At 42.2% G+C, this 57,671-nt stretch carries 47 protein-coding genes and 1 pseudogene; 19 read left to right on the top strand and 29 right to left on the bottom strand.

The annotated features are described in order from the left end of the window. Positions 1 to 325 precede the first annotated feature (325 nt). From AC1DYB_RS29385 to AC1DYB_RS29375, 3 genes are all read left to right on the top strand, one after another. A complete protein-coding gene (locus AC1DYB_RS29385; protein ID WP_477440361.1) occupies positions 326 to 1,210 on the top strand; it encodes a universal stress protein in 885 nt (294 codons plus the stop codon). A gap of 54 nt (positions 1,211 to 1,264) precedes the next feature. Then, positions 1,265 to 2,272, top strand: a complete 1,008-nt coding sequence (locus AC1DYB_RS29380; protein WP_477440359.1) for a zinc-dependent alcohol dehydrogenase family protein — start codon at positions 1,265 to 1,267, stop codon at positions 2,270 to 2,272. Between the two features lie 98 nt (positions 2,273 to 2,370). After that, on the top strand, positions 2,371 to 2,751 hold the full coding sequence (locus tag AC1DYB_RS29375; RefSeq protein ID WP_295715454.1) for a hypothetical protein: 381 nt from the start codon (positions 2,371 to 2,373) through the stop codon (positions 2,749 to 2,751). Positions 2,752 to 2,946: 195 nt separating this feature from the next. On the opposite strand, the gene AC1DYB_RS29370 is transcribed toward AC1DYB_RS29375, so the two are convergent. The 23 genes from AC1DYB_RS29370 to AC1DYB_RS29260 form a co-directional block, all read right to left on the bottom strand. Continuing rightward, on the bottom strand, positions 2,947 to 3,810 hold the full coding sequence (locus AC1DYB_RS29370; protein ID WP_477440356.1) for a universal stress protein: 864 nt from the start codon (positions 3,808 to 3,810) through the stop codon (positions 2,947 to 2,949). 566 nt (positions 3,811 to 4,376) lie between these two features. Further along, the gene (locus AC1DYB_RS29365) at positions 4,377 to 7,835 is read right to left on the bottom strand and encodes a GH92 family glycosyl hydrolase (RefSeq protein WP_477440354.1); all 3,459 of its coding nucleotides are present in this window, start codon (positions 7,833 to 7,835) and stop codon (positions 4,377 to 4,379) included. A gap of 181 nt (positions 7,836 to 8,016) precedes the next feature. Further along, the gene (locus tag AC1DYB_RS29360; protein ID WP_477440352.1) at positions 8,017 to 9,144 is read right to left on the bottom strand and encodes an acyltransferase family protein; all 1,128 of its coding nucleotides are present in this window, start codon (positions 9,142 to 9,144) and stop codon (positions 8,017 to 8,019) included. Between the two features lie 10 nt (positions 9,145 to 9,154). Then, entirely contained in the window at positions 9,155 to 12,109 is a 2,955-nt protein-coding gene (locus tag AC1DYB_RS29355) for a beta-galactosidase (RefSeq protein WP_477440350.1), read from the bottom strand. 165 nt (positions 12,110 to 12,274) lie between these two features. After that, positions 12,275 to 14,476: an alpha-N-acetylglucosaminidase gene (locus tag AC1DYB_RS29350; protein ID WP_477440348.1), complete on the bottom strand. Its 2,202-nt coding sequence runs from the start codon at positions 14,474 to 14,476 to the stop codon at positions 12,275 to 12,277. 109 nt (positions 14,477 to 14,585) lie between these two features. Continuing rightward, complete coding sequence (locus AC1DYB_RS29345) at positions 14,586 to 16,061, bottom strand: RagB/SusD family nutrient uptake outer membrane protein (protein ID WP_477440346.1); 1,476 nt, start codon at positions 16,059 to 16,061, stop codon at positions 14,586 to 14,588. Positions 16,062 to 16,065: 4 nt separating this feature from the next. Then, positions 16,066 to 19,434 carry a TonB-dependent receptor gene (locus AC1DYB_RS29340; RefSeq protein WP_477440344.1) on the bottom strand — a complete coding sequence of 1,123 codons (3,369 nt, stop codon included), beginning with the start codon at positions 19,432 to 19,434 and terminating at the stop codon, positions 16,066 to 16,068. Positions 19,435 to 19,622: 188 nt separating this feature from the next. Then, positions 19,623 to 20,714: a FecR family protein gene (locus AC1DYB_RS29335; RefSeq protein WP_477440342.1), complete on the bottom strand. Its 1,092-nt coding sequence runs from the start codon at positions 20,712 to 20,714 to the stop codon at positions 19,623 to 19,625. 114 nt (positions 20,715 to 20,828) lie between these two features. After that, a complete protein-coding gene (locus AC1DYB_RS29330; RefSeq protein WP_477440340.1) occupies positions 20,829 to 21,362 on the bottom strand; it encodes an RNA polymerase sigma-70 factor in 534 nt (177 codons plus the stop codon). Between the two features lie 313 nt (positions 21,363 to 21,675). Then, positions 21,676 to 22,449 carry an HAD-IIA family hydrolase gene (locus AC1DYB_RS29325; protein ID WP_295715430.1) on the bottom strand — a complete coding sequence of 258 codons (774 nt, stop codon included), beginning with the start codon at positions 22,447 to 22,449 and terminating at the stop codon, positions 21,676 to 21,678. A gap of 461 nt (positions 22,450 to 22,910) precedes the next feature. Then, positions 22,911 to 23,714, bottom strand: coding sequence for a (Fe-S)-binding protein (locus AC1DYB_RS29320; RefSeq protein ID WP_477440338.1), 804 nt, complete (start codon positions 23,712 to 23,714; stop codon positions 22,911 to 22,913). A 72-nt stretch (positions 23,715 to 23,786) separates the two neighbouring features. Further along, positions 23,787 to 25,082 carry a 4Fe-4S dicluster domain-containing protein gene (locus tag AC1DYB_RS29315; protein WP_477440336.1) on the bottom strand — a complete coding sequence of 432 codons (1,296 nt, stop codon included), beginning with the start codon at positions 25,080 to 25,082 and terminating at the stop codon, positions 23,787 to 23,789. A gap of 21 nt (positions 25,083 to 25,103) precedes the next feature. After that, positions 25,104 to 25,964, bottom strand: coding sequence for an SDR family oxidoreductase (locus AC1DYB_RS29310; RefSeq protein WP_477440375.1), 861 nt, complete (start codon positions 25,962 to 25,964; stop codon positions 25,104 to 25,106). Positions 25,965 to 26,022: 58 nt separating this feature from the next. After that, the gene (locus AC1DYB_RS29305) at positions 26,023 to 26,796 is read right to left on the bottom strand and encodes an enoyl-CoA hydratase/isomerase family protein (protein ID WP_477440334.1); all 774 of its coding nucleotides are present in this window, start codon (positions 26,794 to 26,796) and stop codon (positions 26,023 to 26,025) included. A gap of 35 nt (positions 26,797 to 26,831) precedes the next feature. Then, positions 26,832 to 28,643: an AMP-dependent synthetase/ligase gene (locus AC1DYB_RS29300; protein ID WP_477440332.1), complete on the bottom strand. Its 1,812-nt coding sequence runs from the start codon at positions 28,641 to 28,643 to the stop codon at positions 26,832 to 26,834. A gap of 32 nt (positions 28,644 to 28,675) precedes the next feature. Next, entirely contained in the window at positions 28,676 to 30,469 is a 1,794-nt protein-coding gene (locus tag AC1DYB_RS29295) for an acyl-CoA dehydrogenase family protein (protein WP_295715418.1), read from the bottom strand. Between the two features lie 27 nt (positions 30,470 to 30,496). Further along, entirely contained in the window at positions 30,497 to 31,675 is a 1,179-nt protein-coding gene (locus tag AC1DYB_RS29290; RefSeq protein WP_477440329.1) for an acetyl-CoA C-acyltransferase, read from the bottom strand. Between the two features lie 15 nt (positions 31,676 to 31,690). Beyond that, a complete protein-coding gene (locus tag AC1DYB_RS29285; protein ID WP_477440327.1) occupies positions 31,691 to 34,063 on the bottom strand; it encodes a 3-hydroxyacyl-CoA dehydrogenase NAD-binding domain-containing protein in 2,373 nt (790 codons plus the stop codon). Positions 34,064 to 34,106: 43 nt separating this feature from the next. Beyond that, on the bottom strand, positions 34,107 to 34,565 hold the full coding sequence (locus AC1DYB_RS29280) for a DUF2147 domain-containing protein (protein ID WP_477440325.1): 459 nt from the start codon (positions 34,563 to 34,565) through the stop codon (positions 34,107 to 34,109). A gap of 224 nt (positions 34,566 to 34,789) precedes the next feature. Then, positions 34,790 to 35,056 carry an acyl-CoA-binding protein gene (locus tag AC1DYB_RS29275; protein WP_477440323.1) on the bottom strand — a complete coding sequence of 89 codons (267 nt, stop codon included), beginning with the start codon at positions 35,054 to 35,056 and terminating at the stop codon, positions 34,790 to 34,792. Positions 35,057 to 35,090: 34 nt separating this feature from the next. Then, entirely contained in the window at positions 35,091 to 35,540 is a 450-nt protein-coding gene (locus AC1DYB_RS29270) for an acyl-CoA thioesterase (RefSeq protein ID WP_295715408.1), read from the bottom strand. Positions 35,541 to 35,547: 7 nt separating this feature from the next. Next, positions 35,548 to 36,525 (bottom strand): electron transfer flavoprotein subunit alpha/FixB family protein, encoded by a 978-nt coding sequence (locus tag AC1DYB_RS29265; protein WP_477440321.1) that lies wholly within the window; start codon positions 36,523 to 36,525, stop codon positions 35,548 to 35,550. Positions 36,526 to 36,571: 46 nt separating this feature from the next. Next, a complete protein-coding gene (locus AC1DYB_RS29260; RefSeq protein WP_477440319.1) occupies positions 36,572 to 37,315 on the bottom strand; it encodes an electron transfer flavoprotein subunit beta/FixA family protein in 744 nt (247 codons plus the stop codon). 10 nt (positions 37,316 to 37,325) lie between these two features. Here AC1DYB_RS29260 and AC1DYB_RS29255 point away from each other — a divergent pair, with 10 nt between their 5' ends. Further along, the gene (locus AC1DYB_RS29255) at positions 37,326 to 37,508 is read left to right on the top strand and encodes a hypothetical protein (RefSeq protein ID WP_295715403.1); all 183 of its coding nucleotides are present in this window, start codon (positions 37,326 to 37,328) and stop codon (positions 37,506 to 37,508) included. On the opposite strand, the gene AC1DYB_RS29250 is transcribed toward AC1DYB_RS29255, so the two are convergent. Beyond that, positions 37,509 to 38,393, bottom strand: a complete 885-nt coding sequence (locus AC1DYB_RS29250) for a helix-turn-helix domain-containing protein (protein WP_477440316.1) — start codon at positions 38,391 to 38,393, stop codon at positions 37,509 to 37,511. 157 nt (positions 38,394 to 38,550) lie between these two features. Between AC1DYB_RS29250 and AC1DYB_RS29245 the strand changes: the two genes are divergently transcribed. After that, positions 38,551 to 39,774, top strand: a complete 1,224-nt coding sequence (locus tag AC1DYB_RS29245) for an OmpP1/FadL family transporter (protein ID WP_477440314.1) — start codon at positions 38,551 to 38,553, stop codon at positions 39,772 to 39,774. A gap of 18 nt (positions 39,775 to 39,792) precedes the next feature. Next, the gene (locus AC1DYB_RS29240; RefSeq protein ID WP_477440312.1) at positions 39,793 to 41,121 is read left to right on the top strand and encodes a G-D-S-L family lipolytic protein; all 1,329 of its coding nucleotides are present in this window, start codon (positions 39,793 to 39,795) and stop codon (positions 41,119 to 41,121) included. A gap of 160 nt (positions 41,122 to 41,281) precedes the next feature. Here the strand turns inward: AC1DYB_RS29240 and AC1DYB_RS29235 are convergent, their stop codons facing one another. Next, positions 41,282 to 41,554 (bottom strand): CHC2 zinc finger domain-containing protein, encoded by a 273-nt coding sequence (locus AC1DYB_RS29235; RefSeq protein WP_477440310.1) that lies wholly within the window; start codon positions 41,552 to 41,554, stop codon positions 41,282 to 41,284. A 687-nt stretch (positions 41,555 to 42,241) separates the two neighbouring features. Between AC1DYB_RS29235 and AC1DYB_RS29230 the strand changes: the two genes are divergently transcribed. From AC1DYB_RS29230 to AC1DYB_RS29215, 4 genes and pseudogenes are all read left to right on the top strand, one after another. Beyond that, positions 42,242 to 42,526 carry an apiosidase-like domain-containing protein gene (locus AC1DYB_RS29230; RefSeq protein ID WP_477440308.1) on the top strand — a complete coding sequence of 95 codons (285 nt, stop codon included), beginning with the start codon at positions 42,242 to 42,244 and terminating at the stop codon, positions 42,524 to 42,526. Further along, a complete protein-coding gene (locus tag AC1DYB_RS29225; RefSeq protein WP_477440306.1) occupies positions 42,480 to 42,749 on the top strand; it encodes an apiosidase-like domain-containing protein in 270 nt (89 codons plus the stop codon). The genes AC1DYB_RS29230 and AC1DYB_RS29225 overlap by 47 nt, the downstream gene beginning before the upstream one ends. 21 nt (positions 42,750 to 42,770) lie before the next feature. After that, positions 42,771 to 42,905 (top strand): annotated as a pseudogene (locus tag AC1DYB_RS29220) (hypothetical protein); the annotation flags it as partial. A gap of 168 nt (positions 42,906 to 43,073) precedes the next feature. Then, positions 43,074 to 43,439, top strand: coding sequence for an RNA recognition motif domain-containing protein (locus tag AC1DYB_RS29215; protein WP_477440304.1), 366 nt, complete (start codon positions 43,074 to 43,076; stop codon positions 43,437 to 43,439). 53 nt (positions 43,440 to 43,492) lie between these two features. Here AC1DYB_RS29215 and pckA read toward each other — a convergent pair whose 3' ends face one another. Genes pckA through AC1DYB_RS29200 form a run of 3 tightly spaced genes read right to left on the bottom strand, consistent with a single transcriptional unit; the run spans position 43,493 to position 46,907 of the window. Then, the gene (gene pckA, locus AC1DYB_RS29210; RefSeq protein WP_477440302.1) at positions 43,493 to 45,067 is read right to left on the bottom strand and encodes a phosphoenolpyruvate carboxykinase (ATP); all 1,575 of its coding nucleotides are present in this window, start codon (positions 45,065 to 45,067) and stop codon (positions 43,493 to 43,495) included. After that, positions 45,064 to 45,900 carry a sigma-70 family RNA polymerase sigma factor gene (locus AC1DYB_RS29205; RefSeq protein WP_477440301.1) on the bottom strand — a complete coding sequence of 279 codons (837 nt, stop codon included), beginning with the start codon at positions 45,898 to 45,900 and terminating at the stop codon, positions 45,064 to 45,066. The genes pckA and AC1DYB_RS29205 overlap by 4 nt, the downstream gene beginning before the upstream one ends. Then, a complete protein-coding gene (locus AC1DYB_RS29200; protein ID WP_477440299.1) occupies positions 45,897 to 46,907 on the bottom strand; it encodes an NAD-dependent epimerase/dehydratase family protein in 1,011 nt (336 codons plus the stop codon). The genes AC1DYB_RS29205 and AC1DYB_RS29200 overlap by 4 nt, the downstream gene beginning before the upstream one ends. A 381-nt stretch (positions 46,908 to 47,288) precedes the next feature. Between AC1DYB_RS29200 and fbp the strand changes: the two genes are divergently transcribed. From fbp to AC1DYB_RS29155, 9 genes are all read left to right on the top strand, one after another. Further along, on the top strand, positions 47,289 to 48,335 hold the full coding sequence (fbp, locus tag AC1DYB_RS29195) for a class 1 fructose-bisphosphatase (RefSeq protein WP_295715382.1): 1,047 nt from the start codon (positions 47,289 to 47,291) through the stop codon (positions 48,333 to 48,335). 11 nt (positions 48,336 to 48,346) lie between these two features. Beyond that, on the top strand, positions 48,347 to 48,820 hold the full coding sequence (locus tag AC1DYB_RS29190) for an Lrp/AsnC family transcriptional regulator (RefSeq protein ID WP_295715380.1): 474 nt from the start codon (positions 48,347 to 48,349) through the stop codon (positions 48,818 to 48,820). Positions 48,821 to 49,136: 316 nt separating this feature from the next. After that, positions 49,137 to 50,882, top strand: coding sequence for a sensor histidine kinase (locus AC1DYB_RS29185; protein WP_477440296.1), 1,746 nt, complete (start codon positions 49,137 to 49,139; stop codon positions 50,880 to 50,882). Between the two features lie 116 nt (positions 50,883 to 50,998). Continuing rightward, entirely contained in the window at positions 50,999 to 51,277 is a 279-nt protein-coding gene (gene rpsO, locus AC1DYB_RS29180) for a 30S ribosomal protein S15 (protein ID WP_076379122.1), read from the top strand. 194 nt (positions 51,278 to 51,471) lie between these two features. Then, positions 51,472 to 53,607: a polyribonucleotide nucleotidyltransferase gene (pnp, locus tag AC1DYB_RS29175; RefSeq protein WP_295715373.1), complete on the top strand. Its 2,136-nt coding sequence runs from the start codon at positions 51,472 to 51,474 to the stop codon at positions 53,605 to 53,607. Positions 53,608 to 53,776: 169 nt separating this feature from the next. Beyond that, the gene (locus AC1DYB_RS29170) at positions 53,777 to 54,049 is read left to right on the top strand and encodes a hypothetical protein (protein WP_295715371.1); all 273 of its coding nucleotides are present in this window, start codon (positions 53,777 to 53,779) and stop codon (positions 54,047 to 54,049) included. Between the two features lie 232 nt (positions 54,050 to 54,281). Beyond that, positions 54,282 to 54,950: a ribulose-phosphate 3-epimerase gene (rpe, locus tag AC1DYB_RS29165; protein ID WP_295715369.1), complete on the top strand. Its 669-nt coding sequence runs from the start codon at positions 54,282 to 54,284 to the stop codon at positions 54,948 to 54,950. A gap of 184 nt (positions 54,951 to 55,134) precedes the next feature. Next, positions 55,135 to 56,202, top strand: a complete 1,068-nt coding sequence (serC, locus tag AC1DYB_RS29160) for a 3-phosphoserine/phosphohydroxythreonine transaminase (protein WP_295715367.1) — start codon at positions 55,135 to 55,137, stop codon at positions 56,200 to 56,202. Between the two features lie 185 nt (positions 56,203 to 56,387). Then, positions 56,388 to 57,338, top strand: a complete 951-nt coding sequence (locus AC1DYB_RS29155) for a D-2-hydroxyacid dehydrogenase (RefSeq protein WP_477394714.1) — start codon at positions 56,388 to 56,390, stop codon at positions 57,336 to 57,338. A 164-nt stretch (positions 57,339 to 57,502) separates the two neighbouring features. On the opposite strand, the gene AC1DYB_RS29150 is transcribed toward AC1DYB_RS29155, so the two are convergent. After that, positions 57,503 to 57,671 (bottom strand): integrase core domain-containing protein (locus tag AC1DYB_RS29150; RefSeq protein WP_477440373.1); only part of this gene is annotated, 169 nt, incomplete at its 5' end.

The following is a 57,671-nucleotide window of genomic DNA, read 5'->3' as shown; positions in this document are numbered from 1 at the left end:
CACAAGGCCTCTGCCCTGCAAAACGGGCAAAACCTGGGCTGGAATTATTTTGCCCTTGCCCGCCTGTCTCCTACATGCAAAAACTTCCTATGCCCTGCAGCCGCACAACCCTACATTGTTTTACCCGTTTTCGCCCGAAGCTGTTCTGCTGACGAAAAAACCGCCAAAGCTCTGTTGCTGATATTTTTGAAATTTTGAGAACAATAGGAGTACGCGTTGGTATAATTTTTGCCCTATAACATAGTTCTTTATGATAAGCGTCATTTATTTTGCGGCTTATAATTGCAAACTTTGTTTACCCTAACCTTCAAAGAATATTGCAGTCATGAAAACCATTATAGTACCCACCGATTTTACTGCACAGGCCGATAATGCCGCCCGTTATGCCATCGGTATAGCCAGGGAAATGAAAAGAGATGTTAAGTTGTGTCATGCTTTATTTGTGCCGATAGAATTACCCATGGCCGATCCCGGTTTATGGCCTTTGGAGGATTATGCTTTTTTGAAAGACGCCGCCGCAAAACAACTGGAAAGCTTAGCCGTGGAATTGGAAGATACTATTGATGATGTGGCGAAAGGTCCTGCATCAACCCATAAACCGGCCATTAGCTTTGATAATGAGATAGGGCCGGTAACCGATGTTGTAGTGAATTTTATGGACGATCCAAACTCATCATTGGTGGTTATGGGAATCTCCGGGACGGGCGGGTTCGGTCGTTTAATTATGGGAAGCAAAAGCAAGGATCTGGTTGATAAGGCAGATTTTCCTGTGTTGCTGATTCCGGGTTGCGCGGTTTTTAAAGGTATTAAAACAATTATTTTTGCAACAGATTTGAGCGATGGCGATATAGCTATAATTAAGTCGATTGCCGGCATGGCCAAAGTTTTTAAGGCGGAGATTCGTGTTTATCATATCACCGGCGAAAAGTATGAAAGGAATGTGAAACGCAACCAGGCAGATACCTTTATGGAAAAATTGACCGGGGAAGAGCATTATTCAAATATATCCTATCACCACTTCAGGGGCATGAATATTAATGATGGCCTCGAGTGGCTTTGCGAACATGGGCAAATTGATTTATTGGCCATGGTGCACCGGCCGCATAGTTTGTTGTACAGGGTTTTAACCGGCTGCCACACCCATCACATGGCCCGGCACATCAAGATCCCATTATTGGTTTTTCCGCCCGATTATAATATGTCATTATAAAAACAGCTTTAAGCGGTTAATTGTATTTTAATTAAGCGTATAAATTTATTCAATTTGGAAATACCTACCTTAATGGAGGCCATGGTTTTTGAGAAGGCCGGGCAGCCACTTGTACTCAGGCAGCTACCGGTTCCGCAGTCGGCTAATGACCAGGTATTGCTTAAAGTTATTGCCTGTGGCATATGCCGCACCGATCTTCATATTCTGGATGGAGAGCTTAGTCAGCCCAAATTTCCCTTGATTCCTGGCCATGAGATTATCGGTCGGATTGTTAAAATGGGAGATGGGGTAACAGAGCTGAAAGTAAACGAGGTGGTGGGTGTTCCATGGCTGGGCTACACCTGTGGCCATTGCAAGTTTTGTAAACAGGGAAAAGAAAACCTGTGCGATAATGCATTATTCACCGGCTATACCATTGATGGCGGGTATGCCGAATACACTGTAGCGGACGCCCGTTTTTGTTTTCGATTGGATGAGGCGTATGCTAAATACTCATCAGCGCCTTTACTTTGCGCTGGGCTTATTGGTTTCAGATCGTACCAAATGATAGATCCCGCCGTAATTAACCTGGGTATTTACGGCTTCGGCGCGGCGGCGCATATCCTTATTCAAATTGCGATTGCACAGGGGAAAAAAGTATTCGCCTTTACCCGCGATGGTGATGAACAAGCCCAGCGCTTTGCTAATAGCCTGGGGGCCGGGTGGGCGGGTAACAGCTCAGAAGTGCCGCCAGAGCGATTGGATGCCGCTATCATTTTTGCACCTGTGGGCGAACTGGTGCCAATTGCATTAAAAAATATTGATAAAGCAGGGCAGGTAATTTGCGGCGGCATACATATGAGCGATATTCCCGCCTTTTCATATGATCTTTTATGGGGCGAAAGAATGATTAAATCTGTTGCCAACCTTACCCGGCAGGATGGATTGGATTTCTTTAACATCCTTAAATCGGTATCGGTACATACACAAACGGAGATATTCCAATTATCAGAGGCAAATGAGGCAATTAACAGGTTAAGAACCGGTAAGATTAATGGAGCAGCGGTATTGGTGATGAAGTAGGGTGGCAGATTGTATTTTCGTTCAAAAAAAAATAAGATTGCAGCTGCTGTTAATCAGTAAGTTATTTTTTATATAACCAAATTCAGGTATCTTGTATTATGAAACAGATCAGTACAAAACATTTAAAATTTGCGCATAATGCGTGGATGAGAGGGCTCGGTTTTTACGAGCTGGAACTAAATTTTTTGCGTGAACGACTGGAAGAAGTCGCCGGCGGCAATACCGGCCGGGAGGTTGGCGAAAATGTTGAACATTTTCAGAACCAGCTGATTATCCACCGTGATTACCTGGATGGGCTAAAACACAGGATCCGTGGAAATCAGGGGGTATTGGAAAATGAAATCAGTGCCTCACCGGAATTTATTGACGACAGGGAACTCACCGTTTATAATCAGCTTTCTGATGATTATGTAACGGAGGAAAAAATGATCAACGAATTGCGGCATGAGTTTAACCATTTTGCCGCCAAGTGGTTATAATTCGCGGGCGGTAATGCCTTCCGTAAATACCTGCCAAAATAGGACTGCAGCCAATTAAAGTACAGCCCTGTTTTATGCTATATAATAATTTAAGGGGCATTAATAGGCCGCCCCAACAGTTATCTGCATTATAACACTTCTATTAATTAAGCCTGCGGGTTGATAACTGACGCCCGGGGTGTTTAAGGACATTTATTAATCTCTCATCATGGAGGGAATAATCATAACCGGTACCTGTTGTCGCTTTAACAGTTCATTGGCATTTGTGCTTTTAAATATTCGGTTCAAAAGGCTAAACCTGTCGTGTATCAGCACAAGCAGGTCGGTTTTGTTTTCTTTGCAAAGGCGGTTAAGGCGGTTAATCAATTCTTCGCCAACGATGGTTCTATAAGTGATACCCGGATACCCAAATCGGGCGACCTGGCTAATAAAGGTTGTTTTCTTCTCCATGTTCTGCTCGTTATTGTGTTCCCAGAGGGATACGTACACAATTTCGATTTGAAAATGAAAGATGCGGCCCAATTGAACAAGGTAATGCACTGCATCCAGATCGGTGTCGTTAAAATCGCAGGCAAAGGTTACTTTTTTAAATTGTCCCAGGTTGGTGCCTCCGGGGATGATGATAACGGGGCGGCTGGCACGATTGAGCACAACACTGGTATCATTGCCAATCAGCAAATGTTCCATCGTACTGCCCGCCCGGGCGCCCATGATAATAAATTCGATATCCTTTTTGTTCTTAAAAAACTCTAACTGATACCTTAGGCTCCCTTCCTCGTACCGGCAATCAATACTGGGGTGATGATGATCTGCAGGGAGTGTTTTAATAAGCTCTTCTAAATCTTCTTTCAGGAAATTTAGTTTTTTATGGCTTTCATTTTCCCATAACATCTCATCAACGGCACATGGTATGCTTCCAAATCCGGCCAGAACAGGCCGGCTGATGAATGTGTTTAACAGTATGATGTTTGAATATAGCTGAGCACAAAACGAAACGGCAACTGTTGCTGCATGATTGGCATTTTCGGTAAAATTGGTTAGCACAAGTATCTTTCTCAAGGTGATTTTTTTAAAGAAATATCATTAACTAATAGTTATATTTCTGGCTGTGAAGTAAATATGTCCAATTAATACCCGTGCGAAGGCTATAATCATCATACTAAATAATGGATCTGAACGTATTTTTGAGCAGACGGCGGGGGACGCGAAAGAAGTATATTTTTAGAAAAGGATTTTAAAAGAGAATTACAAGGCAGGTTTTGGCATTTTTCCCCAAATATTCTAATATTATATGCTACCGAAATTTGTTTATAGTATTTTTATAAATAGAATGTATTTAATTAAAGGTTAAAGTGGGCAATTTGTTTTGTTATAATTGCAATTATTATTTATTATTTAATTGGGATAGCCATATTCCATGATTTTTGTAATTCGTAAAGGCTGCTGGCTGGGCCGGTTGCTGCTAATAACGGGGGGATCTTGCCGTTTTTAAACAACAAAAAGGGTCTTCAAGATTATCCCTGGTTTGCTATCATCACGTTTTACATTTCCCGAATAATGCAGGTTGTATTATTCGGGAAATGTTCCTGGTGGCTAAAGGCATAGTATATATGATTTGTTCCTGGCTATTTAAAACTACCACGCTCGCTGTTGACAATCGTGCTAATTTCTTCGGGAGTTAATGCTTCTTTAAATACTTTTACCTTATCCATGTACCCATGAAATATTCTTTCGGCGGGGAATTCTTCATTCCTGCCCAGTGTCCACTTGTTACCGTTGGATAGGTCGGCATCATTTTCCACTATCGTTTTACCTGCCAATGCACCGTCAATGTATAAGTAAAGTGTTTTGCCGGTGCATACACCTGCTATATGGTGCCAGTTGTTTTTCCAGTTTGCGGGCAGGTTAACTGTGCAATCTCCGCGTCCCCAGCCGCCGGCAAAAAAGGTGAGGGTTTTATGGTCAGTTACCTGCAAAACGTGGCTATCACCCTTGGTTATCATATCAACCAGTCCGTCTTCATTTCCGGTTGGGTAAATCCATCCCATCATCGCGATGGTTTCGCCCATATTATCCAGACTTGCCGAATTGGGAACTTCAACAAAAATATTTTCCTCAAAGCCTAATTTTGCAGCTTTCTTATCTTCAAGAAAATTATTTGTAAGCATAATATGTCCATTATTATGGTATCCCGAATTATCTGTTACCAGCTTATCTGAATTATAGCCAATAGCGGAAAGGTCAAGCAGAAGCGATTCTTTATGATCATCGTATACTTTATAGTCTACCCCTGCATCATCAACCCTGATGTGCTTGAATCCTTTTACAGTGCAGGGCAAAGTGTGTGCAATACTTTTTCTTTCGCCTGCTGCAAGCATTATGGTATCGGTAAAAAGCAAGGAGTCATTCATCATCACCGGGATATTAAAAGTTCGGTTTAAACCATCAATATTTTGAATGATATAGGTAACCTGTTGCACCTGGTTAAGCTTAACCATTGGCTTTGCAGCCAAATCTGTAATTTTAAACGGATGGGCAGATGGCGTTGCCGGTAGTTTTACATTAACCGTTACCGGTGCCATGCCTTGCAATTGAAGTTCGGTTTTACCTTCGGGATAAAGCCGGCATATGAGAGAATCATTTTTAACGCCTCCGGAAACCACAATGCAGTTTTTGTAGCCATAAGGCTTTCCGTTTACAAACAGTTTAACAATTTTTACACCGGTGCTGCCACTGTTGGCGATAGAAAAATGTATGGTAACCGGCTCGTTTGGCTCAACACTATTTTTTGAAACTGTATAATTCAGGATCTTAAAATCCGGGTTTTGTTTCGTTTCTGATAACACGGCCTGATCCTTATTCGTCGGCCACTTGCTTTCCCGGCTACCCATAGCAAACGTCATGGAACCGCCCTTTGTTAATATTGAATGTGGTAGTGTTAACTGCTGCCAGGCGTTTCCGTTTACACTTAACGATTGGACGTAATTATTATTTAAGGCTGTATTGGTACTGTTAATGGTGAAATTTTTGCTGTTTGAAAGGTGCAGCGTTACCGATTGAAATAAAGGTGCGCCTATGGCGTAAAAGGGCCTGCCGGGGCAGGTGGGGTAAATACCCATTGCGCTAAAAATATACCAGCTGGATGTTGAACCAAGATCATCATTGCCGGGTAAACCACCTGGGTTGACACTGTAACGGTTAAGCATGATCTGCCGTACCCATCTTTGTGTTAATGCAGGTTTACCAGCCTCGTTAAACAGGTAAGGCAAATGAAATACGGTTTCGTTATCAAAGGGGATTACATTGTTAGTCAGCGCCGAATCAAGCCTGCTGGCAAATTGTTCATTGCCACCGGTAAGGTTGATCAAGTCTTTCGCGTTATGTGGAACAAAGTAGGAGTATACCCATTTGTCTCCCTCTTTATAGCCCGACATCCCCGGCTGCAACTTAAACTCATGGTTGTTACGGGGCAATAGCAACAATTCATCATTGTTCAGGAGGTTCCTGTAATTGTAACTCCGGTTTAATAAAAGCTGGTAGTCTTTATCGTTGTGGATGATGGTTTTGGCAAACTGCGATAAGGCCCAATCATCATAAGCGTATTCAACCGTGCGGGTTACCGATTCTGACCGGGTAAATGGAATGTACCCATTTTGCTGATAGATCTCCATATCCGGCTGTATAAATGGCGGCTCAACAATACTCTTTTTCATGGCTGTATAAGCCATCTGTTTATCAAAACCAGTAATGCCTTTCAGGTAAGTATCTACAATAATAGGGATAGCATGGTTACCGGTCATCGATTCAGTGGGCAGGTGGCCGGTTTGCTTATAAATATCCAGCATAGATAAAACAACATCTTTTTGTTTATCCGGGTAAAGCAGGGTAAGCAGGGGGTGCAGGGAACGAAAGGTATCCCAGGGAGAGAAAGCACCATATTGATCGGCCCCTGTTTTTTGGTGGATTTTACCATCGTAACCTTTATAACGGCCATCCACATCATCAATAACCCATGGTATTAAAAGTGAATGATAAAGTGCGGTATAAAAAACAGTCTTATTTTGCTCATTACTATCCGCTACATCAACAACAGCCAGTTTTTTGAGCCATTTATCCCTCGTTTGTTGGCGTACCTGGTTAAATGTTAAAGCTCCTATTTCTTTATCGATGTTGTTTTGAGCGCCTGCATAGCTGACCGAGGATGTGCTTAATCTAACCTCAATAACTTTATTATGCTTTGCTGTTGATGCAAAAGTGAATAGACAGCCGCCTTCAACCTGCTTTTTTGACGTATAGTTTTCGGAAAAGTTGATGACGGTATTACTGTTTGTAGCATGCAATATTTTTGAGGAGATTATGCTGATCTCGCCGGCATCGGCTATGAATATCTGCGGGATATTATCTGCCGTAAAGGTGAATTTAAAAATACCTGTCCTCGCCGTGGTTGTGGCTTCGGCTATGGTGCCGTCGTTATCAAACACTACTTTATAATAGCCCGGGGTTGCTGTTTCATTGGCATGCGAAAACGTCCTGCTGTATTTACCGGCCTCAAATGGGGTACCGTTGCCAACCGGCATAACATAAAACCGGCCCGCAGAGCCTTCGGGAAAACCACTCATGTGCCTAAAACAGCTGAAGTAGTAAATGCTGCTATCGTTATAGTTATATCCCTTTGCAACCCTTGTTTCTGGGCTTAACTGTACGTCCCCCGATGGCGCAACCGCTCCCGGATACGTGCCGCCTTCACTTCCCCATTTGGTAAAAACATCGCTTTTTGCAGTACCAATAAATGGGTTTACATAAGGCAGGTGATCTGCCTGTTGGGCAGAAACATCATAGTTTAACAGTATCGTTAAAGTAGCGGTTAAAACAAAAACAGGTTTGAAGAGCCGTTTGGAAATGAATGAACAGATCGTTATTGATAGTGGAGAAGTCTGGTAGACCCCAAAAGGGAAATGACCTTTTGAAAGGTTTGTCATCCTGAACGTAGTGAAGGATCTATTGTCCGCCTTGCTTCTTCGCCCTGTAAAGTCTGCAAATAGATCCTTCACTACGTTCAGGATGACAGGGCTTTTTTTATACAAGTACATTAATAACATACCCGTCATTGCGAGGAACGAAGCAATCCCCTCCCTACAGAGTAACTTTGCAAATCCGGTCTGTACCGTTTGGGATTGCTTCGTGCCTCGCAATGACGGCGGAATAGGTATTTTACCAGCTTGTAACATTCTCAAAAAATAAGATTTCAACTCTTTCAGCCCTCCACTATATTTTAATATAAATTTTTCTTTTATCGAGGATATAAGCCACAAGCCAGCAAAGCATCATATAACAAATGGCAAATACCAGTGTACCCAAAGCCCCGGGGAATAAACGCTGGTAAAATACTTGGTTTATCCAATCGTAAAAGCTTAATTGGGGGCGTACCCATATAGTTTGCAATACGGTGAGCAATAACTCCGATAGCAGGTAGATGGCCAGTGAGTTACGACCAAGAATAAGGAAGAAATTGGTGCCGCGCTTTAGCTTTTCAATCTCGATGACAAATATGAGCAGGCCTAAAATGGCCAGGTCGATACCTATGGTCAGTAAGGTAAAAGTGCTTGTCCATAATTTTTTGGCTATCGGGAAAAACTGGCCCAGGAATAAAGCGGCAACTATCAGCAAGCCGCCGTACAAGAACAGCTTAGCCACTGTTTCATAGTTTTTTCCTTTACGTTGGATAAACGCGCCTGCTAAAAAGCCGCCAATTACATTCACTATGCCCGTTAATGTGCTTAATAAACCTTCGGGATCAAAGGCAATGGGGCCTCCTTTATCGTGGTATAAATGATCGTTGCCCAATAATACAATATCAAGCTTTGTACCGGCATTGCCCAGCATCGTGAACTCCTTACCGGCTTCGCCAAACAGGACTAAAAATGCCCAGTAGCCAACTAAAAGTAATACTGAGATAATTACAGCTGTTTTTTGAGAACAATAATGAACTATCAAAGCGCCGAAAAAATAACACAGGGCAATGCGTTGTAATACGCCCATAATACGGGTATGACTTAATGAGTTAAAGGCCCAGCCATCATTTACACGATGGAAGAACGGGAACCAATACATGAGGTAACCGAGTAAAAATATAATAACCGTTCTTTTAAAGATCTTACTTATAAAAGCCGCATCACTCTCAAACTTCTTTTTAGAGAAGCTGAGCGCGTTACCAACAGCGAATAAGAAAGATGGAAAAACAAGATCGGTTGGAGTAAAACCTATCCATGGGGCATGGTCAAGCGGTGTCCATACGTTTGCGCCCGAACCGGGTGCATTCACAATGATCATGAAGCAGATGGTCATTCCGCGGAAGATATCGAGCGCTGTAAATCTTTCAGTAGTTAAAGCCATTTTTTATTTATTAATTAAGATCAGCACTTATTTGAGTTATTGTACGCCCAGCTTCCGGCTCGGCTATGATTAATGTTTGGGTTGGGCGTTTACCATCTTCATCATAGATCACCAATTGGTTTAAGCCCTTGTTGAGCCAGCATTCAGGGATGTATAAACTGGATACCGCTATTTTTTCGGGATAGCGGCCAATGTTGTGCCCGTTAACCCATACCGAGCCATGCCCTAAATCTTTAGGCTCAAACCGCCATATGAAAGTTTGTCCCTTTACCTGCGGAACAGTAAATGAGCTGCGGTAAAAGCAAGGGCTGTTTATCTTATTGCCCGATGTTAACGTTTGCCAGCCCTTTACCGCTTGCGGATCACCCGGACCGCCCTTTAACTGCCAGCCGGTTACGGCATCGGCGTTACCAATGGCGTTTATTTTTACCGGCTGATCGATACCACCCTCGTTTGAATAATTTTCAATAAACACGCTAAGTGTAACAGGCCCTTTTAAAATACCGGCATCTGCAATATTAACTTCAAAAGGCTGGTTCCAGCCTTCATGGCTCAATACCTGTTTACCATTGATAAATACTGTTGCATTTTCATCAACACTTTTAAATAACAGGGTTATTTTTGATGTGCCCGCGGGTTGTTGCGGTATAATTGTGGTAAACCACCCGTACCCTTCCTTTAAATTAAAAGCATCAGCTCCTATTTTATATTTTTTATATAGCGTAGTATCAAATGGCGGCGGGCCTTGTTTGGCATCATCACGGTGCGCTGCTTTAACAAAATACCAGTTATTTAATTCACTAATAAACGGACCGCCTTTTTTAATAACGGCGTTGCCAAAAATACCTTTACTATCCACCTCATCAATTGGGCCAAGGTAGGCAGCCAGTTTGTCGCGGCCGTCATGGGCGGTAAAAACGGCAAGGGTATGTTTACCTTTTTTTAAGTTAAGTGAAACTTCGGCGTTGCTCAGTTTCCAATTTGCAGCTGGCTCTCCATCAATAAAAGCCTGGCCGCGGCCGTTGCCATTAACCTGCAGCGTGTATTTCCCGGCAGTAGGAATATTCAGCGATGTTTTGTACCATGCATCAGCAGTGATATCACCATCGGTACCCATGGGTAAGGGGGTTTTTGAGGATAACCACTGGCTGGTGTTATAATTTGCAACAGCAAAACCGGAAGCATTTTTAAACTGCCAATTATTTAAAGTAGTGGCTTGTGTTTGTTGTGTATTGGGGGATGGAGCCTGGTTCAAAACTATAGCTTTTTTATCTGTATAGATCCATACCTGCCCGGGCTTTTCTGCTGATAATGGGCGCTCTATTTCTCCAATAAACTGACCGTTTTTAATATCTGCTTTACCTAAATAAGCAGTACCAGTAACGATGTAGTTTTTATCTGCCATGTTGGTTATCCAGGTTTTATCGGTCCATTGCCTGTTCATGGCTAAAACACGGATCGTTTGAGTGCCGGCTTTAAAAGTATATTCCAAAGGTTTGTTACTGGCAGGCATCGTTTCATTGATAAGCACATTTTCGCCATCTATTTTTACATCAGAATTTTCCGTTGAGGCTTTGTCTTTTGTGTTAAAATACATGTATACAGGCATACCTGCTTCAGCATCAGCAATAATGGTGGTGGTATTATCCTGCTTTACAATGGCAAAGATCCTGGTTAAAGCCCAATTGAGCGTAACCCTATCGTTAACCTTGTAATTATGAACCAGGGGATAAATCTCACCCAGCAAAATGGTCACCTTTCTATCGCCTGAAACTTTAGCATCACCTAAATGCAGCTGCGTGGTAATAGCTTCTTTACCCGAATTATCAAGGAATATAATTTCCCCGGCAGGGCTTTTTCGTGCGGTTACCCTTAATGATGGATCTGTTATTATTTTGCTGTAGGATGCAGAATCATTTACACTGTTTTCCAAAACATTCTGGAAACTGCGGGCAAACCATGCCGCGCGTTTAAAGGTATAATAGATAGGTCGCAGATCACCAGTTTGCCCGATGGCTGCACCATAATCATAGGATGCCGCATCTTCATCATTATTGGTATAGCCAAAGTTCGATCCACCATGAGCCATGTAATAGTTATAGCCATTACCGCCATTGGCAATAATTTTCCAGGTGCGCCTGTCATAAAGCGCTGCATCGCCCGGTTTAGCACCATATTGCGAGTACCATACGCTCCAAAACTCTGTAGAGAACCATGGGTTGGGTCTTGCTGCATCATCCAATTTACCATTACCAGCCGGATCGCTGTCATGATGCAGGCCGCTGAAAAAGTAAGGCACCTGCAAGCCCATACTTAGCGCCTTGGTTTGCAAATGCTTAAAATAGCCATCGGGCATTATGGTACCCCATCCTTTAGGATGCTCGTTCTCCAGCTGAACCAATATGACCGAACCACCTTTGTTTACCTGGTTATTAAATACAATGGGTAAAAGATGATCGAAAAAACGATCAACATATTTTTCAAACAGTGGATTGTCTTCCCTAACCCGCACTCCTTTTTTAAACTTGAGCCAGATAGGGTAGCCGCCATTATCCCATTCCGCGCAATAGTATGGGCCTACGCGTACGATGGAATACATGCCCAGGTCTTTAACCTCTTTTAAAAATAAATTGAGATCACGGTCGCCGGTAAAATCAAATTTGCCTTCCCGGGCTTCGTGAAAATTCCAGATGGTATAGATCTCGATACAATTGAAGCCGGCCCGTTTAATCCGCAGCAATCTATCATGCCAAAGCTGCTGCGGGATCCTTGCATATTCTAACCCTGCCGATGCCAAAAAGGTACGCTTGCCATCTATCAAAAAACCTTTACTATCAAAATCAATATAAGGTTTGGCTGCTGCAGATGGAGAGAAAATATGGTCGTTTGCTGTTTGGCTGTGTACCATTGTACTATGAGCCAATAGCAACGTGGTTATTAAAAATAAGTATATCCTTTTGATCATCTGTTTATGATTCAATGTTTTCGTTATGGTAACGTAAAGTTCGTTTTGCTTTTTCAAATGTAGAGACGCATAATTGCGTCTCCCGCGTGCAAATCGACTTTGCAAATTCGGAATGTCCTGCGGGAGACGCAATTATGCATCTCTACAAAAAAACAGAGGTATTGGTTAATACGCTGCCTGCTGCACCAAACTATTATACTTTGCAAATAAAGCCTTTGATTTTTCAACGCCATCGCCTTTGGCGGCATCGGGGTATGCATTATCGTGCTTATTAACCCATTGCCATTCCCAGTTTTTTACCTGTGCATCAAATGCTTTGTCATCAAAAGCGGTACCTGTTGCCAATGATTTATTAAGCTGCGAAAAATATAATTCCCAGCGGGGTTTATAATAGCCTTTTATTAAACCTGCCCATTGCCGGTTTGAATACTCGCGCAGGCCGCTTTCCTTATCGCCCCAAAGGGTAACCAGGTCGCGCGCGTTAAACTCGTAAAGGTTCTTTTCTTTTTCGGTAATGCCGTTTGCCCTTGCCTCGTTGATCCATTTGCCCAGTAAAAAATCTTTACGGGTACTTAGCAAGGAATCCATATCGTCCATCAACTGTAAAAACGCGGTGCTGTATTGTTTAAATGCTTCCTTATCACCGCTTTTATAGGCAGATGCCATTTTTTGCTGTAATGGCGTTGCATAATTAGCCAATACCTGGCGTGTTACGTCAATCAAATCATACTGAAAACCGTCACTTTGTTTTAAGCTATCGGCCGCGTTTACTAAAAGCTCCCATGCTTTTGCCAATTGCTTAGGGTCATAGTTCAGTTTAGTTAACACCCTATCGATAGTTTTTTGCATAGTTGGCCGGGCCACAATGATGGATTCCGGGCCACCTTCGGTAAGGCCGCCGCTGTAAACGGTGTTCAATAATATATGCCATGCGTTGTCTGCATTGGTATTTGTTTGTCCATAACGCCTGCGGGCATAATTGCTTACCCATGCATCCGCGTCAATAGGGGTATCGCGCCAAACGTTTTCAAGCATCAGGGCAAATAATGCCGGGTTTTGCTCAATCCCTTCTGGTGTTACGCCTATACCGGTCATGTTTTTTGATTCGGGATCATGCAGGGCAATGGCAGGATCGGCGGCTACATGACGCATACGGCCAAACAAACTGATGTTACCACCAAAGTTTTGCAGCATACTCCAGATCCATGGTTTACCGTAATAGGCTTCGGTGCGGTTCCAAACCGGGTGGGCATCACTGTACAAATCCAGAACGATCATCTGATCATCCGGTACAGCATTTAGCAATGCTTTGATTTGTTGTGGCTGCCAAAATTTGTTGTTGTAATGAAACATCCAGCCTTGCATTACCCATACCGCTTTGGGATCGGCGGCGGTCATGGATCTGAAAACTTTTTTACTCATCCCATCCAGGTAAGTAGAGTCATTGGTAGGAGGGACGTTTTCGTTAAAAGTATCTGCCGAGTAAAGGTGATCTGTGCCAAACTCTTTGGTTTGTGCCTCTATATATTTTTTGCCGATGGATTCAAATAACTCATCATCGGGATCAAGAATGTAAACATCTGGGAAGCCGGCATCCCAATTGGTTTTCTTAACTTTTGCTTTCGGGAACCGATCCTTAAAGGAAGGAGGCACGTGCCCGGTAAATGATGACAACACGGGTTTCATCCCGAACAAACGTTCGCGTTCCAGGATCTTTTTTTGCAATGCTTTGTGGCTATCCATCCAGTGCTGTGGCAGCGGGCCGCCCCAGGCATCAATGTTACCCATCCAAAACCAGGAGAAATAGGCCGGTCCGCTAAAAAACGCGTCCAGTTCTTTATCTGTAAAGCCCATGCTTTTATATACATCCTGCCAAACCGCTTCCTCGCCGGTAATGGCCAGCGGCATGTTAATGCCATTGAGTGCCATCCAGTCAATTTCTTTTTGCCAGCGTTCCCAATCCCACCAGGCCATGGTGTAATTAAAGGTGCAATAATTAAGGTAATAGCGGTATTGGTATGGGGTTGATTTATGGATTTTATTGTTAACCGCTGGCAAAGTTGCCGGGATTTTTAAATTGGTACCATTCCAGCCGATATCGCAAAAGCAATACGTTTTGAGGTAATAATTTAAAGCTGCCGCTACAGATAGGCCGTTGCTGCCACGTAAAACTATTTTACCATCGCTGTTATCAAGCTCAAATGCGTCTTTGCCATTGTCCTGGGCTATGGGTTCAATTACAAAGGCAGCTGATTTGCCCGGAATAACCCGTTCAATAAAATCATAGGAAGCTTTTTGGTCAACCTGTGCGTAGGTATTTAAACTAAATGCGGTAACAATAAATATCAATAAACCTTTTTTCATCATTTAAGCGGGTTCTTTTTTTATAGGGTATTATTTAAATAAAAATGCCGGTAGCCAGCGCAAATTAACTTAATAAATTATTGCTGGCTACCGGCCTTTAATTGATCATTACTTAAAAGTTTGGATTTTGGACTAAAACTCCTTTACTCTTATCAATTTCTACCTGTGGTAATGGGAAATAATAATTTTTAGGACGAACAAACGTCACCGTTTTAGACTGATCAAGAGGCGCTTTTGAAACTGCCCTGTTGTATATAGCTGCGATATCAACAATTTTAGCTTTGTCCCAGCGCATTAAGTCCTGGTGGCGCTCACCTTCGCCGGCAAGTTCTACGCGGCGCTCGTGGATCAGCTGTGTCATTCCTGCACCTACAACCGGCGGCAATAATGTTGATGCCCGACGCCTAACCTGGTTGATTAATGCATCACCGGCACCGGCGCCTTGTGTACGGATAAGGGCTTCTGCTACCAGCAGGTAAATATCAGCCGACCGCATTAATGGTACCGCGAAGGTATGATCTACACCACCACCATCTGCAGCTGTGTTAAATACCGCGTACTTTTTAAAAGCAAAGCCCGTTGCCGAAAGATCGGCAGTAAAGGTGGTTAAACCATTTCCATCGCCCAGGTCAACCTTGTCACCTACAGTTAATAAAGTCGCTGCTTTACGGGGGTCATTAGCTTCAAACTCGTTAGCCAAACCTTGCAATGGCTGGCTAAAGCCGTAACCACCCCATGGCCTTGGAATGTAGTAAACCGTAAAATCGTTTTGAACCACATTTTGTACCGCCTGGATAGAGAAAAGCAATTCTGTGCTATTCTCATTTGCACGGGTAAAATTGTCCTGGTATTTGGCAGCCAGTGCATAATTCGAATTTGAAATTACTTTTTGCCCTGTTGCAATTGCTTGGGGTAGTTTTTCCCAATACATATACAGCTTGGTTAAAAATCCAAGTGCAGTACCTTTGCTTACGCGGCCACGGTCTGAAGCTCCATAGCTTTCAGGCAGCAGATCAACCGCTTTCAGCAAATCGCTTTCTATTTGTTTGCGTACCTCTTCAATTGGTGATTTTGGAACATTAAAGTTTAGTTTGGTGTAATCATCTTCGGTAATGATAGGCACATCGCCATGAATGATCATTAAACGCCAGTAACCAAAAGCCCTTAAAAAATACGCTTCGCCCATGCTGCGATTTTTAACATCGGCAGAAATAGCTGTGATCTTAGGGATATTGATGATACAATTGGTAGCGCGGTTAATTTCCTCATATCTCCATCTCCATGGGTACCTGATAGCGGCGTTTGAGGCATCATAAGTAAGATTTTCGATACCCTCGTCTTCACCGTGGTCACCAGAACGCCAGTAATCATCGGATGGGGTATCAAATGTTGATTCCGCGTGGCCTATATAATCTTCTTCGGGTAAAATGCTGTAGATACCTGTTACCGCGTTAACAGCGTCAACCTCATTACGAAAATAGTTTGTGGAGCTGTAAACACCTTGTTGCTTCAAATCAAGTGCCTTTTTACAGCTACTGCTAAACAAGGCAAGCAATGTAAGCGTATATAATATTTTGTTCGATTTCATGATCTTATAATTTAACTGTTAAACCGAATGTAATTGTCCTTACTGATGGATACTGGGCTACATCAACCCCTCTTTGGAAGTTCCCGTTGGTATAACCTAACTCTGGCGTGTAGCCTTTGTATTTTGTTATAAAGAACAGGTTTTGGCCGGATGCATATACCCTTATGCTTTTTAAAGCAGCCTTTTTAGCCCAATTACCCGGTAGGGTATAACCTAAAGTGGCGTTTTTAAGACTTACATAACTTCCGCTTTCTACAAAAAGGTCAGATGTACGGTAGTTATCATTCGCACGATCAAGTGATAATCTTGGGATGGTATTGCTGGTACCCGGCCCTGTCCATCGGCCTAAGTCTTCGGCATACAGGTTAAACGGATAGGTTGGATCAATGCCCTGCATCCTATCGGCATTGTACAGGCTCACACCAAATACACCGGTAAAGTTTGCCGAGAAATCAAAACCCATGTATGATATGCTGCCTTGTAAACCGGCAGTAACGTTGGGGTTAGGGTTACCAAGGGTGGTACGGTCATTGCCATCAATCTGGCCATCACCATTTAAATCAAGGAAACGTACATCTCCTGGTTTAATATTGCCCTTACGGGAATCATTTTTAAGTGCCGGGTCATTATCAATATCAGCCTGGGTTTGGTATAAACCATTAGTTTTCCATCCATAAAATGAGGCTATTGGCTGTCCCTGGTAAGTTCTGGCAATTTCCTGGCTCGAGCGACCATATACGGTAGAGCCAACAAATGTTCCTTCGCCGTTTAGCTTGGTTACCTTGTTTTTGATGAACGAAGCGTTAGCGCCAAAGGAATATTTTACCTTGCTGCCGCCCTGGTAGTTCAATTCAACCTCAACGCCATGATTGTTCATGGTACCGATATTCTGGAAAGGGATAGATACCGATCCAGCCGATCCAACAACAGGTGGAGCTAAAAGCATATCCTTGGTGTTTTTATTGAACCAGGTTAGCGTTGTTGTTAATTGGTTATTCAAAAATCCCGCATCTAAACTAATATTGGTCATAGCTGTGCGTTCCCAGGCAATGACAGGGTTGGCAAGGCTGTAAACCGCAGCACCCGTGTAGCCGACACCACCAAACGTGTAACCATTGTTTTCATAAGTACTGCCAAGCCTGATTAAACTTGCATATTGAAATGTGCCTATATTTTGGTTGCCCAACTCGCCATAACCACCTGATAATTTCAGGTTGCTTATCCATGTTATATTTTTGATAAAAGCTTCATTTGATAGTCTCCAGCCCAAAGAGAATGCCGGGAAATACCCCCATCTTTTAGTTGGCGCAAATCTCGAAGATCCATCTGCACGGAAGGTTAATGTAGCCAGGAAACGACCGTCATAATCATAAAACAACCTGCCAAAACCAGATTGTAGCGACGACTCATCAGGTATCACGCTTGAATTGAACTGGCTATTGCCCTGGCCAAGTACTCGTTGGTCTTGCGAAGTGTCATCATATCCTAATCTTGATGCATTAAAACCGTACGTTTTAAAGTTTTGGTAGGAATAACCACCTGTAAACGTTACGTGGCTTTTGCCAAACACTTTATCATAAGTAAGGAATGACTCAAGCAATTGCGACGATAATTCGCCCTCGGTTTGTGTTAACGATGATGTGGTATTTTGCCTTGCCTGGTTAACATCCGCTATGTTAAAATTGTATGACCGGTTCAAGGTACCATCATACGCATAGTTTACACGCAGTTTTAATTCTTTTAAAAACGAAATCTCGGCAAAAGCATTCGCCAGCGCGCGGTATTTTTTATTAAACCTGTCTGCCTCCTGTATGGTTGCATAAGGGCTGTTTATATCGCCCAACTGGTTGGCAAAAGCTTTTGATGTGCCGTAAGTACCATCGGCATTAACCAAAGGTATGGCCGGGTTAAAGCGCAGTGCGGAGAAGATAAGACCTGTTTGTGAATTATTATTATCAAAACCGTTATTATTAGCATAATTCAACTGGATATTTTCGCCCAGCTTTAACCAATTAGTTACCTTATGTTCTGAATTGATGCGGGTACTGAAACGTTTATAGTTGGTTTTATCGATGATACCATCCTCATTATAAATAGAGGTGGAGAAATAATAATTGGATACATCATTCCCCCCCGTAATATTTACATCACCATTGGTTACATGACCGGTTTTCATGATGGCCCGCTGCCAATCTGTTCTCTGAGTAGCATAGTAGGAATCATTCCATGGTGCATCAATAGTTGCACCATCATTGGTATAACGCTCCCTTTTCAATTTGTACAGGTCGGGCGCGGTAAGCAGATCCAAATATTTGGTTGTATTAGAAAAACCGCTATAAAAGTTAACATTGGTGGCTAATTTTTGATTGTAGGTACCCTTCCTTGTAGTCACTAACACCACACCATTGGCGGCACGTGTACCGTAAATAGCTGCGGCGGAAGCATCTTTCAAAATATCTACCGAGGCTATATCGTTTGGATTGATATCGCTTAGGGCATCAGGGCTATTGGTAGGCACTCCATCAATAACTACAAGTGGGTTTGCATCATTTACAGTACCGGTACCACGAATCCTGATACTTGGTGCTGCACCTGGTGAGCCATCATTACGCACAATATTTACACCGCTGGCACGGCCATCCAAAGCCTGTGCAGCAGAGGTTACCGGCAGATTTTGAATATCACCGCCTTTAACGCTGGCAACAGAACCTGTAATATCAACTTTTTTGCTGGTACCATAACCAACTACTACCACTTCGCCCAGTGCAGATGGTAAAGCTGTCATCACAATGTTCAGCGGCTGATCTCCGTTTATAGTTACAATCTTTTTTTCATAGCCGATATAGCTAATCTCCAGCACACCTTTGTCGGGGGCGTTAATCACAAAATTACCGTTAATATCGGTAGTGGTGCCCAGGTTGGTACCCTGCAGCCTAATGTTTACACCAATTAGCGGTTCGCCTTTGTTATCAACAACTTTTCCTTTAACAATAAGCTGGATGTTGCCGTCTTCGGGAGTTGAGATAATAACTACATGGCCATCGGTCATTTTGTAGGGTAGTTTATTATCAATAAGCGCACCTAATACCTGCTCAATTGTTGCATTTTGCACATCAAGATCAACCTTGCCCAATTTTTTAAGGGACGCGTAGTTGTAAAAAAAGCGGTAATCGCTTTGTTTTTGAATTTTGGTAAGTATACTACTTACATCTGTTTGCTTAATGCTGAGTGTGAATTTCTGTTGCGAATATACATTGGCCGAAACCTGCATACATGTAACCAGAATTAGAAAGAATACTGCTTTCATTAGCAAAATAACTTTAAGGCATACGGGGGCAAATGGACTTGCAAATGCCCTTCTTGTTTTTTTCATTACATTTGTTTTGAAAATTAATGGATAGAGTAAGCGCCTTCATAACACACTTACTCTTAATAATAAATCCCAGATTTTTGCAGGGAAGAGGTGCAACTCTTCCCTTGTTTATTTATGGGTTTTCAGGAATCTGATAAGTAAATGTTTCTCTTCATGTTTTGTAATTAAGTTAGTATTAGTTGGGGTATTTATTTTTTAAGCTTATAGGCCAGGTAAACAGTATTGCCTTCAATTTTTGATTGAAATGGCATAATCTGTTTTAGGATCAATAGCGCGCTTTCCAAGGTTTCGTTTTTCAGCACACCGCTAATCTGTTCCTTTTTAAGTGCTTCATCTTCAAATACGATGTGCACATCATATTTGCGTTCCATTTGCCGGGCAACATCTTCAAAATCATTATTAACAAACATGATTTTGTTCTCTGTCCAGGCATTTTCCTGGTAAATGTCATTACTAATATTGGGCAGTGTAGCCACTTCATATTTTATTTTAGCCACATCCACCTTAATTGACGGATGGCTGGCAATTGGTAACGGGTTATTTATAGTGAGCTTTTCATGAGGTGATAAAATGATTTTCTTTTCAGGGTCGTCTGTTAACTCTACCTGCACCTTACCTTTCAATAAGGTAGTTTCGGTTGATTTATCATCCCGGTAAGCCTTTACATTAAACACAGTGCCTAAAACCTTTACAGTAAACCCGGCGGTGTGTACTAAAAATGGTTTCTTAGCATTTTTGGTCACTTCAAAAAAACCTTCTCCTTCTAAATTTACTTCCCGTTGCGCATTTGAAAAAACAGATGGATAGGTAAAATGGCTGCCGGCATTAAGTTTAACTTTGGTGCCATCCGCCAGGGTAACCTGCATCATTTTACCAAAAGGTACATCTACTCTTTTTATGGTAACTTCAGCAACCTGCCGGCCCACCTGCTGTTTGTAATAAAACAAAAAGCTTAGCAAAGCAAACACCGTTACCGCCGCTGCCGAACCTATCCATTTCCAATAATTGAACGATCTTATATTATCATTTAATGTTTCAGTTGCTGATCCTTCCGCACTTTTGATTTTAACCCACAGCTCATCAAGCTTGTTGTTTATCGCCGTTACCTCTAAAATAGCATCATCCTTATTAATTGTGCTGGTTAAAGCATCCGTTACATGCTGTATCTTTTTATATCCCGGATACTGTTTTAAAAATAGTTCGAGTTCTTTTAATTCATCTTTACTGGCCGACCCATCCATGCTTTTGGCCATCAGCTCAATAAACCTTGATTTTCCCATAGTTTAGTTAATCTGATATAAAGACACCAAACAATTAAGATTTTCCTAAAAGATTTTGAAATAAAATTAAAATTTGTTTTACCTGGGTTTGTGCACGGTAAATTTGGAAGAAACTTAGCTAAGGACGCTTTCGAGTTTTTTAAGCGCGATGGATAATTGGGCAAATACCGTTTTGTTTGATAGGTCAAGGATAGATGCTACTTCGTTGCAGCTAAGCCCATCTTCTTTTACCATTTTAAAGATGAGTTTGCAGCGGGGGGGAAGGCAGTTAACAGCATTGATGATTTCGGCATGAAGCTCCTTACTGATAAGTAATTGTGCCGGATCTGCATTGAGGTGAAAGTAAAAAGATTCGGCAATATTTAGTTCCCTGACTGTCCTGGACGAATTACTGCGGATATGATTAAGGCAAGCATTTTTTACAACAACATATAAATATACCTGCGGGTTCCTGATCTTATCCAGGGAGCTGCGGTTGAGCCAGATCTTCACGAACACGTCGTTCACAATTTCCTCGCTGGCTTCATTGTCGTCCAGAAAAGAATTAGCGAACTGGCAAAGCTTAACTACTTGTGCTTTGTAAAGCTCGTTAAATGCCGACTCATCATTATTAAATCGGATTAAGTGAACAAGCTCATGTATATTCAAAGTGACAGCCAATTAAAAACAATTTCTTGTAATGCATTACCTCGAGGCACGCAGTAAATGTAAAGAAATTATTACATACCGATAAAATGATAATAGAGGATCACAGGGAATCCCTTAAAAAAAACGCCACGTCATGCCGAATTTATTTCGGCATCCCACATTCATTGAGCACGGGATAGGTCTGCAGCAGGTAAGTCGGTGACGTGGCAGGCGTGATTGTCCTGTGAGATGCCGAAATAAATTCGGCATGACGTCCGCGTTTTAATTTCGAACTCCTCAGGCTAATATAAAGCCACTATAAATTTAAAATAGTTTACCACCATTTTAAAGGGAAAACTATCTTGTCAACCGAACTCGCAATCATATCGGGTTTAAAGGCATAGTTGCCCAAGGTTTCTTTACTTGATATACCAGACAATACTAAAATGGTTTTATAGCCCATTTGAACACCACCCTGTATATCTGTTTCCATGGTATCGCCAATCACGGTTGTTTCTGCGGTTTCCAGACCCAGGAATTTGCGGGCCGATCTCATCATTACCGGGCTTGGTTTACCGGTTACAAATGCTTTGCGGCCGGTTGCTTCTTCAATCATGGCGGTTGTTGCCGCGATACCTAAATTGTTCCATCCAGGTTTTTTAGGAGAGGGGTCTCTATTGGTTGTGATAAACTTTGCACCGGCAAGTATCATATCAACTGCCCGCTGTACCATTTCAAGCGTGAAATTACGGCCCTCGCCCAAAACCACAAATTCAGGATCCGAGTCGACAAGAGTGATGCCGTTTTCATGCAAGCTGGTTAATAAACCGCCTTCGCCCAATACGTAAGCTGTACCATTTGGGCTTTGGTCGCCAAGAAACTTTCCAGTTGCCATGGCGCTGGTATATACATGTTTGGTTTCTACAGTTATGCCCATTCTTTTTAATTTACGCACCACTTCCAGGCTTGTACGCTGGCTGTTATTGGTCATAAAAGCAAATGGTATATTATTATCTATAAGGTGTTTAATGAATTTATCGGCTCCTGAAATCAGCTCTTCACCGCTGTAGATCACGCCATCCATATCAATTAAAAGTCCTTGTTTCATATTTTTGGTTTTAATAGTCGATTTATGCCTGCAAGATTACGTTGTAAATCAATAACATCAAATCCTTATTAAAAATAAACCTGCAGGGGGATTTTTAGGTTTGCATGACAGCAATGAAGTGATTTATTGAACTATCATTGTGAGTTTTACTATCCGGAGGACACTGAAAGGAAAATGACGTTTGAAAAGTTTGTCATCCTGAGGAACGAAAGATCTATTCGCAGACTTGTACGGGTCGAAGAAGCATAGCGGAGAATAGATCCTTCAAATCGTTCAGGACGACAAAAGCTTTTTTAGTAAATACGTCATGGGTAGGTACGAAGCAATATCCAAGGCGTAAAGAGGGGCTCTACAAGGTCGATCTACTTATGTAGAGATTGCTTCGTACCTCGCAATGACGACCTGTTTTTTATTTGTATATGACTAAAAATACTTATTGCTTTGAGTATAACGTTGAAGCCTTACAATCCATTCGCCCTAACGGTTAATTCGGCAACATCAAGTACCTGTATTGCCTGTTCTTTTTCTTTGAGTTTAACGCCGTCGCTAAGCATGGTCATACAGAAAGGGCAGGCCGAGGCTACGATTTGTGCATTGGCATTTATTGCATCCTCAATTCTTTCGGCATTTATTTCTTTGTTTCCTTTTTCTGGCTCTTTAAACATCTGGGCGCCGCCTGCACCGCAGCATAGGCCGTTGCTTTTGCAGCGTTTCATTTCAACCAGTTCGGCATCCAGCATCTCCAGGGCTGCACGAGGAGCCTCATACACATTATTAGCCCGGCCCAAATAGCAAGGATCATGAAAGGTGATCTTTTTGCCTTTAAAGCTTTCACCGCCTTCGGCTTTTAATTTTCCCTCATCAATCAGCTGCTGAATAAGTTGTGTATGATGAATTACTTCATAACTACCACCCAGGCCGGGATATTCATTTTTAATGGTGTTAAAACAATGAGGGCAACCTGTTACTATCTTTTTTACGGAGTAGGCATTCAATACCTCAATATTGGTCATGGCCTGCATCTGGAACAGGAACTCATTACCGGCACGCTTAGCGGGATCGCCGGTGCAGCTTTCTTCGGTACCCAACACGGCATAGCTGATGCCTACATGTTGCAGAATCTTACAGATATCGCGTGTTATTTTTTGCGCCCGCTCATCAAAGCTTCCGGCACAGCCAACCCAGAATAATAATTCAGGTTCTTTGCCTTCGGCAGCCATTTGCGCCATTGTAGGTATCTTTAGTTCGGATTTCGGATCTTCCATTTCGGATTTATTATTTTCCCAGGGCATATAAACCTTGGATTTATTTCATTAAGGCAAGCTTAAAACCGCCTGCTATTTCTCTGCCCAATTCAATCTATCGGCCTGGCTATATTTCCAGGGAGCGCCGTTATTTTCAACATTGCCAAACATACCATTCAGGCTGGCTGGCGCCTGTGATTCTTCCATCACAATGTAACGCCTCATTTCGGTAATAATGTTCAGTGGGTCGATGTTTACCGGGCAAGCATCTGTACAGGCATTACAGGTAGTGCATGCCCATAATTCTTCCCTGCTGATGTAATCATCAAGCAATGATTTGTTGTCATTATGATCTTTGCCAAACTTATCAATATTATTACCCACCTCTGTGATACGATCGCGGGTATCCATCATGATTTTACGGGGCGATAGCAATTTGCCCGTGATATTGGCCGGGCAAACGCTTGTACATCTGCCGCACTCGGTGCAGGTGTAAGCATCCATCAGGTTTTTCCAGGTAAGGTCGGTTACATCTTTGGCGCCAAAGCGACCGGGAGCTGTAGCCTCCGGAACAAAAGACGGATCAAGCATGGCTTTTACCTCATTGGTAACAGAAGCCATATTGCTGAATTGCCCTTTAGGCGTAAGTTTTGAATAGTACGTATTTGGAAATGCCAGCAGGATATGAAAATGCTTGGAATAGGGCAGGTAATTTAAAAATGCCAAAATGCCCGTGATATGAAACCACCAGCACCCGCGTTCAATCATTTCCAACGGTGTTGCCTGGTTGGGCAACAATGGGGCGATAAAACTGCTTGCCGGGAAACTGCCCGCTTTTAGATAATGGCCAACGTGAAGCGCCTGTAATTTGTAATCGGCAGCGTTCATGGTTAAAAAAGCAACCATGAGCGATATTTCTATGATGAGGATATAGTTGGCATCCGATTTTGGCCATGCGGTCATTTCTTTACCGCTGAAACGCTTTAGGTGCACAATATTTCTTCTGGTTAAAAAAACAACACAGGCAACAAGTACCAACACAGCCAGTACTTCAAACCCGCCAATCAGGAAACCGTATAAACTTCCCAACGGCTTTGAAAATATCCTATGCGAACCAAAGAGACCATCAATCATAATCTCCAATACTTCGATATTAATGATCACGAAGCCTACATAAATAAATATATGCATTATCGCGGCTAAGGGGCGTTTTACCATTTTGCTTTGCCCAAGGGCCACCTTGGCCATGGTTTTCCAGCGTATGGCCGGGTTGTCATTGCGGTCGGTATCGCGGCCCAACAGGATATTGCGCCTTATTTTACCCGCGTTTTTTGTGAACAGGTAAACAGCGGCAGCAAGAATGATAATAAATATTATTTGTGCAATCATTACTAAAAGTTTATTGACAGATTAGCTGCTTTTGGGATGCCTTGTTAATTGTTCAATGCTATCCCACATATCGTTAGTTACCATTTCCAGGCCGTTAAACTGACCGGCACCCTGCAGCCATTCGCCGCCATCAATGGTTATTACGTCGCCGTTAATATAGCCAGAAAAATCTGAGATCAAATATGCGGCAAGATTTGCAATTTCCTGGTGTTTGCCTACTCTTTTAAGTGGTACCCTGTTTTTAAAATCAAATTTTTGTGCCATTTCGCCGGGCAACAGGCGTTCCCATGCGCCCTTGGTAGGGAAGGGGCCGGGTGCAATGGCATTTGTACGGATCTGGTGTCGTCCCCATTCTGCTGCCAATGACCTGGTCATGGCCAATACGCCGCCCTTTGCACAGGCAGATGGCACCACATAAGCAGAACCTGTAAAGGCATAGGTGGTAATGATATTGAGAATATTACCCGCCATTTTTTCTTTTATCCAATACTTACCCAAGGCCAGTGAGCAATTAACAGAACCTTTAAGTACAATATCAATAATGGTTGAAAACGCGTTGGCAGATAGCCGTTCTGTAGGTGATATAAAGTTGCCTGCAGCATTGTTTACCAGCGCGTTAACGCTTCCAAAGCTTTCAATAGCCTGTGTAAGCATATTTTCTACTTCATCATAGTTGCGTACATCGCAGGCTAATGCCAATACTTTACCACCGGTTTCGGCCTCCATTTCTTTAGCCGTTTGTTGAAGCACATCCAACTTGCGGCTTGTAATTATCAAATTGGCCCCTAACTTTAAAAAGTAAGTACCCATAGCTTTACCCAGCCCCGTACCACCACCTGTTATAATAATGGTTTTGTTTTTAAATGCATTTGCCTTCAACATCCCTTCTTCTTCATCGGGATGGTTCAAAAAGTCATTATTGCCAGGTGCTTGCATATAATTATTTGCTTTTAACAGGGTTCATCAATTTGTCAATTATTTTTTGCAGCGTTGAGCGTGTCTCAGGCGCCCACCATTGCTGTAGCATACTGTTTAAGGCAGCGCTATGATCAACCTGTAGCTTTTCAGAAAGTTCTTTCCTGAAATTTATTTTGCTTTGGCTCCAGGTAGCCGGGTTCAATTTCATATATGCCCGCACTTTTTTTTCTGCCGATGCTAATACATCTTCAGCGGCACAAACCTCGTCAATTAATCCATCTTTAAGAGCGTCTTCAACGGTCAGCAATTTCCCGTCCAACAGGTACTGGTAAGCCTTGCGGCTACCTAACCAGAATGCATAGAGGTGAAATACGGTATCAGGTACTATGATGCCTACGGGAATCTCATTTAAACCAATAATGTATTGGCCGGAGGCCATAACCCGGTAATCGCTGCATAGGGCTATGATACAGCCGCCTGCAGGGCTATGCCCTGTTATTGCGGTTACAAATGGTTTTTTAAAGTTTATCAAAACCGTTTGCATCAACATGAAACTGGTCCAGAAATCTTTGCTTTGTTCTTCGTTGTAGTTGTATACCTCCATTAAATCGATACCGGCAGAAAAGAAACCTTCTTTGCCGGTGATGATTAGTCCTGCTATGTTATCGTTTGCTTCAATATCCTTTACTGATGATATCAGTTCTGTGATCATTTCTGTATTTATGGGGTTGGATCGGCCCCTATCTAACGTGATGATGGCAAGTTTATCCCGGATAGTTAACTGAAGTGTATTCATTTACATGGGTTATAAAAAGAATAAGGGAGTGAAAATTAATGAGTAACAGCCGGATTGTCAATGTCGCTGGTATACATTTTTTCTATTTCCTTATCGTATTTTTCTAAAATAGCGCGGCGTTTCATTTTACCGGTAGGGGTAAGTTCGCCGCCATCAATGGTCCATTCGTGTTGAATCAAAGTGAATTTTTTAACTTGTTCAACATGGTTGAACTCCGTGTTTAATGATTCTATAATTGATTGAAATAATGCAATTACGGTGGCATTAGTCACAATTTCATTATTGGAAGAAATATCGAGCTTGTTTTGAGTGCACCATAATTTAAGATTAGGAAAGGAGGGCACAATTAAGGCCGATGTGAATTTTCTGTCGGCACCAATCACCATCATTTGCTCAATAAATGGGCTCTCCTTCATGCGGTTTTCAATGGGGCCCGGTGCAACATATTTGCCACCTGATGTTTTAAAGATCTCTTTCTTCCTGTCGGTAATTTTCAGGAAACCATCTTTATCCAGTACGCCAATATCCCCGGTATGAAACCAGCCATCTTCCAGCACCTCGGCAGTGAGTTCGGGGTTTTTGTAATAGCCCACCATTACACTTGGTCCTTTAGTGAGTATTTCTCCATCGCTGGCAATTTTAACCTGCACATCTTTTATCAAGGGCCCAACTGTACCAAATTTTCTGTGAGCAAGGTCATATCGGTTAACGGAAATTACCGGGGAGGTTTCTGTGAGGCCGTAGCCCTCTAAAATAACCATGTTAGCGGCGGTAAATATTCGCTCCAATCTAACGGGGCATGCTGAACTACCTACAACTATCGCCTTTATATTGCCGCCTATCGCTTTGCGCCATTTACTATAAACAAGCTTATCAGCAATGGCTAATTGCAGTTTATACCAGGGGCTTTTACCGGTAAGCTCAAACCCCTCTGCAATTACAATTGACCATAAAAAAATTCTCCTTTTTATGCCTGTAAGTTTTTGCCCTTCAATGATGATTTTTTCAAATACTTTTTCCAATAAGCGGGGTACTGCTGTAAAAATATAAGGCTTTACCTCCTTCATATTAAAACCAATAGTCTCCATACTTTCGGCATAATAAATAGAGAAACCGTAAAAGAGATAAATATAAGTACACATTTTTTCGAAAATATGGTTAAGCGGTAAAAAGCTTAACGCGCGTTTATTTTCTAAAGGGATTTGATCCAGTACATCACCCGATCCGGTTACATTATTTACAATGTTTTTGTGGCTAAGCATTACGCCTTTGGGTCGCCCCGTGGTGCCCGAGGTGAAAATGATGGTAGTTACATCATCTTCCTTAATGGTGGCGCTTATTGCGTTTACTTTGTCTTTGTCGGCGTTCGTAATGGGTTTAAGCAGTTGTTTCCAGCTTTTACAGTCTTTTAAATCATTAAAAGAAAAAATGGATTTTAAGGATGGCACATGATCAATTACGGTATTTACCTTGCCGCAAAGGTCGGCATCACTTACAAAAATGCACTTAACCTCTGCTTCAATTAAAATTAGCTCAATTTCCTTTAAGCTGCTGTTGGGATAAAGAGGAACCAGTATGGCGCCTATTAACTGAACCGCCAAATCAACTATGACCCACTCGGGCCTGCCATTACTGATCAGGCCAACCTTATCCCTGCCTACTGTGGTACCATCACCGGCTGATATGCCCATCCCGAGAAGAGCCACAGCTAATTGATAGATTTTTTCATGCACCTCGGTTGTACTATAGGAAACCCATACACCGTTTTCCTTGGCGTTTAACAGGTCGGCTTTAGGATTTTGGGCCTGTGTGCTTATACAATCAAACAATCTTGCTACATTCTTCATATAACCTGTTTTAAAATATTAAATGAGCCCGGTTAGAAGCAATATTTATTTTGTTCAATCAGTTTTGCCGCAATTCTTCTGCGGGCAGCGGTGGTGTTAATATCCTCCGTTTTGGTAAAGCGTTTTAGGCCGGTCATCATCATCCTTCGTTCATCGCCTTCGGCAAAAGCATTCAATGCTTCTTTACCTGCTTTAAATATTTTATCACCGGCATCCCTTATATAAACCTGCATCATATCAATCTGATCCTTAACAGCATCTTCACCACGCTGGCCGGCTAATTTTTCTACCCTCAGCTGGATTGATTCGCTGGCATAGGTTTCAATAACCATATCGGCAATATTCATCAAAACTTCCTGCTCTTTAGCAAGGTTGGCCATCAGTTTTTGAACTGCTGCACCCGCTACAAGTAAAATAGCTTTTTTAAAGTTTGATACATACTTTTTTTCTTTGGTGAAAAGATCTTCCTCAACAATATTAAAATCAGGAATGCTCATTAATTCGGTAGCAACTGTTTGCGCCGGCCCCATCAAATCAAGCTCGCCTTTCATGGCGCGCTTCAATATCATATCTACTGTTAAGATACGGTTAATTTCGTTAGTACCCTCAAATATGCGGTTAATGCGGCTGTCGCGATAAGCCCTGTCCATTGGTGCTTCTGCACTGTAACCCATGCCTCCGTAAATCTGTACGCCTTCATCCACAATATAATCAAGCGCTTCTGATGCATGTACTTTTATAATTGCCGCTTCTATAGCAAATAGCTCGGTGCCTTTAAGTTTGGCTTGTGATGCATCCATGCCATGTTCAATTAAGTTATGTGTGGCATCTTCAATGTTCTGGCTTGCGCGGTACATGGCAGATTCGGCAGCGTATGCGCGGATAACCTGCTCGCCTAATTTATAACGGATTGCCCCATATTTTGCGATAGGGCGGCCAAATTGCTCACGCTCGTTGGCATACTTAACAGAACTTGTTATAACAGATTTGGAAGCTCCCAAAGCGGCCCCGCCTAATTTTATACGGCCAAGGTTAAGAATATTTACCGCTATCTTGAAGCCGTTACCCCGTTCCGAAAGCAGGTTTTCTACCGGTACCTTGCAGTCATTAAAAAATACCTGGCGGGTTGAACTGCCCTTAATACCCATTTTGTGCTCTTCGGGGTTAAGGGACAAGCCCTCAAAACCTTTTTCAACAATAAAGGCGCTCAGGTTTTCGTCATTGTCTATTTTGGCAAAAACGGTGAATACATCGGCAAAGCCCGCATTGGTGATCCACATTTTTTGGCCGTTGATGAGGTAATGTTTACCATCGGCAGATAGTGTAGCGCGCGTTTTGCCCGAGTTTGCATCTGAACCCGCACCCGGTTCGGTAAGGCAATAGGCACCTTTCCATTCGCCGGTAGCCAGTTTAGGAATGTATTTGTTTTTTTGTTCGTCGTTCCCGTAATATAATATAGGCAGCGTACCAATACCCGTGTGGGCCATAACCGCTACCGAAAATGATGCCCCCGGACCGGTTTTTTCGCTGATAAGCATTGCTGTGGTAAAATCCTTACCAAAACCGCCATATTCTTCGGGAATGGAAACACCCAGGATGCCCAAATCGCCCGCTTCGTTAACTAAACGAATCATCAGCCCTTCTTCCTGTAAATCTATACGATCAAGCACGGGAACAACTTTTTGTTCCACAAAGTCCTGGCAGGTTTGGGCTATCATCAGCTGCTCTTCATCCCAGTTTTCAGGAATAAACACATCTTCAGCATTTGTTTCTCTTACCAGGAACTCACCACCTTTTAAATGCTTGTTTTCTGTTGCTGTGCTCATAATTGTATGTATTTAATGTTTTTTATCTTAATTTAATAATTCAAATATCCCTGCGGCACCTTGTCCAGTACCAACGCACATGGTAACCATGCCGTATTTTTTATCCCTTTGTTTCAGCTCATCAAAAAGCTGTACCGAAAGTTTGGCACCACTGCATCCCAGCGGGTGGCCCAATGCAATAGCGCCACCGTTAACATTTACAATATCGGGGTTTAAGCCCAGTCCCTTTATTACTGCTAATGATTGCGATGCAAAAGCCTCGTTCAGTTCAAAAAGGTCTATTTCATCTTGTTTTATGCCGGCCTTTTTTAATACTTCGGGAATTGCATACAAGGGGCCAATACCCATAATTCGTGGTGGAACGCCAACAACGGCATAGTTTACCAAACGGGCAATAGGGGTAAGGTTGTTTGCTTTCATAAAACGCTCACTTACTACCATTACAAAGGCGGCACCATCACTGGTTTGTGATGAATTGCCGGCAGTTACCAGGCCTTTGGCGTCAAACACAGGTTTAAGTTTTGCCAATGCTTCTAGAGAGGTGTCGGCACGCGGCCCTTCGTCTGTATCTATTGTAAATGATCTTGTTTTTCTTTTTCCAGTTTCGTCAACATAGTTTTCAGATACATTAACCGGGACAATCTGATTTTTAAATTTCCCCCCTGCAATAGCACTGATAGCCTTTTGATGCGATTGGTAAGAAAACTGGTCCTGCTCATCGCGGTTAATATTGTATTCCCTGGCAACAGCCTCTGCGGTTAATCCCATACCCCAGTAATAATCGGGATGTGCTATGGCAACATCGGCGTTGGGTACAATACGCCACCCACCCATGGGTAACAGGCTCATGCTTTCTACACCACCGGCTATAATACAATCGGCTATCCCGGCATGTATCTTTGCCGACGCGATGGCAATAGTTTCTAAGCCCGAAGCGCAATACCGGTTCACTGTCATCCCTGGAACTTTATCGGTATCCAGCGCCATCAGCGAGATCAGGCGGGCTACATTTAAACCCTGTTCGGCCTCGGGTGTGGCGTTGCCTACAATTACATCTTCAATTTGCTCTTTATCCACATTGGGTACAGATGCCATTAATTGCTTAATTACTTCGGCAGCAAGAGTATCCGGTCGGGTAAACCTAAAACCGCCTCTACTTGCTTTGCCAACTGCACTGCGGGATGCTGCTACTATATATGCGTTCATTTTGTCGTGTTTAAATTAGTTTCTTAATGCTTTTCCGCCGGTTAAAATGGATTGTATGCGCTCTAATGTTTTGCGTTCGGTACAGAGTGACAAAAAGGCCTCGCGTTCCAGGTTCAATAAATACTCTTCACTTACCAATGTTGGCTGCGATAGATCTGCGCCTGCAAGTACGTATGCCAGTTTTTGTGATATTTTAACATCATGCTCGCTGATATAATTACCGCTAAACATGGTATTTGCACCTACGTAAGCCAACCCAAGCGCCTGTTTACCCAATACCCTGATATCCTTGCGCTGAACCGGTTGCACATAGCCTTCATTAGCCATTACCAGGCATTGCTTTTTAGCTTCGGATAACAGCCTGTTGCGGGATACAACAACTATGTCTCGTCCTTTTTTCAAATAACCCAGCTCAAAGGCTTCCTGTGCCGAGGTGGATACTTTAGCCTGGCCAATAGTCAGGAATCTGTCGCGGAAATTATTTAGTTCGATGTCGCCATCCTGTAACTCGTCACTTAAACGCAGGGCAAACTCTTTGGTGCCGCCACCGCCGGGAATCAGGCCAACGCCAAATTCAACCAAACCCATATAAAGCTCGGCATGAGCCACCACCTTGTCAGCATGTAAACACAGTTCACAGCTGCCTCCCAATGCCATTTGATGGGGAGCCGCAACAACAGGGATAGAAGAATACCGGATGCGCATCATGGTGTTTTGAAATGCCTTGATCACCATATTCAATTCATCAAATTCCTGCTCAACGGCCATCATAAATATCATCCCCACGTTGGCACCTGCACTGAAGTTTCCACCTTCGTTAGAGATTACCAGTCCTTTATAGCTTTGCTCGGCAAGGGTAATTGCTTTGTTGATACCCTCTATCACCTCGCCGCCAATGGTGTTCATTTTAGTATGAAATTCCAGGTTAATGATGCCATCGCCAAGATCTATAATGGTTGTACCGCTATTTTTCCAGATGGTATTTGCCGCGCGGATATTATCCAGCAGGATAAAATCTTCGGTGCCTGGGATCACCTGGTATGTTTTGGATTTGATATCATAATAAAGGCGTTTGCCGTCCTGTATATTATAAAAGCTTGCTACGCCGCTTTGCAGCATATCATAAACCCATTGTGCAGGTTTGTGGCCCCCGGCTTCCATCGCTTTAACAGTGGTTTCAACACCCAGTGCGTCCCATTTTTCAAACGGACCTGTTTCCCAGCCGAAGCCGGCATTCATAGCGGCGTCTATTTTATATAGTTCATCAGAAATTTCGGGGATGCGATTGCTGGAATAGGCAAACAGCTGGTAAAATATAGCACGGTAAAAATCTCCGGCCTTGTCTTTAGCGGCAAACAAGATCTTCATCCGCTCTTTTAAATTATCAACCGTTTTGGTTGTTTCAAGCGATGGGAATTTTACCTTTTTAGATGGCTCGTATTCCAGCGATTTTAGGTTAAGCGTGTAAAATACGTTTGCGCCGTTAATTTTTTCTTTTTTATAAAAGCCTTGTCCGCTTTTGCTGCCCAGCCAGTTGTTGGCCACCATTTTGGTTACAAACTCCGGGATCTGGAACAGATCTTTAGCCTCATCATTAGGAACGCCCTGGCTTAAGCCGTTTGCCACGTGCACCATGGTATCTAAACCTACCACATCGCTGGTACGGAAGGTAGCCGATTTAGGGTGACCTATTACCGGGCCGGTAAGTTTATCAACTTCTTCAATGGTGATGCCGGTTTTTTCTGCATAATGCAATATGCTCATGATGCTGAACACCCCGATACGATTGCCGATAAATGCCGGGGTATCTTTTGCCAGTACGGTGGTTTTACCTAAGTATTTTTCGCCGTAGTGCAATAAAAAATCAACAACTTCGGGCAAGGTATCACTGGTAGGTATCACCTCCAGCAGTTTCAAATACCGGGGTGGGTTAAAGAAATGGCTGCCGCAAAAATGCTTTTTAAAATCTTCACTTCGTCCATCAGCCATCAGGTGAATGGGTATGCCCGATGTGTTGGAAGTGATGAGGGTACCGGGTTTACGGTATTTCTCTACATTCTCGAATACTTTTTGCTTAATATCAAGCCGCTCAACCACCACCTCAATTACCCAATCGCAGCCGGCAATTTTGGGCATATCATCATCAAAATTTCCGGTGCTGATATTTTTAGCCACGGCCTTTGAATAAACAGGAGAGGGGTTTGATTTTAAAGCCGCTGTCAGCGCATCATTTACCAGCTTATTTCTTGATTTGGCATCGGCATCTTTTGGTACAATATCCAATAGCAGTACTTCCAGGCCAATGTTTGCAAAATGGCAAGCTATACGGCTGCCCATCACACCCGAACCCAATACAGCTACTTTTTTTATAATTCGTTTAGCACTCATGTGTTTATGCTTGTATTAATGTAGATAGATCTTTTTATAATATTTATTCTGCTCTCTCCCAGGTAGTGGTACGCCCAAATAGCGAGATGCCGATATAACCCCTTATATCAAGCGTTTTACCTTTATGGGTAATTTTGCAGCTATAAGTTTTTCCGTTGTTAGGGTCATAAATTTTACCGTTTGTGTATTTATCATCGCCATCTTTTTCAAAGCCCGATAATACAGGCAGGCCAAGCCTGGGCCGGGTGCGCAATTTTTCATCGCTGTTAAGCTCATCAACTTTAGGCTTGCCATTTTTTAAGGGTTCTTTAAGCCAAACCACCTTGCCGTAAAATTTGCCATCCTTTTCTTTCGTTATCTGTATTTTGGCACTTTTAACATCATTATACCATAAGCCTTCTATTTTGTCTTTTTCGCTCTGCGCTTTGGTTACAAACCCCGCGGATACTACAGTGAGCATTATTAATACCAACCTGGTGAGATGTTTTTTACAAACTAACATTGTTTTAGGGTTATGGCCATGTGATTAAATAATTCTAAAAAGCACCTGCATGAAGCTCTCTGCAACCAGGCAGTAATCAAATGCATCTTGACAGAAAACTTAACCACCTGAGCGGTGAATAATTTATAATTGGTTTATGTTAACAAATATCCCATTAAGTAAGGGATTCTATAGGGCCATATGGCGGAAACATTTGTCAAAATTTCGGTTGTTTTAATTGCAGTTTACGCCGGGCGTTTTAACTGTTCAATTAGATCAATGTAATCAGTCATCGCGGTATCGGGCGTTATTCCTGTTAAACTTTTCCACGCTTCATACTTGGCCTTATTTACAAAATCAAACATGTTTGGTACAGGTATGTCGGGGCTTATGTCGCCGTCGGTAGCCTGCTTGTATAAGCTGTATAATTTAAGCAACGTTTCATTATCGGGCCGTTTGGTTAGTTCCTTACTTTCTTTAACGGCTGTTTCAAAGTTTTCTTTCAAACTCATGGGTGTAATTTTATGGTTAGTTAATTGAGGGGTATTATTCTTTTGGTTTGGGGAAGTCTTCAACATAATCGCTGCTCCGGGGCGAGTGCATAAACAAGCTGCTTAACTCAACAGGTAATATGGTTAACTTTCGTTTCTCCATATCAATCCAGGCACCTTCGGTAATAATTACAGCAGCTTTGATGCCATCACCACGATACAAGTCATGCCTGATGGTCCAGCGAGATCCATCTGCCCTTGAGCGCGTAATTTCACAGCTTACGGTAACATAATCGCCCAGCGCTATTTCGCGCAGGTAAAATAGTTCCTCCCTGAAAAGCACCGGGCCTATTTTGTATCCAAAAAGTTTTATGGGATTTAAACCTACTTTTTCGAGCATGTTCAACCTGGCCTGTGCGGCAAGATCGGCATAGGCCGAATGCCTCATGTGCTGGTTGGCATCTATTTGTGACCATAGTACCTGGCCTTCATAAAAAACGTGCATACTACTATTAATGATGTTGTTCTTTAAACTTTTTTACGGCTGCTGTCAGTTTTGGTAAAATGGTCATGGCATCGCCTACAACACCATAATTTGCCGCTTTAAAAAATGGCGCTTCGGGGTCTGAGTTAATTACAACAATGGTTTTTGAACCATTAACCCCTGCCAGGTGTTGTATGGCGCCAGATATACCCACGGCTATATAAAGATCAGGGCGTATGGTTCCCCCGGTTTGCCCCACATGCTCATGATGAGGGCGCCAATGTGTATCGGCTACCGGGCGTGAGCATGCTGTTGCAGCACCAAGTTCTTTTGCCAGATCCTCTATCAGTCCCCAGTTTTCGGGGCCTTTCATGCCGCGGCCGCCAGATACCACAAGGGTGGCATCAGCAAGCGCTATTTCGCCGGTAACTTTATTTACGGCGGTTACCTTAATTCCAAAATCCTTTTCGCCAAAGCTGATGTCCTTTTTTTCTATCGTCGCCCTACCATCAGTTTTATTAAGCTGGAAGGTATTGGGCATCAGCATAATTACTTTTACATCGCTCAGTACATTAACCCAGGCAAAGGCCTTGCCCGAAAAAACAGACTTTTTGATAGCGAACCCTTTATCAAGGTTGGGATAGGAGAGCGCTCCGGCTACCATGCCAGCCTTTAGTTGTGCCGCCACCCTTGGCGCAACCGCACGGCCATTAATATCATAAAGTGTTATAATGATCTTGCTATCCTCTTCGCGGGCAATATTTATCAATGCGGTAGCATAGGCTTTGGCATGAAGCTCATTAAGGCGGCTATCGGAAATATGAATTACCTTGCTGGCACCATAGTTTCCTAAAGCCTCCATTTCTGCATCGGCTATGCTTCCTAAAACAACCGCCGTTACGGTGGTGGCTGTTTGTTGTGCAATGTGGGCAGCATACCGCACGGCTTCAAAGCTTTTCTTTTTTATATTTCCTCCGGTATGTTCTACCAATACAATTACAGACATGTGTTTTAATTTAGTTTGATGTTTTTACAGTACTAATAACTATTTATTAAATCGACTTGGCTTCGGAGTGAAGTAAGGCTACCAGCTCATCCATATTATCTGCGCTTACTAATTTTACGCCTGCTTTGGCGGCTGGTAATTCGTATGGTAGTATAGCAGTCAGCGGAGTTACGGCTGATGGAGCAATTACTTTTAACGGGCGTGTGCGTGCAGCCATGATGCCCCGCATATTGGGTATGCGTGCTTCGGCTACTCCTTTCTGGCAGGCAATTACAACCGGGAGGTTGCAGCTATCGGTTTCTTCACCGCCCTCAATTTCACGATTTACTATGGCCACATTGCCTTCAATTTTTACACTTGTGGCAAAGCCTATGTAATCCATATCAAGCAGTTCGGCAAGCAAAACGCCTGTAGTACCATTGTTATAGTCTATTGACTCTTTACCGCACAATACCAGGTCGTACCCCGCATTTTTAGCATAATCGGCAATATAAACTGCGGTTTGATATGGGTCGGTGCTTTCGGCATCAATCCTGATAGCCTCATCACCTCCCAATGCGAGTGCTTTGCGTATTACCGGCTCAACATCAGTCTTGCCAACAGTTACCAGGTGGATCTCTGTAGCAATCCCGCTTTCCTTTAATTCAATAGCACGAACCAGTGCGTACCACTCATCATAGGGGTTGAGTATATAGGTAGTACCCTGGCCATTAATGGCCGTGTCATTATCTTTTAATATTATTTTGGTTGTAGTATCGGGCACCTGGCTAATGCATACTAATATCTTCATATAGGTTATTATGTTAAATCTGGTAAAATTTACAAGGCTTTACCGGCCCCCATTTGTTTTGATAGCAAGCGCTATCCGGTTATATAATCAGGGGGTAAAATTAGAAGTGAAGGCTACTGCCGCAAAGGGCGGCAGTACGGAGATATTAGTCAAAAAGTCGGAAAGAAGAATATTGGCTAAAGTAGGGCTTTAACTAACGGGGAATAGCCATCCTGTAATCTGAAGGCGATGAGCCGGTTTGTTTTTTGAAATATTTGCCAAAAGATGATTGATCTGGAAAATGAATTACATACGCGATATTAGCTATACTGATTTCCTGGTTCCTTAACAAAACCTTAGCTTCAAGAATCACGGCGTCATCTATCCATTCGCCTGCAGTTCTGCCGGTTACATCTTTTATGGTTTCGGTAAGGTGTTTTGATGATACACATAAAGCATCTGCATAATATTGCACATTACGGTGCTCTTTATAATGATGAAACACTAAATCCTGGAAAAGTACATTCAACTCCTGCTTGCGGTTTAGTTTTCCTTTAACCATCACATGCTGCTTTTCATAAATAGATCCTACTTCATATAATAGTGTAATAAGGATACTCCTGGAAATCTCCATCCGGTAGGGGTGATCCTGCCTGTCGAGTTTTTGCTGAAGCAGGACATAAATTTCAAGCAGCATTTTAGCATCCTCATGATCGGGATAGATTACCGGCAGGGATGCACTTTTAAAATAGCTGAAAGATTCAAGGAAATGACTATTTACATTATTCTCAATAAGGAAGGCTTTTGAAAAAACAATAAACCTGCACAAAAAATCGGGGCTGCTTTGGTATATCCTTAATACATGAAAAGGGGTAGCCAGTAGCATGGCATCAGGTTTAGCTTCGTAAACCTGCAGGTTTACTTCTACTAACGCGGTTCCGCGCGTACAGATACCTATAATATAACCATCTGAGCGGTAAGGGTATTCACTAAGGGAGAGGAGTTGTTTTTCGTCTGTAATAAAAAAATCAGGGCCTACCAGCTTGTCCGCATACAGGTCCGCAAACTTTGATAAACTGAGTTGTCCTATCTTCTTCATTTTAAAGCTTAAAAAGGTTTAAATATTTCATAACCGACTTTTTGACTAATATCTCCGCATTATAGCCCTTTTTTTGATTGTTTAACGAAGTAATTTTAATTTTTAATAAACAATAGGCGCAATCCCAAACTGCGGCCTAAATTATACCAATTATATTATGAGAAAACTATTACTCTTAGCGTTCGCGTTATTACCGGTTCTGGCGTTCGCCCAGGGATTTCAGGTTAACCTTGAAGGTCAGAAACAGATCGGGATGGGGCACACCGGCACCGGGGTGGTGCAGGATGGAGCTTCTGTATTTTTTAACCCCGGCGCGGTTGTTATGTTGCCCGGTAATTACATCCAGGCCGGAATAAGCCCGCTTGTATTTAAATCCGTTTTTAACCCAAATGGTACATCGGCTCAGTACCACACCACCAACAAGGTTGCCACTCCATTTAGCGTTTATGCTGCGGTAGGCCCCAAATCATCCTGGTGGAAACTTGGACTGGCCGTTTATACGCCTTTTGGCGGGCTAACCGATTGGGGCCATGATTGGGCTGGGAGATATTCGCTGGAAAGCCTGAATCTTAAAGCCTTTTATTTTCAGCCTACATTGAGCGTTAAACTGGCCAGTAACCTAAGCATAGGTGCAGGGTTTGTTTATAACCGCAGCACGGTTGATTTAACCCAGGCCATTCCGATATCAAATCAAAACGGGCAGGACGGACAAGCCGAGATAAAGGGAAGCGGTAACGGATACGGATGGAATGCGGGTATTTATTATAAACCATCAGAGATGTTTACCGTGGGCTTATCTTATCGTTCAAAAATAAATACCACCATTAAAAAAGGAGATGCAATATTTACCGTACCTGCTTCTCTCCAAAGCAGTTTCCCACAGCCTAATACTTTTAGTTCCTCATTACCTCTGCCTGCAACAGCATCAATCGGTTTTGGTATATATCCCAACAAAAAGCTCATGCTGGCATTTGATGTTAATTACGTAAACTGGAGTGTTTACAAGCAACTTGCTTTTAATTATGCAACCAATACTGCACAGTTGCAGGATACTTACTCCCAGCGTAACTATAAAAACGCGGTTTCTTTAAGGGCGGGCGCGCAATACAAGGCAAATAACAAATTTGATATACGCGCCGGCGGCGGTTATGCCAGCACCGCGGTTCGTGATGGCTATGTTACCCCGGAAGCACCAGATGCTAATCGTATTTTTTTAACAACAGGTTTAGGCTATCATGCCACCAGCCACATTGATATTGACTTTAGTTTTGAATATGAGCATCTGATGTCGCGCACGCAAACCAATATTCAATCGCAACTATCAGGCACATTTAAAACTGATGTACACATCCCCGGCATTTCTCTTGCTTACCACTGGTAAATCCTAAACAATAAACAGATGAAGACTTTTAAACAATATTGCTATCGCTACTTATTTATCCTTGGTGTATTGGGCTTTGCAGCCTGCAAGCCAGAGATTAACACCTTTAAACCATCCAAAGGATCCGCAGATTTTACGCGCTATATATCCATCGGTAATTCCTTAACTGCAGGCTATGCTGATGGCGGCCTTTACCGCGAAGGACAATTAAACTCGTACCCAAGTATTATTGCCAAACAAATGTTAAGTGTAGGAGGAGGGGCATTTACGCAACCACTTTTTACCCCTGAGCAGGCAAATGGCTCTGGTTATTTGAAGCTGGGCGGGTTTAATGCAGATGGAACTCCTATGACTACGCCGGTAACTACAAACCTGGGTATAAGAGGTTTTTTAGCGGTACCTGGTTTCGGTAACGTTACTTTATATACCAAATATGCCGGCGAACTTAATAATTATGGAGTACCGGGCATAAAATTATTTCACATCACCTATGCCCCATACGGTAATCTAAATGGGTACTTTGAACGTTTGCTGCCCGGTAACGCACCTACAAACAATACTACGTATCTTGATTTTGTTACCGCGAAGCCTTTTACCTTTTTCTCCAACTGGCTTGGTAATAACGATGCCCTTGGATATGCAACAGCCGGTGGTGTAGGTGATGTTTTAACAGACAAAAATACCTTTGCACAACTATATAACCTGCTTATTGGTAAGCTTACTGCAGGTGGCGCAAAAGGCGTGGTGGCTACTATACCAGATGTTACTTCGGTACCTTACTTTACTACAATAACCGTGAATGCAATTTTGGCGGGGGTTAAGAAGGCCAATCCGTCTGTTACAGCGATTTATATAAACGCGCTGGTATCTGGTACCACTTATGCGCCGCGGGCCGCTACAGCGTCTGATTTAATCATACTTACTTTTCCAACAAGTATGATTGGGACACCTGTATCAACGCCATTTGGCAACCTGCCTTACGGACTAACGCCTTATACCCCTATAGATAATAAATATGTGCTTGATCAAGCAGAAGCAGCTATGACACTTGATTATGTTAATTCTTATAACGGAACCATTAAATCTGTTGCTGCCGCAAAAGGCCTGGCTGTTTTTGATGCTTTTACTTTCCTGAATAACATAAAACAATCGGGCTTGCTTATTAATGGAGTAAGTTTAAACTCCAATTATATTAGCGGGGGCATTTTTTCGTTGGATGGGATACATTTAACGCCAAGGGGTTATGCCGTTGTGGCTAATCAGTTTATAAGCGCTATTAATAAACAATACAATGCTAATATTCCTTCGGCTGATATATCTTCATATAACAGTGTTAAATTCCCCTGATAGCAGGGCCCGATAGCCGCTTTTTAAAGCCTTTAATTAACGAGGCTGTATCATGTAAAATTGATACAGCCTCTTTTTTTATTTCATTAAAAAGGGGAGTTCTCGGATGGCCGGAGAACGTGGGCTGGAAATATGGATGATATTTAGCTACCCGCCGCCTTTAAAAAGGTTTTTGTGTGGCGATAAGGTGTATCGCTTCTTCGCGTGATTTATTTTCTATTGCCATTACAAATTCAACGGGGCCGCCACCTTTGCCGCAGCCAAAGCATTGAAAAATATTTTTATCAGGAGAAACCATTAATGAGGTTGCCAGGTCCTTATGAAAGGGGCAGCGCCCTTTTAAGTGTTTGCGGCTTTCTTCAAGTAAAATATATTTAGAAATAATTTGGACAAGGTCGGCTTGAACGGGTGAAATGGAATTATCTGCAGACATAAATTAATTAAGTAGTATCCTGAATGAACAGGTGGCGAAATTACTTTTTATTGCTGGCAGGAAAGCGAATTTTTTTAAAAAAAATAATTACGAAAACAACCGGGTAATTTATGTGATCAGTATTTATTATTTCTGTTGCAAGCAAGTGTAATAATACAAGGTTTTGTGGCAACACCATATTGCAGAATATTCGAAATCAAAATAAAAGTCCCCTAAGCGCTCGCCGCCGGGGACTTTAAACCTAAACCTTATCACAATGGTAAGCAGGATGCTTACCTAATAGATTTTGTAAGTATATAAAATCAAATTGTAAAAATCAAAATACGGCCATCGTTATGGATGAAAAATTGCCAAATTTATAATTTGTATACTATTAAGTCATTTCATATTTCTTAATAAATAATTTTATTTATTAGTAGTGGAAGTTTCTTTTTTAGGCATGAGATTGTATTCTTAAATTTTTTCTGCTTTAGGCAAACATCAGGGCAGGGCCACAGTCAATTGCCCCTATATGGCAGAGGTATTTTTAGGTTGGCGACGGTTTCTTTCAATTAATTGCTAGTGAGTATACTGATGAGGTGATTGGTTATTATTTTATTGACTATAAGTATTTTTATAGGGGTTTAAGCTACGCTGTTGGTTGAATAAATAAAGGCTTAGTGATTAGCGTTTTACCTATCTTCGTTCATGCGGGAATGTGTTTTTATAGTATTAGCATTGCTATCAGTTAGGCCGGTTGCAGCCCAATTTAGTATAAGCGCAAACAAGCATTTTATATTAAAAGATCAAATGCCTTTTTTTTTGATGGGTGACACCGCCTGGGAGCTTTTTGAGCGGTTGAACAGAGAAAAAGCAGATAGTTATTTACAAACAAGAGCCAGCCAAGGCTTTACCGTAATACAGGCAGTAGTGCTTACAGAGTTAGATGGTTTGCATCCCCCCAAACGTATATGGCGAAACACCCTTAGTTAACGATGATCCCACCCAGCCCAATGAAAAATATTTTGAGCATGTTGATTACATTATTGACAGGGCAGAAAAGTATCACCTGAATATTGCTGTTTTGCCAACATGGGGCGATAAATTATATAAAAATACCTGGGGCGCTGATCCGGAGATTTTTAATGATAATAATGCTGCTATATTTGCCGCATGGTTAGCCGGGCGGTATAAAAGCAGAACTAACATTATATGATTAGGCAATTTATACGCTTACTGGTATAACCCGCGTGATGGAAAAACGACGGTTATTGGCAACATGCCAAACGTAACTAAAAAGGTTATACCGCCGACAATGGATACGGGCAAGACTGGGTATTGGTTTTGGATGATGGTGGCAAAGATTTTGTAAAAACCATCAACGGGCAAACAATTTGAACGGTGAATTAAAAAAAAACATGTTTTGGTATACATGTGCTAAAAGGCAAAAGGGGTGTGCACGTTGCACAATTTCTGATTCCCGGAAACTATTCTCCGTTATTTGAGTAGATTTATAAGGTAAAATACCTAAAATTATAATATGGTAAAATTATTTGTTGTGGGTATACCACGAACCATGCAGGAAATTGCACTGCTGGAGTTGTTTATGACTGAAGGCCAGGTAGAAATGGTGAAGATTGTTACGGATATAGATACAGGTGAAAGCAAGGGCTATGCCTTTGTTCATATGACCGATCAGGCGGGTGCAGACAGGGCTATCGCCGCTTTTGACGGTATGGAGATAGAAACCAGGCAGCTCAGTGTGAGGATAGCCGAGGATAAAAGAGCGTCTGCGCAAAAGCCATCGCCTGTTGCAAGCAAACCCTCTTTTGAATCACCCGGTTATCACAAAGTGGAGAAGCCAGACGGTTCTGTAAAGAAAAAACGTCCAAGACGGACATTTTAAAAATATTATCAATCAGTAAACAACGGCCGGGCCGCAGTTAATTTGTATATGCTTTACATGGCATGCGCCAATGATGAGGGTAACTGATCCTGGTATGGTTTAAAATTCTCCCTGAACTTATCGGCCAATCTGCCCGCAATAAAATCGTAATCCTGTTTGTTTGCCCAGGTATCCCTTGGGTTCAAAATAGCAGCAGGAACGCCGGGACAGCTTTCAGGAATAAAAACGCCGAAAACCTGGTGCGAGCGGTAAGCTACCTTCTCCAGTTGCCCAGCAAGAACTGCAGAGATCATTGCCCGGGTGTATGCCAGGCTTATCCTGCTACCAGTGCCATAAGGTCCGCCAGACCAACCGGTGTTTATCATCCACACTTTGGTTTGATGTTTTTCGAGTTTCTCCTGCAGCAGTGAGGCATAAAGGTTAGGATGCAGTGGCAAAAAAGGTGCGCCAAAACAGGTGCTAAAGGTAACCTGCGGTTCTTTTACTCCTTCTTCTGTACCAGCAACTTTTGCTGTGTATCCACTGATAAAATAATACATGGCCTGCTCATGGGTTAGCCGGCTCACTGGTGGGAATACGCCATAGGCATCGCAGGTAAGAAAGAACACGTTTTGGGGGATGCCGGATAGGGCAGGAGCTTTGGTATTTGGTATGAAATTTAATGGATAACTTACCCTTGTATTTTCAGTGATCGTTTTGTTTGCAAAATCAATCCGGTTAGTATCGCTGGTGAAACAGGTATTCTCAACCAATGCCCCTTTGCGGATAGCCCGGTAAATATCCGGCTCATGCTCTTCGGAAAGGTTAATTACTTTAGCGTAGCAGCCCCCTTCAAAATTAAAAATACCCGTATCATCCCAACCGTGTTCGTCATCACCTATCAGCCTGCGGGATGGGTCTGAACTTAGCGTTGTTTTACCTGTTCCGCTTAAGCCGAAAAATAGGGCGGTGTCGCCTTCCGGCCCTTCATTGGCGCTGCAGTGCATGCTTAACACCCGGTGATTAACAGGTAAAATAAAATTAAGCACAGTAAAGACAGCTTTTTTGATTTCGCCGGTATACCCGGTACCGCCTATAAGGATGGTTTTATGGGTAAAGGAAACAATGGTGAAATTACCTTGCCTGGTGCCATGCTTTGCAGGGTTTGCTTTAAACCCAGCAGCCTGGATGATGGTCCAGTCGGGTTGCAGGGTTTTCAACTCATCAGCATCCGGCGCAATAAACATGTTAGCTGCAAAGTGGTTTGACGAAGGGCATTCATTCACTATCCGGATGCTGATTTGAAATGCGGGGTTGGCGCAGGCGTAACCATCCCTTACCCATACCTCGGCTTGCTGGTTGAGGTAAGCAGTCATATCCCGGCGGAGAATTAGAAAAGATGCCTCAGATATTGGGTTGTTGAATTTATTCCAGTCAACGGTTTTATCCGTCAGTACATCTTTTACAATGAACTTATCAGCCGGACTGCGGCCGGTAAACTCACCGGTACATATCACCAGGGCCCCTGTATCATTTAATACGCCTTCTTGTCTTTGCAGGCATTGTTCCACCAATTTTACAGTTGGCAACTGGTAATTAATCCTGTTTTTCAGTGATAGGTTCTGAGCAATATCATTTACCTTTTTCATGTGGATTTTATGTTGCGTAGTTTATAAAGGGCTTCATTCAGGATTTGCCTTACCCGTTCCCTGCTGAGCCCCAAACACCGGGCTATTTCTGCTGCGGGCACTTCGCCATCTCCCGAAAGCCCAAAAGACATATCGATTACGGAACGTTCCCGTTCGCTTAAACGGGATAGGAGCATGGTTATCTCCAATGATGCATCCTCTGCCATCAGGGCCGCATCAGTTCTGTTATCTTTTTCGTAAAGCCGCTCGTAAGGCGAATAATCATCGTCATCCCCAAATGGCTTATCCAGTGAGGTTATCCACGGCGCTACAGACAAAGCTTCATTAACTTTTTCGGGCGATATATCCAGGTATTCGGCAATCTGTTCTGCAGAAGGTTTGCGTAAGGTTTCCTGTTCAACCACGGCCATCGCTTTATTGATTTTTGATATATCGTGAATCTTGTTCATCGGTAACCTTATCATGCGTGAGTTTTCTGTAAGGGCCGCAAGAATACTCTGCCTTATCCACCATACTGCGAAAGAGATGAATTTAAAGCCCCTGGTTTCGTCGAACTTTTTGGCCGCTTTGATTAGTCCCAGGTTGCCCTCGCTAATCAGGTCGCATAGGGGCATACCCTGATGCTGGTACTTTTTGGCTACAGAAACTACGAAACGCAGGTTGGTTTTAACCAACCTGTCAAGTGCTGCCTTATCTCCCTGCCTCACTTGTTTGGCCAGTGTTACCTCTTCCTCGGAGCTGATGAGGTTCACTTTGCCCAGTTCCTGGAGATAGGTTTCTACCGCACGGGTTTCCCGGTTGGTAATGGTTTGGGTTATTTGCAGTTCTCTCATGCTTCATCTATTCTTGTAAAAACACAATTATCATCGTTGAGCCAGATCTGCGCTGCTTCAGTTGCCTTTTTTTTGTGTTTCAGGTTTTTTAGCATATCTCTTACCATCATATTAAGATCAAACCGTGGCTGCCAGTTCCAATCGGTGCGGGCGCATTGGTCATTAACACTGGCCGGCCAGCTACTTGCAATAGCCTGCCGGCTATCGGGCTGGTACGAAACCTCTAAAGCCGGTATGTATTTTTGAATTGCCGCCGCTAAATCACATGGTGAAAAGCTTAATGCAGAAAGGTTGTAGGATGTGCGTATTTTAATTTGTCCGGCGGGAGCTTCCATCAACTCTATCGCGGCGCGCACAGCATCGGGCATGTACATCATCGGCAGGCAGGCGTCTTCCTGCAAGAAACAGGTATAATGGCCTTTTTCAACGGCCTGGTAAAATATATCAACCGCGTAATCGGTGGTGCCGCCGCCCGGAGGCGATGAGTAAGAGATAAGACCGGGATAGCGGAGACTGCGTACATCAAGCCCGTATTTATCAAAATAATACTGGCACCAGTACTCGCCCGCCCGTTTGCTGATGCCGTAAACCGTGTTTGGTTCTGTAGTTGGCTCCTGCGGGCAAAGGTGTTTAGGAGATCCGGGGCCAAATACGGCAATGCTGCTTGGCCAGAAAACTTTGTCCAGCTTTTGGGAAGCCGCTACTTTAAGCACATTAAGCAAGCCATTCATGTTAAGCTCCCACGCGGTATGGATATGTTGCTCACTGCTTGCCGAGAGCATGGCAGCCAATAGGTATATCTGCGTTACATGTTCCTCGCGGATGAGATGCGTTAATGCGTCAATATTTAAAACATCCAGTTGCCGGTAAAGACCATCATCCGTACTACGGAAAAAACGGTCGGCCGCAATGACATTGTTACTGCCATACCTTAATCTTAAGGCACGGGTCAGTTCGGTGCCGATCTGTCCGCAGGCACCAATCACCAGGATTTTTACAGGCTTCATTGGTTTATAATTGTTGTAATTGGTTAGCTGAGGATGTTGGTCATCCTGAATACTGTAAAGGTTGGTGTATTTAGTTTCTGAAACTATAGGATTGGCAGTATTTAGAAAAAAGAACTAAAAATGCAGTAATTGATGATTGCTAAGATTAAAAGAGGTGGCAATTTGTATCGCTTTTAAAAAAAACGGCTATTGTACGCTGTTTAATGTCAGAATAACAGGTTTGAAAATTGGCCTATTTTACACTTAGTATCTTTTGCATAATGCGAATATTTTGACGATTTATAAAAAAATTATACTTAAATGTTGTTTTTTAAGGATTTAAGTACTTAACTTGGAAGCACCAATTATTATTATTTAAAACGTAAACTTTACACTAAGTATATGCCGATAGTTAAAACTTTGGGCCAGTTTATTATTGAAAAACAGGCCGATTTTCCGTACGCCAAAGGAGAGCTTTCCAGGCTGTTGCGCGACATTGGAATCGCGGCAAAGATTGTTAATCGGGAGGTGAACAAAGCTGGCCTGATGGATATCCTGGGGCAAGCCGGAAGCATAAATATCCAGGGAGAAAGTCAGCAGAAACTGGATGTTTTTGCCAATGAGCAATTCATATCTGCACTGGCGAGCGGTGGCGAATGTTGCATAGTAGCATCAGAAGAAAATGAAGATATCATCCGGATAGATGCGGCGGTGGCAAATAATGCCAAATATATTGTGGCTATTGATCCTTTGGATGGTTCTTCTAATATTGATGTAAATGTGCCCATAGGTACTATTTTTTCAATTTACCGCAGGTTATCGCAGGAGGGGCCTGCCACGCTGGCGGATGTGCTGCAGTCGGGTACCGCCCAGGTGGCGGCAGGCTATGTAATTTACGGCTCATCAACCATGTTGGTTTACACTACAGGAAAAGGCGTTAATGGCTTTACGCTTGATCCATCCATAGGTGAGTTTTGTTTATCGCACCCCAATTTGCAGATCCCCGAAGATGGTTTCATTTACTCCATTAACGAAGGGAATTATGTGCATTTCCCTAAAGGGGTAAAGCAATACATCAAGTACTGCCAGGTGGAGGATAAAAGTACTAAACGGCCCTATACTTCGCGCTACATCGGTTCAATGGTGGCCGACCTGCACCGTAACCTCATTAAAGGCGGTATCTTTATTTATCCGGTTACCGCCGCCGCTCCCAATGGTAAATTGCGCCTGGTTTATGAGTGTAACCCAATGGCTTTTATTATAGAACAGGCTGGGGGCAGGGCAACTAATGGGAACTATAGGATCCTGGAGCTTGATGTAATGGAACTACACCAGCGTTCACCAATTTTTATTGGTTCGGTAAACATGGTAAAACAGGCCGAGCACTTTATGCTGGAAGCGGGTGTACTTTCTTTTAATGAAGCTGAACCATTTTTAATTAAAGTATAGCTTATATTTCCATGCAGAACAATCAACTTGACGATACCGATGTTGCTATTATAGAATTATTGCAGAAGGATGCGCAAATAACGCATAAAGAAATAGGCTACCTGCTGCACAAAAGTGTTACGCCCATCCATCTGAGGATAAAGCGCCTGGAGGATGAAGGGTACATCAAGCGCTATGTGGCCATTGTTGATCCTAAAAAGGTTGGCCGCGGGCTTATCGCTTATACCCACGTACAGCTAAAAGAGCACTCCCGGGATGCTTTGCTGGCCTTTCAGCTGGAGGTGGTCAAGTTGCCGGAAATTATGGAATGCTATCATATGACCGGAAACTTTGATTTTTTACTCCGGATAGCCATAAGTGACATGAACGAATATAATGTATTGCTCATGACGAAGCTAACAGGGTTGCCTGATGTATTGAATATGCAAAGCTTTTTCGTGTTGTCGGAAACAAAGCAGGAAACCGCTTATCCTGTACATTTATAAAAGTACTTCCCTTATACTATTATCTATAAAAATACTTCAGTTTATTCTTTAAACTGCGTGTAAAAGTGTTTATGACCGGCAGCGCTTATTTTGTGTTGTAGGTATATGTTATTTATTTTCAATTGTTTACCACACAACGCATTCGTTTGTAATTGATTTTACCTCTATTTGAACTTATTTTAAAAAATGAATAAGGATGAAATTCCTATATTTGGAAAATTTTATTGGCTATTTAAAATGGCAAGGCATCTGTAGGTAATCTGTTACTAATAAGCTCCTAAACCAATTAATTTTTCCTTATTATAATGATTAAACGATGCTGATAAATACGGGAATTACAAAAGCGGGATCAACACATTATCTCCGTAGGATATTTATTATATTCCTGGTATTTATTTTCCTCCTCACTTCTGGCTCGCTGTTTTTGAGAAACTCCATTTCAGAAAAACTACAATATGTAGGCCAGCACTACAAAGACCCGCTGCAGGCTCAGGAAATCAATAATATTCTGTTGGATTTAAACAGCGCTGAGAATGATTTTCAGAAGGCAAGTTTATATGGTGGCAGCGATAAACTGGAAACCTATAAAACAAAACTCACCAATGTTTTTAGCCAGATCAATATCATACTCGATAAGTATAAATCTAATATCCCTCAATATTTTCCACAGGGTAAGGGGCAGCTTGAAAAAGCATTTAACCGTAAATTACAAATATCAAAAGAGGTATTAGAACTTAAACACCGGTTTGATTCTCTTTTAATAGTAACAACCATTAGGGGCATACAAGGGGAGAGCAATAAAACTATTGTGGCTGCTTATCAACACAGGCACCATACTAATATAACAAAAGCCAAAGCTGATACATTGGTAAAAGATATAAAAGCGCCCGGCAGTAAAAAAGGGTTCTTTAAACGGCTTAGGGATGCCTTTAGCAATAAAAACCAGGCGGGTAATACCGTTAGGGTAATCACAGTTAACCGTGTAAAACAGATCAGTGATTCTGTTACGCGATCATTGGTTAAAAAGCAGAATTTATCGGTTGAACAACTGGTGCGGGAGCTTAATGAAGAAAACAATCATCTTACCCAATCAAACAAACAGCTGATTGGTGCTAATCTTGACCTGGTTATCCAGCTTCACCAGCTCATACAGGAATTGAAGGATATGCACATTAACGCCTGGGATATAAGCCGGAATGAAGCACTGGCGCAATACCAGATGGCAACGGGCGAGCTTAACAATTTTACAGGTGTGGCCATTATTATGGTCCTTGTTTTTATCATCCTGTTGCTTATTTACATCCGCAAAGCAGGAAGGGCAGAAGATCTTTATCTTTCAGAAAATGAAAGAGCTGTTGCTCTTGCCGAGCAGAAATCTGAGTTGCTGGCCATTATGAGTCATGAAATCCGTAATCCGCTCACAACCATTACAGGAACAATTTATATTTTAAACAAGACCATTCGTGCGCCTGATCAGCAAAAACGATTGGCTTCCATGAATCACGCGGCGCAAATGCTGATGGAAACCATTAATAATATTTTGGATGCCAGTAAGATAGATCATCAGAAAGATGAAGTGCTTAACTTATCTGAGTTTAACCCCTGCCTGGAAATTAGCCAGGCGATAGCGGCCATGAGCTTTCTTGCAGAGAATAAGCAAATTTATTTAACTGCAGAATTTGATGGGAATGAAGAAGTATTAGTTCTTGGAGATGTTTTCCGGCTAAAACAGGTGATGATTAATTTACTGGGTAACGCCATTAAATACACAGAGAGTGGAGGCGTAACCGTTAAGGTTAGTTTGCGATCGATTGACGAACAGCAGCAAAAACTGGAGGTGCGTATAATAGATACCGGAACAGGCATCCCTAAAGAAAAACAAGCCAAGTTATTTACAAGATATTACCAGGCTGATCGTTCCATGGGCAAACCGGGTACCGGCCTTGGTCTTTATATTTGCCACCAGCTTCTTGTGTTGCAACAAGGAAACATCGGCGTGGAGAGTGACGCAGGAAAAGGTAGCTGTTTTTACTTCAATATCCCTTATCAAAAGGCAGGCTAAATATTATGGTTTTATCCTAAAAGCATCTTGTCATTTCCCTTGCATATATGAAACATTCACGCTATCTTTGCACCCACAATTAACAGAATATTTAACGCTTTAATATTATTCAAGTAATGTATTTAGGTAAAGAAGCAAAGGCTGAGATCTTTGCAAAACACGGTAAAGGTGCTACAGACACAGGATCTGCAGAAGGACAAGTAGCATTATTCACCACCCGTATTGCACATTTAACTGGTCACCTGAAAAAGAACAAACATGATTTTTCAACCCAGTTGTCACTACAAAAATTAGTAGGTAAACGCCGTGCATTGCTGGCATACTTATTCAAAAAAGACATTGAAAGATATCGTGCTATCATCAAAGCTTTACAGCTAAGGGATATCATTAAGTAATTCTCTCCTTTTTTATTTAAAAGCCATCCCAAGTTTGGGGATGGCTTTTTTACTTTTGCATACATTATAGGCCACCTGTTAAAAAGCTTATAAATCATTGCCGGTAACAGGCAATTATATACTGAAACTAATATTACACACATAAAAAACCGGTGTGCTCCGAAAGATGAAAAGTGCACCACAAACAAAAGAAGATGAGTTTAAACGTAATTAAAAAAGTTATTGATTTAGGTGACGGCCGCACCATTGAGATCGAAACAGGTAAACTGGCTAAACAGGCAGATGGCTCTGTAGTTATTAAAATGGGTGATACCATGTTATTGGCTACTGTAGTATCATCACGGGAAGCAAAAGAAGGAGTTGATTTTTTACCTCTTTCTGTTGACTACCAGGAAAAATACGCTGCCACCGGACGTATCCCGGGTGGTTTTTTACGCCGCGAGGCGCGTTTATCAGACTATGAGGTTTTAATCTCACGTTTGGTTGACCGTGCTTTACGTCCGTTGTTCCCTTCAGATTATCACGCTGATACACAAGTGATGATTTCTTTAATTTCGGCAGATAAGGACATCATGCCTGATTGCCTTGCCGGTTTGGCAGCATCAGCAGCATTGGCTGTATCTGATATTCCATTTAATGGTCCTATCTCTGAAGTACGTGTTGCTAAAATTGATGGCGAGTTAGTGATCAACCCAACGTTAAGCCAGCTTGAGCGTGCTACTTTAGAATTTATTGTAGCAGGTAGCGAGCATGACATCAACATGGTTGAAGGTGAATCAAAAGAGATTCAGGAAGCTGAATTGGTTGAAGCCATTAAATTTGCACACACTGCTATTAAATTACAGTGTTTAGCTCAAAAAGAATTAACCATTGAGGTTGGCAAAACCGAAAAACGTGTTTACAGCCATGAGCACAGCAATGAAGATTTGAAAAAAGCTATCTACGCTGCTACTTATGACCAGGTTTACGCTATCGCATCTTCTGCATCTGCAAAAGATGAGCGTTCTGCCAAGTTCAAAGAAGTTCGTGATGCTTATATCGCTACTTTAGGCGAGATTGATGATATCACTAAATTCCTTGCTAAAAAATACTATCATGATGTAGAGTATGATGCTATCCGTAACCTTGTATTAGATGAAGGTAAACGTTTAGATGGTCGTACAACTACTCAGATTCGCCCTATATGGAGCGAAGTTAGTTATTTACCATCTGCTCACGGTTCTGCAGTATTCACCCGTGGCGAAACTCAGGCATTAACCACCGTAACATTAGGTGCTAAGGATGATGAGCAAATGATTGATGGCGCGTTCATCAACGGTTACCAAAAATTCCTGTTGCACTATAACTTCCCAGGTTTCTCAACCGGCGAGGTTCGTCCAAACAGGGGTGCTGGTCGTCGCGAAATTGGTCACGGTAACCTGGCCATGCGTTCATTAAAACAAGTATTGCCATCTGAGGATGAAAACCCATACACAATCCGTATCGTTTCTGATATTTTAGAATCAAACGGTTCATCATCAATGGCTACGGTTTGCGCCGGTACATTGGCTTTGATGGATGCGGGTATAAAGATCAAATCGCCGGTATCAGGTATCGCGATGGGATTGATCACCAATGAAATGGGTACTAAATACGCTATCCTGTCTGATATCCTTGGTGATGAAGATCATTTGGGTGATATGGACTTTAAAGTAACAGGTACTGTTAATGGTATTGTTGCCGTACAGATGGATTTGAAGATCAATGGCCTTTCATACGAAGTGTTAACTAACGCTTTAAACCAGGCAAAAGATGGTCGTTTACATATCTTAGGCGAAATGTCTAAGACGCTTACTGCGCCACGTGTTGATTTAAAACCACATGCTCCACGTATCGTTACCATCAAAATTGATAAAGAATTTATTGGTGCTGTTATCGGGCCCGGTGGTAAAATTATCCAGGAAATGCAACGCGAAACCGGTGCAACTATTTCTATCGAAGAAAAAGACAACCAGGGTATCGTTCAAATTTTTGCCGATAACAAAGCGTCTATCGATCAGGCTTTATCACGTATCCGCAATATTGCTTCTAAACCAGAAGTTGGCGAGATATACGAAGGTAAAGTGAAATCAATTATGCCGTTTGGTGCATTTGTTGAAATCATGCCAGGTAAAGATGGTTTGTTACACATCTCTGAAATAGATCACCGCAGGATTGAGAAAATGGACGGTATATTTGAAGTAGGTGATGAGGTAAGGGTTAAGTTACTTGACGTTGATAAACAAGGTAAATTAAAGTTATCCCGTAAGGCATTATTGCCAAGACCAGAAGCTCCAAAAACAGATAAATAATTCCAGTTTTAAATAAATAACAAAACCCTCTTTATGAGGGTTTTGTTATTTAACTTGTGTTTTTTACACTTTTTTTTAATAAATTAAAACAAAAGGCATTTATTTAAACTTTATATCAGTTAATAAATAGTTGATAAAACCTTAAAGTTCGATCCCGCTTGTAAAAAACATGACTCCTGCTACTAACGATCCTTTAGATTTTCTCAACAATAATCCGCATGGAAAGCAGTCAGGTGCACATACCGATCTGGTCCAGCAATTATTATATGAGATCATCCGCGTTAAAGAATTAATACTGTACTACGATTCCATTCCCAATGGAGGTGGTCAGCTTGGCTCATCAATTTTGAATGAGCTGGTAGCAGAGGCTTATGGCTCCTTAGTTAATTACGATACGGTACTGATGAAAAAGTACTATGATCTGTTGCTTAACTGTGATTAAGTTGCAGATGTGCAGATTTTAGATTTCAGATGTGCAGATGTTGTAATTGTTCCTTTTTTAAAATTCTCCATCAAATTTAGTAGTTCAATTTATTTCGGTATCCCTCTTGCAGGGTATATTTCATGCTGATCACTTGTCCTGTGTGATCTTGAAACAAGTTGAGGACGACGGGCTGCCTAAAAACTTTACAAATAATTACTTTTTGCCGACCTTGGGTTTTATATATTTGCATATGAACCACCTGATAGCACCATCAATTTTAGCTGCCGATTTTGCCAACTTGCAACGTGATATTGAAATGATCAATAAAAGCGATGCCGATTGGGTGCACGTTGATGTTATGGATGGCATGTTTGTGCCAAACATCTCCTTTGGTTTCCCGGTTGTTGCAGCCACTAAAAAGCACGCCACCAAACCGCTGGATGTACATTTAATGATTGTTGATCCCGACCGTTATTTAAAGGCTTTTAAGGATGCCGGTGCGGATGGTATGACCGTTCACTATGAAGCATGCCCGCATTTGCACCGTACTATACAAGCCATCAAAGAACTTGGCTGCAGGGCAGGAGTGGCCCTTAACCCGCATACTCCGGTTGCCTTGCTTGAAGATATCATCGCCGACCTGGATATGGTGCTTATCATGTCTGTAAACCCAGGCTTTGGCGGACAGAAATTTATTGATAATACCTACAAGAAACTCAACGACTTAAAACAACTTAGCCAAAAGAAAAATCCAGGTTTACTGATAGAAGTTGATGGCGGAGTTGGTGAGCATAATGTAACAAAATTGTTAGATGCTGGTGCAAATGTGCTTGTTGCAGGCAATTCTGTGTTCTCCTCGGCCAATCAGCTGGGTGCTATATCAAACCTTAAATACCCCGAAAAGTTATTACAATTGTAATAATTACTACCAACCCAATAGGATTAATTTAAAATTTGCAATCAAAAAGGCTTTTGTTGATTAATTGTATATTTTTTCAAAAAATGTAAATAATCTCTATATATTTTGTCAAATTAATTAACTTCGGCCCAACTAAATACAAAGTTCCTAATCAAGTATTCAGAACCTACAATTCGTTAATTATATGAAACATAATTTTGGTGCCGGACCAGGCATTTTACCTCACGAAGTTTTAAAACAAGCTTCAGAGGCGGTTATTGATTTTAATGGTACAGGATTATCATTGCTGGAGATCTCTCACAGATCAAAAGAATTTGAAGCAGTTTTGGATGAAGCTGTTGCATTGGTAAAAGAATTATTCAGTGTACCAGAAGGTTATTCGGTATTATTTTTACAGGGCGGCGCAAGTACACAATTTGCAATGGCTCCTTATAACCTGCTGCCATCAAACGGCAAAGCTGCTTACCTGGAAACAGGCGTATGGGCAAACAAAGCTTTAAAAGAAGCTAAATATTTTGGCGAAGTGGAGATTGTTGCCTCATCAAAAGCAAGCAACTTTACTTACATCCCTAAGGATTATACTATTCCTGCTGATGCGGCTTACTTCCACATTACATCAAACAATACCATTTATGGTACACAGTTACAGGAGTTCCCTAAATCACCAATCCCGGTTGTTTGCGATATGTCGTCAGATATATTCAGCCGCAAAATCAACGTTGCCGATTTCGGTTTGATTTATGCCGGTGCTCAAAAAAATATGGGCCCTGCAGGTGTTACTTTGGTGATTGTTAAGGACGAGATCCTGGGTAAAGTTGATCGTAAGATTCCGGCTATGTTGAATTACCAAACTCAAATTGAAGGTGGTTCGATGTACAATACTCCACCGGTATTTGCTATCTATGTTTCTATGCTTACCTTAAACTGGTTAAAGGCCAAAGGTGGTGTTGAAGCTATTGAGCAGGAAAACATTACCAAAGCAAGGGTATTGTATGAGGAAATTGAACGCAACCCTATATTTAAACCTGTTTGCGCTGTTGAAGATCGCTCCCACATGAATGTTACCTTTGTAATGGAAAATCCAGAACTGGAAAAACCATTCCTTAAACTATGCGACGAAAGAGGCATAGTTGGTATTAAAGGCCACAGAAGTGTTGGTGGTTTCAGAGCATCAATATATAACGCATTGCCAATAACCAGCGTTTACGCGCTGATTGACGTAATGCAGGAGTTTGCTGAATTAAATAAGTAGTCGTAGTTCATTAGTTCACTGGTTCATTAGTTCATTAGGACTTGATGAATAAGGCCGGTGAACTATTAAACTAAATAAATTAACTCTAAATCGTTTATTAGTTCCCCGTTCGTTCATCAGGTTGTTAAATATTTAACGCAACATACCAATGAACCAATGAACTAATGAACCAATGAACTAACAAGATGATCAAAATATTAGCTAATGACGGTATCGACCCAATTGGGAAACAACTTTTAGAAGAAGCTGGTTTCTTTGTTGATACTAATAACATCCCACAGGATGAACTATCTGTTAAATTACAAGAGTACGATGCCATTACCGTGCGCAGTGCTACCAAAGTGCGTAAAGCATTAATTGACGCTTGCCCTAATCTTAAGGTAATCGGTCGTGGTGGTGTTGGTATGGATAACATTGATGTTGAATACGCAAGGGAAAAAGGCCTTAGCGTTTATAACACGCCTGCATCTTCATCATTATCAGTAGCCGAACTTGTTTTTGCAAGCTTATTTGGCGCGGTAAGATTTTTGCCAGATAGCAACCGTAAAATGCCTGTTGAAGGTGGTACCAAATTTAACGATCTGAAAAAAGCTTATGCAAAAGGTATTGAGCTGCGTGGCAAAACTTTAGGGATTGTTGGCTTTGGCCGTATTGGCAAAGAAGTAGCTAAAATAGCTATTGGCGTAGGCATGGAAGTTTTGGCTTATGATTTGTTCCCTTTTAACCCTGAGTTGGATATTGTTTTAGGTGGCGGTACAACAGTAAAAGTAGCTGTTAAAACTTCAACCTTAGATGAGATCATCAAAACCGCTGATTTTATTACCCTGCATACTCCATTTATCGACAAAGCTCTTTTTGGCGCCGAAGAATTGGCTCAAACTAAAAAGGGTGTTGGCCTGGTAAATATTTCACGTGGTGGTTTAATTGACGAGCTTGCTTTGATCGACGCTTTAAACAGCGGCCAGGTTTCATTTGCTGCTTTAGATGTATTTGATAACGAGCCAACTCCTCGCGAAGAGATCCTGAAACACCCTAAAATTTCCTTAACCCCTCACATTGGTGCTGCCACCAACGAGGCCCAGGAAAGAATAGGTGTTGAATTGGCTAATCTGATCATAGATCACTTTAAGAAATAATTGACTCGAATAGCCCGAATTGAATCGGGCACAAATTTCACGAATAAAAACGAATGGCACGAATTCCTAAAGAGTTCGTGCCATTTGTGTTAAAGCCATTTTGTGTTAAAGAAGTATGTCATTGCTGTAAGGGTTTAGTAATTCGGTAACAGAATCAGGTATTTTTATTTGTTGTTTAGGGTGACCATATCGATAGGTTTTTTACCATTGATGCCCTGATGTGGCCGTTCCCAGTTATAATAAACAAGATATTTGAGGAGTTCATCTTCCAGCTCTTCAAAGCTGTCGAAATCGGTATCTTCAATAAGGTCTTCTTTAAGGGTCCTCCAAAAG

The organism is Mucilaginibacter sp. P2_A4 (assembly GCF_056405015.1).
Note: the sequence above shows the minus strand (reverse complement) of the source record. Positions and strands in the feature narration are given on the sequence as shown.

Coding starts and splice junctions, on each gene's coding strand:
- AC1DYB_RS29385 (WP_477440361.1), top strand. CDS start 326: ATGAAAACCATTATAGTACCCACCGATTTTACTGCACAGGCCGATAAT.
- AC1DYB_RS29375 (WP_295715454.1), top strand. CDS start 2,371: ATGAAACAGATCAGTACAAAACATTTAAAATTTGCGCATAATGCGTGG.
- AC1DYB_RS29360 (WP_477440352.1), bottom strand. CDS start 9,144: ATGGCTTTAACTACTGAAAGATTTACAGCGCTCGATATCTTCCGCGGA.
- AC1DYB_RS29355 (WP_477440350.1), bottom strand. CDS start 12,109: ATGATCAAAAGGATATACTTATTTTTAATAACCACGTTGCTATTGGCT.
- AC1DYB_RS29350 (WP_477440348.1), bottom strand. CDS start 14,476: ATGATGAAAAAAGGTTTATTGATATTTATTGTTACCGCATTTAGTTTA.
- AC1DYB_RS29345 (WP_477440346.1), bottom strand. CDS start 16,061: ATGAAATCGAACAAAATATTATATACGCTTACATTGCTTGCCTTGTTT.
- AC1DYB_RS29340 (WP_477440344.1), bottom strand. CDS start 19,434: ATGAAAAAAACAAGAAGGGCATTTGCAAGTCCATTTGCCCCCGTATGC.
- AC1DYB_RS29335 (WP_477440342.1), bottom strand. CDS start 20,714: ATGGGAAAATCAAGGTTTATTGAGCTGATGGCCAAAAGCATGGATGGG.
- AC1DYB_RS29325 (WP_295715430.1), bottom strand. CDS start 22,449: ATGAAACAAGGACTTTTAATTGATATGGATGGCGTGATCTACAGCGGT.
- AC1DYB_RS29320 (WP_477440338.1), bottom strand. CDS start 23,714: ATGGAAGATCCGAAATCCGAACTAAAGATACCTACAATGGCGCAAATG.
- AC1DYB_RS29315 (WP_477440336.1), bottom strand. CDS start 25,082: ATGATTGCACAAATAATATTTATTATCATTCTTGCTGCCGCTGTTTAC.
- AC1DYB_RS29310 (WP_477440375.1), bottom strand. CDS start 25,964: ATGTTGAAGGCAAATGCATTTAAAAACAAAACCATTATTATAACAGGT.
- AC1DYB_RS29305 (WP_477440334.1), bottom strand. CDS start 26,796: ATGAATACACTTCAGTTAACTATCCGGGATAAACTTGCCATCATCACG.
- AC1DYB_RS29300 (WP_477440332.1), bottom strand. CDS start 28,643: ATGAAGAATGTAGCAAGATTGTTTGATTGTATAAGCACACAGGCCCAA.
- AC1DYB_RS29295 (WP_295715418.1), bottom strand. CDS start 30,469: ATGAGCACAGCAACAGAAAACAAGCATTTAAAAGGTGGTGAGTTCCTG.
- AC1DYB_RS29290 (WP_477440329.1), bottom strand. CDS start 31,675: ATGAACGCATATATAGTAGCAGCATCCCGCAGTGCAGTTGGCAAAGCA.
- AC1DYB_RS29285 (WP_477440327.1), bottom strand. CDS start 34,063: ATGAGTGCTAAACGAATTATAAAAAAAGTAGCTGTATTGGGTTCGGGT.
- AC1DYB_RS29280 (WP_477440325.1), bottom strand. CDS start 34,565: ATGTTAGTTTGTAAAAAACATCTCACCAGGTTGGTATTAATAATGCTC.
- AC1DYB_RS29275 (WP_477440323.1), bottom strand. CDS start 35,056: ATGAGTTTGAAAGAAAACTTTGAAACAGCCGTTAAAGAAAGTAAGGAA.
- AC1DYB_RS29270 (WP_295715408.1), bottom strand. CDS start 35,540: ATGCACGTTTTTTATGAAGGCCAGGTACTATGGTCACAAATAGATGCC.
- AC1DYB_RS29265 (WP_477440321.1), bottom strand. CDS start 36,525: ATGTCTGTAATTGTATTGGTAGAACATACCGGAGGAAATATAAAAAAG.
- AC1DYB_RS29260 (WP_477440319.1), bottom strand. CDS start 37,315: ATGAAGATATTAGTATGCATTAGCCAGGTGCCCGATACTACAACCAAA.
- AC1DYB_RS29255 (WP_295715403.1), top strand. CDS start 37,326: ATGTTAAATCTGGTAAAATTTACAAGGCTTTACCGGCCCCCATTTGTT.
- AC1DYB_RS29250 (WP_477440316.1), bottom strand. CDS start 38,393: ATGAAGAAGATAGGACAACTCAGTTTATCAAAGTTTGCGGACCTGTAT.
- AC1DYB_RS29245 (WP_477440314.1), top strand. CDS start 38,551: ATGAGAAAACTATTACTCTTAGCGTTCGCGTTATTACCGGTTCTGGCG.
- AC1DYB_RS29240 (WP_477440312.1), top strand. CDS start 39,793: ATGAAGACTTTTAAACAATATTGCTATCGCTACTTATTTATCCTTGGT.
- AC1DYB_RS29235 (WP_477440310.1), bottom strand. CDS start 41,554: ATGTCTGCAGATAATTCCATTTCACCCGTTCAAGCCGACCTTGTCCAA.
- AC1DYB_RS29230 (WP_477440308.1), top strand. CDS start 42,242: ATGCGGGAATGTGTTTTTATAGTATTAGCATTGCTATCAGTTAGGCCG.
- AC1DYB_RS29225 (WP_477440306.1), top strand. CDS start 42,480: ATGGTTTGCATCCCCCCAAACGTATATGGCGAAACACCCTTAGTTAAC.
- AC1DYB_RS29215 (WP_477440304.1), top strand. CDS start 43,074: ATGGTAAAATTATTTGTTGTGGGTATACCACGAACCATGCAGGAAATT.
- pckA (WP_477440302.1), bottom strand. CDS start 45,067: ATGAAAAAGGTAAATGATATTGCTCAGAACCTATCACTGAAAAACAGG.
- AC1DYB_RS29205 (WP_477440301.1), bottom strand. CDS start 45,900: ATGAGAGAACTGCAAATAACCCAAACCATTACCAACCGGGAAACCCGT.
- AC1DYB_RS29200 (WP_477440299.1), bottom strand. CDS start 46,907: ATGAAGCCTGTAAAAATCCTGGTGATTGGTGCCTGCGGACAGATCGGC.
- fbp (WP_295715382.1), top strand. CDS start 47,289: ATGCCGATAGTTAAAACTTTGGGCCAGTTTATTATTGAAAAACAGGCC.
- AC1DYB_RS29190 (WP_295715380.1), top strand. CDS start 48,347: ATGCAGAACAATCAACTTGACGATACCGATGTTGCTATTATAGAATTA.
- AC1DYB_RS29185 (WP_477440296.1), top strand. CDS start 49,137: ATGCTGATAAATACGGGAATTACAAAAGCGGGATCAACACATTATCTC.
- rpsO (WP_076379122.1), top strand. CDS start 50,999: ATGTATTTAGGTAAAGAAGCAAAGGCTGAGATCTTTGCAAAACACGGT.
- pnp (WP_295715373.1), top strand. CDS start 51,472: ATGAGTTTAAACGTAATTAAAAAAGTTATTGATTTAGGTGACGGCCGC.
- AC1DYB_RS29170 (WP_295715371.1), top strand. CDS start 53,777: ATGACTCCTGCTACTAACGATCCTTTAGATTTTCTCAACAATAATCCG.
- rpe (WP_295715369.1), top strand. CDS start 54,282: ATGAACCACCTGATAGCACCATCAATTTTAGCTGCCGATTTTGCCAAC.
- serC (WP_295715367.1), top strand. CDS start 55,135: ATGAAACATAATTTTGGTGCCGGACCAGGCATTTTACCTCACGAAGTT.
- AC1DYB_RS29155 (WP_477394714.1), top strand. CDS start 56,388: ATGATCAAAATATTAGCTAATGACGGTATCGACCCAATTGGGAAACAA.